The 57,671-nt window shown below is 39.7% G+C and carries 51 protein-coding genes (2 of these 51 only partly in view); 10 read left to right on the top strand and 41 right to left on the bottom strand.

The genetic code is table 11. The annotated features are described in order from the left end of the window. Positions 1 to 106 carry the beginning of a MerR family DNA-binding transcriptional regulator gene (locus tag BUA02_RS05525; protein WP_072701663.1) on the bottom strand. The gene continues 674 nt to the left of window position 1, outside the view, so only the first 106 of its 780 coding nucleotides appear in the window; its start codon is at positions 104 to 106; its stop codon lies off the left edge, out of view. 85 nt (positions 107 to 191) lie between these two features. Here BUA02_RS05525 and BUA02_RS05520 point away from each other — a divergent pair, with 85 nt between their 5' ends. Next, positions 192 to 638, top strand: coding sequence for a chemotaxis protein CheW (locus tag BUA02_RS05520; RefSeq protein ID WP_072701661.1), 447 nt, complete (start codon positions 192 to 194; stop codon positions 636 to 638). Continuing rightward, positions 631 to 1,080 (top strand): chemotaxis protein CheW, encoded by a 450-nt coding sequence (locus tag BUA02_RS05515; protein ID WP_071175749.1) that lies wholly within the window; start codon positions 631 to 633, stop codon positions 1,078 to 1,080. Before BUA02_RS05520 ends, BUA02_RS05515 begins: the two co-directional genes overlap by 8 nt. Before the next feature lie 124 nt (positions 1,081 to 1,204). On the opposite strand, the gene BUA02_RS05510 is transcribed toward BUA02_RS05515, so the two are convergent. The 7 genes from BUA02_RS05510 to BUA02_RS05480 form a co-directional block, all read right to left on the bottom strand. Beyond that, positions 1,205 to 2,230, bottom strand: coding sequence for an ABC transporter permease (locus BUA02_RS05510; RefSeq protein ID WP_072701659.1), 1,026 nt, complete (start codon positions 2,228 to 2,230; stop codon positions 1,205 to 1,207). Further along, on the bottom strand, positions 2,227 to 3,297 hold the full coding sequence (locus BUA02_RS05505; RefSeq protein WP_072701657.1) for an ABC transporter permease: 1,071 nt from the start codon (positions 3,295 to 3,297) through the stop codon (positions 2,227 to 2,229). The genes BUA02_RS05510 and BUA02_RS05505 overlap by 4 nt, the downstream gene beginning before the upstream one ends. After that, a complete protein-coding gene (locus BUA02_RS05500) occupies positions 3,297 to 4,796 on the bottom strand; it encodes a sugar ABC transporter ATP-binding protein (protein WP_071175746.1) in 1,500 nt (499 codons plus the stop codon). Before BUA02_RS05500 ends, BUA02_RS05505 begins: the two co-directional genes overlap by 1 nt. A gap of 86 nt (positions 4,797 to 4,882) precedes the next feature. After that, positions 4,883 to 5,866, bottom strand: coding sequence for a substrate-binding domain-containing protein (locus BUA02_RS05495; protein WP_071175745.1), 984 nt, complete (start codon positions 5,864 to 5,866; stop codon positions 4,883 to 4,885). 139 nt (positions 5,867 to 6,005) lie between these two features. Beyond that, positions 6,006 to 7,262, bottom strand: coding sequence for a response regulator (locus tag BUA02_RS05490; RefSeq protein ID WP_072701655.1), 1,257 nt, complete (start codon positions 7,260 to 7,262; stop codon positions 6,006 to 6,008). Next, on the bottom strand, positions 7,243 to 8,712 hold the full coding sequence (locus BUA02_RS05485) for a sensor histidine kinase (RefSeq protein WP_072701653.1): 1,470 nt from the start codon (positions 8,710 to 8,712) through the stop codon (positions 7,243 to 7,245). The genes BUA02_RS05490 and BUA02_RS05485 overlap by 20 nt, the downstream gene beginning before the upstream one ends. A 1-nt stretch (position 8,713) precedes the next feature. After that, a complete protein-coding gene (locus BUA02_RS05480) occupies positions 8,714 to 9,700 on the bottom strand; it encodes an ABC transporter substrate-binding protein (protein WP_072701651.1) in 987 nt (328 codons plus the stop codon). A gap of 139 nt (positions 9,701 to 9,839) precedes the next feature. Between BUA02_RS05480 and BUA02_RS05475 the strand changes: the two genes are divergently transcribed. Further along, positions 9,840 to 10,982 (top strand): GGDEF domain-containing protein, encoded by a 1,143-nt coding sequence (locus tag BUA02_RS05475; RefSeq protein ID WP_072701649.1) that lies wholly within the window; start codon positions 9,840 to 9,842, stop codon positions 10,980 to 10,982. A 340-nt stretch (positions 10,983 to 11,322) separates the two neighbouring features. On the opposite strand, the gene BUA02_RS05470 is transcribed toward BUA02_RS05475, so the two are convergent. The 3 genes from BUA02_RS05470 to BUA02_RS05460 form a co-directional block, all read right to left on the bottom strand. Next, a complete protein-coding gene (locus tag BUA02_RS05470; RefSeq protein ID WP_072701647.1) occupies positions 11,323 to 12,288 on the bottom strand; it encodes an acyltransferase family protein in 966 nt (321 codons plus the stop codon). A 48-nt stretch (positions 12,289 to 12,336) separates the two neighbouring features. Further along, on the bottom strand, positions 12,337 to 12,621 hold the full coding sequence (locus BUA02_RS05465; protein WP_072701645.1) for a hypothetical protein: 285 nt from the start codon (positions 12,619 to 12,621) through the stop codon (positions 12,337 to 12,339). 92 nt (positions 12,622 to 12,713) lie between these two features. Next, on the bottom strand, positions 12,714 to 13,337 hold the full coding sequence (locus BUA02_RS05460; protein ID WP_143147386.1) for a hypothetical protein: 624 nt from the start codon (positions 13,335 to 13,337) through the stop codon (positions 12,714 to 12,716). Between the two features lie 122 nt (positions 13,338 to 13,459). On the opposite strand from BUA02_RS05460, the gene BUA02_RS05455 reads away from it, so the two are divergent. Beyond that, positions 13,460 to 15,211, top strand: a complete 1,752-nt coding sequence (locus BUA02_RS05455) for a hypothetical protein (protein ID WP_072701641.1) — start codon at positions 13,460 to 13,462, stop codon at positions 15,209 to 15,211. Between the two features lie 28 nt (positions 15,212 to 15,239). Here the strand turns inward: BUA02_RS05455 and BUA02_RS05450 are convergent, their stop codons facing one another. Both BUA02_RS05450 and BUA02_RS05445 read right to left on the bottom strand, forming a co-directional pair. Further along, the gene (locus tag BUA02_RS05450) at positions 15,240 to 16,145 is read right to left on the bottom strand and encodes a glycoside hydrolase family 43 protein (RefSeq protein ID WP_072701639.1); all 906 of its coding nucleotides are present in this window, start codon (positions 16,143 to 16,145) and stop codon (positions 15,240 to 15,242) included. Position 16,146: 1 nt separating this feature from the next. Beyond that, positions 16,147 to 18,342, bottom strand: a complete 2,196-nt coding sequence (locus BUA02_RS05445) for a DUF2339 domain-containing protein (protein ID WP_072701637.1) — start codon at positions 18,340 to 18,342, stop codon at positions 16,147 to 16,149. 159 nt (positions 18,343 to 18,501) lie between these two features. Here BUA02_RS05445 and BUA02_RS05440 point away from each other — a divergent pair, with 159 nt between their 5' ends. Beyond that, positions 18,502 to 18,720: a hypothetical protein gene (locus BUA02_RS05440; protein WP_071175734.1), complete on the top strand. Its 219-nt coding sequence runs from the start codon at positions 18,502 to 18,504 to the stop codon at positions 18,718 to 18,720. A 55-nt stretch (positions 18,721 to 18,775) separates the two neighbouring features. Here the strand turns inward: BUA02_RS05440 and BUA02_RS05435 are convergent, their stop codons facing one another. The 11 genes from BUA02_RS05435 to BUA02_RS05385 form a co-directional block, all read right to left on the bottom strand. Next, a complete protein-coding gene (locus BUA02_RS05435) occupies positions 18,776 to 19,150 on the bottom strand; it encodes a YwqH-like family protein (RefSeq protein WP_178297609.1) in 375 nt (124 codons plus the stop codon). A gap of 30 nt (positions 19,151 to 19,180) precedes the next feature. Then, the gene (locus BUA02_RS05430; RefSeq protein WP_072701633.1) at positions 19,181 to 19,681 is read right to left on the bottom strand and encodes a DUF5104 domain-containing protein; all 501 of its coding nucleotides are present in this window, start codon (positions 19,679 to 19,681) and stop codon (positions 19,181 to 19,183) included. Positions 19,682 to 19,780: 99 nt separating this feature from the next. After that, positions 19,781 to 21,130: a DUF4474 domain-containing protein gene (locus BUA02_RS05425; RefSeq protein WP_072701631.1), complete on the bottom strand. Its 1,350-nt coding sequence runs from the start codon at positions 21,128 to 21,130 to the stop codon at positions 19,781 to 19,783. Then, complete coding sequence (locus BUA02_RS05420; protein ID WP_072701629.1) at positions 21,130 to 21,438, bottom strand: hypothetical protein; 309 nt, start codon at positions 21,436 to 21,438, stop codon at positions 21,130 to 21,132. Before BUA02_RS05420 ends, BUA02_RS05425 begins: the two co-directional genes overlap by 1 nt. Positions 21,439 to 21,570: 132 nt before the next feature. Next, on the bottom strand, positions 21,571 to 22,560 hold the full coding sequence (locus BUA02_RS05415; protein ID WP_072701627.1) for a helix-turn-helix transcriptional regulator: 990 nt from the start codon (positions 22,558 to 22,560) through the stop codon (positions 21,571 to 21,573). A 29-nt stretch (positions 22,561 to 22,589) separates the two neighbouring features. Next, positions 22,590 to 24,392 (bottom strand): hypothetical protein, encoded by a 1,803-nt coding sequence (locus tag BUA02_RS05410; RefSeq protein WP_072701625.1) that lies wholly within the window; start codon positions 24,390 to 24,392, stop codon positions 22,590 to 22,592. Positions 24,393 to 24,583: 191 nt separating this feature from the next. Then, positions 24,584 to 25,138, bottom strand: coding sequence for a histidine phosphatase family protein (locus tag BUA02_RS05405; protein WP_072701623.1), 555 nt, complete (start codon positions 25,136 to 25,138; stop codon positions 24,584 to 24,586). Positions 25,139 to 25,252: 114 nt separating this feature from the next. Further along, positions 25,253 to 26,296, bottom strand: a complete 1,044-nt coding sequence (locus tag BUA02_RS05400) for a PrsW family glutamic-type intramembrane protease (protein WP_072701621.1) — start codon at positions 26,294 to 26,296, stop codon at positions 25,253 to 25,255. 24 nt (positions 26,297 to 26,320) lie between these two features. After that, complete coding sequence (locus tag BUA02_RS05395) at positions 26,321 to 27,016, bottom strand: 4'-phosphopantetheinyl transferase family protein (protein ID WP_072701619.1); 696 nt, start codon at positions 27,014 to 27,016, stop codon at positions 26,321 to 26,323. 10 nt (positions 27,017 to 27,026) lie between these two features. Continuing rightward, on the bottom strand, positions 27,027 to 28,253 hold the full coding sequence (locus BUA02_RS05390) for an EAL and HDOD domain-containing protein (protein WP_072701617.1): 1,227 nt from the start codon (positions 28,251 to 28,253) through the stop codon (positions 27,027 to 27,029). A 99-nt stretch (positions 28,254 to 28,352) separates the two neighbouring features. After that, positions 28,353 to 29,270, bottom strand: a complete 918-nt coding sequence (locus BUA02_RS05385; protein WP_242946477.1) for a glycosyltransferase family 2 protein — start codon at positions 29,268 to 29,270, stop codon at positions 28,353 to 28,355. A 107-nt stretch (positions 29,271 to 29,377) separates the two neighbouring features. On the opposite strand from BUA02_RS05385, the gene BUA02_RS05380 reads away from it, so the two are divergent. Both BUA02_RS05380 and glgD read left to right on the top strand, forming a co-directional pair. Continuing rightward, the gene (locus tag BUA02_RS05380; protein ID WP_072701613.1) at positions 29,378 to 30,520 is read left to right on the top strand and encodes a glucose-1-phosphate adenylyltransferase; all 1,143 of its coding nucleotides are present in this window, start codon (positions 29,378 to 29,380) and stop codon (positions 30,518 to 30,520) included. Continuing rightward, positions 30,520 to 31,635 (top strand): glucose-1-phosphate adenylyltransferase subunit GlgD, encoded by a 1,116-nt coding sequence (gene glgD, locus BUA02_RS05375; RefSeq protein WP_072701611.1) that lies wholly within the window; start codon positions 30,520 to 30,522, stop codon positions 31,633 to 31,635. Before BUA02_RS05380 ends, glgD begins: the two co-directional genes overlap by 1 nt. Before the next feature lie 77 nt (positions 31,636 to 31,712). On the opposite strand, the gene BUA02_RS05370 is transcribed toward glgD, so the two are convergent. Continuing rightward, positions 31,713 to 33,782, bottom strand: a complete 2,070-nt coding sequence (locus BUA02_RS05370; RefSeq protein ID WP_072701610.1) for a methyl-accepting chemotaxis protein — start codon at positions 33,780 to 33,782, stop codon at positions 31,713 to 31,715. A gap of 233 nt (positions 33,783 to 34,015) precedes the next feature. Here BUA02_RS05370 and BUA02_RS05365 point away from each other — a divergent pair, with 233 nt between their 5' ends. Both BUA02_RS05365 and BUA02_RS15800 read left to right on the top strand, forming a co-directional pair. Then, positions 34,016 to 35,482, top strand: a complete 1,467-nt coding sequence (locus BUA02_RS05365; protein ID WP_072701608.1) for a methyl-accepting chemotaxis protein — start codon at positions 34,016 to 34,018, stop codon at positions 35,480 to 35,482. A 210-nt stretch (positions 35,483 to 35,692) separates the two neighbouring features. Then, positions 35,693 to 35,866: a hypothetical protein gene (locus tag BUA02_RS15800; RefSeq protein WP_178297608.1), complete on the top strand. Its 174-nt coding sequence runs from the start codon at positions 35,693 to 35,695 to the stop codon at positions 35,864 to 35,866. 89 nt (positions 35,867 to 35,955) lie between these two features. On the opposite strand, the gene BUA02_RS05360 is transcribed toward BUA02_RS15800, so the two are convergent. After that, entirely contained in the window at positions 35,956 to 36,207 is a 252-nt protein-coding gene (locus BUA02_RS05360) for a hypothetical protein (RefSeq protein ID WP_072701606.1), read from the bottom strand. Between the two features lie 174 nt (positions 36,208 to 36,381). On the opposite strand from BUA02_RS05360, the gene BUA02_RS05355 reads away from it, so the two are divergent. Beyond that, the gene (locus BUA02_RS05355) at positions 36,382 to 37,122 is read left to right on the top strand and encodes a hypothetical protein (RefSeq protein WP_072701604.1); all 741 of its coding nucleotides are present in this window, start codon (positions 36,382 to 36,384) and stop codon (positions 37,120 to 37,122) included. A gap of 81 nt (positions 37,123 to 37,203) precedes the next feature. Here the strand turns inward: BUA02_RS05355 and BUA02_RS05350 are convergent, their stop codons facing one another. The 15 genes from BUA02_RS05350 to BUA02_RS05280 form a co-directional block, all read right to left on the bottom strand. After that, entirely contained in the window at positions 37,204 to 38,505 is a 1,302-nt protein-coding gene (locus tag BUA02_RS05350) for an ATP-binding cassette domain-containing protein (RefSeq protein ID WP_072701603.1), read from the bottom strand. Beyond that, complete coding sequence (gene oppD / locus BUA02_RS05345) at positions 38,498 to 40,264, bottom strand: oligopeptide ABC transporter ATP-binding protein OppD (RefSeq protein ID WP_083572665.1); 1,767 nt, start codon at positions 40,262 to 40,264, stop codon at positions 38,498 to 38,500. Before oppD ends, BUA02_RS05350 begins: the two co-directional genes overlap by 8 nt. 12 nt (positions 40,265 to 40,276) lie before the next feature. Beyond that, positions 40,277 to 41,254 (bottom strand): ABC transporter permease, encoded by a 978-nt coding sequence (locus BUA02_RS05340; RefSeq protein WP_083572664.1) that lies wholly within the window; start codon positions 41,252 to 41,254, stop codon positions 40,277 to 40,279. A gap of 25 nt (positions 41,255 to 41,279) precedes the next feature. Next, entirely contained in the window at positions 41,280 to 42,863 is a 1,584-nt protein-coding gene (locus tag BUA02_RS05335; protein WP_072701602.1) for an ABC transporter permease, read from the bottom strand. Positions 42,864 to 42,990: 127 nt separating this feature from the next. After that, positions 42,991 to 45,258, bottom strand: a complete 2,268-nt coding sequence (locus BUA02_RS05330; RefSeq protein WP_072701601.1) for an ABC transporter substrate-binding protein — start codon at positions 45,256 to 45,258, stop codon at positions 42,991 to 42,993. A gap of 190 nt (positions 45,259 to 45,448) precedes the next feature. After that, positions 45,449 to 47,119 (bottom strand): M3 family oligoendopeptidase, encoded by a 1,671-nt coding sequence (locus BUA02_RS05325; protein WP_072701600.1) that lies wholly within the window; start codon positions 47,117 to 47,119, stop codon positions 45,449 to 45,451. A gap of 168 nt (positions 47,120 to 47,287) precedes the next feature. Further along, a complete protein-coding gene (mmsB, locus tag BUA02_RS05320) occupies positions 47,288 to 48,481 on the bottom strand; it encodes a multiple monosaccharide ABC transporter permease (RefSeq protein WP_072701599.1) in 1,194 nt (397 codons plus the stop codon). Beyond that, entirely contained in the window at positions 48,471 to 50,024 is a 1,554-nt protein-coding gene (mmsA, locus tag BUA02_RS05315) for a multiple monosaccharide ABC transporter ATP-binding protein (RefSeq protein WP_072701598.1), read from the bottom strand. The genes mmsB and mmsA overlap by 11 nt, the downstream gene beginning before the upstream one ends. 97 nt (positions 50,025 to 50,121) lie before the next feature. After that, entirely contained in the window at positions 50,122 to 51,276 is a 1,155-nt protein-coding gene (gene chvE, locus BUA02_RS05310; RefSeq protein ID WP_071175712.1) for a multiple monosaccharide ABC transporter substrate-binding protein, read from the bottom strand. Between the two features lie 203 nt (positions 51,277 to 51,479). After that, positions 51,480 to 52,523: a sugar ABC transporter substrate-binding protein gene (locus BUA02_RS05305; protein ID WP_072701597.1), complete on the bottom strand. Its 1,044-nt coding sequence runs from the start codon at positions 52,521 to 52,523 to the stop codon at positions 51,480 to 51,482. Between the two features lie 20 nt (positions 52,524 to 52,543). Beyond that, complete coding sequence (locus tag BUA02_RS05300; protein ID WP_072701595.1) at positions 52,544 to 54,139, bottom strand: helix-turn-helix domain-containing protein; 1,596 nt, start codon at positions 54,137 to 54,139, stop codon at positions 52,544 to 52,546. A 16-nt stretch (positions 54,140 to 54,155) separates the two neighbouring features. After that, positions 54,156 to 55,634, bottom strand: coding sequence for a sensor histidine kinase (locus BUA02_RS05295; RefSeq protein ID WP_072701593.1), 1,479 nt, complete (start codon positions 55,632 to 55,634; stop codon positions 54,156 to 54,158). Beyond that, positions 55,627 to 56,694, bottom strand: a complete 1,068-nt coding sequence (locus BUA02_RS05290; RefSeq protein ID WP_083385752.1) for a substrate-binding domain-containing protein — start codon at positions 56,692 to 56,694, stop codon at positions 55,627 to 55,629. Before BUA02_RS05290 ends, BUA02_RS05295 begins: the two co-directional genes overlap by 8 nt. Before the next feature lie 122 nt (positions 56,695 to 56,816). Continuing rightward, positions 56,817 to 57,218: a hypothetical protein gene (locus BUA02_RS05285; RefSeq protein ID WP_072701591.1), complete on the bottom strand. Its 402-nt coding sequence runs from the start codon at positions 57,216 to 57,218 to the stop codon at positions 56,817 to 56,819. 112 nt (positions 57,219 to 57,330) lie between these two features. After that, positions 57,331 to 57,671: the end of an ABC transporter permease subunit gene (locus tag BUA02_RS05280; protein WP_072701589.1), read on the bottom strand. The gene runs 451 nt beyond the window's last position; the window shows 341 of its 792 coding nt (coding positions 452–792); its start codon lies off the right edge, out of view; it ends in the stop codon at positions 57,331 to 57,333.

Genomic DNA, 57,671 nt, shown 5'->3' with positions numbered 1-57,671 from the left:
TAAAGCGCGGATTTAATAAACCAAGGCGTTCATAATGCCTTAGGGTTTCTCTGGTTATGCCAAAGATCTGGCACATGTTTTTGGTGGAGTATTTTGTACTTATCATATTGAACCTCTTACTTGCTATATAACTATATTATATCGTATTTAAGAGGGATTAATAAATAATTGAAATAATAGCGAGGTTTAAAATGGACACAAATCAGCTTATGGTTCTAGGCCAGCAGACTGGAACTTACCAGGCACTTATTGTAAGCATCAGCAATGAACTCTTTGCAATCCCGTTATCAACTATTTTATCTATAGAAAATGTGGCTGTATCTGAGCTTAGCCAGGTAGACAACGACGATGTTATCTATTTAAGAGGCAAGGTCATTCCTCTTGTTTATCTCGACAGAGTATTCAACATGGAGCCTTCACCTAAAAAAGAGAATCTGTCAGTAGTTGTCTGCATGTACAACCACTCTTACTTTGGTTTTGTAGTAGATGCATTAAACGGTCAAAAAGAGATTGAGACCAAGTCTCTTGGCGTTCTTGATGACAATGACTTTTTCACAGGGGCATCAATCCTTGATGATGATGTTGCCCTTATTCTCAATATTCCTTCATTTGTAACAGAGGAGGTGCGCAATGGCTGAACTTGCAATTTATGAGAACATAACAGAAAACGAAAAGCGTTACCTTGTTTTTGGTGTAAAAAACGAGAAGTTTGCTTTTGATATTACAAACGTCAATAACATCGTACAGATGGAAAAGATCAGACCTGTTCCATGTGCACCAAAATGTTATAAGGGCGTTATCAATTTAAGAGGCGAGATCATTCCTGTAATGAGCCTTCACACAAAGTTTAATCTGGGTGATGACAATATCACTCCAAACTCTAAGATCATCATCCTTAACGTTGATGAAAACAAGCAGATAGGTGTGATCGTAGATACCGTAAAAGAAGTACTTACTATTTCTGAAGATGAAATAGAAAAGCCATCTCCTTTCCTTAAGAAAGAAGAATCAAATGTATCAGGAGTCAGCAAGATCAAAGACTCTCTTATTTCTATCATTGAAGTAAGTTCCATTATGTAAAAAATGAGCCCTAGGGACGGAGGTTATGGCTCATTTTGCATACAATAAGATACAGCCTGGGTTTTCCCCAGGCTGTATCTTTTCTTTTTTCTTAAAAATGAGCCATAACCTCCGTCCCTAGGGCTCATTTTTGTTTTTGTCTCTTACTTAGTACTATACTCTGAAGCAGAATGAAAAAGCACAACATACCTCCAGTTGTGATACTCTGCCACCATGGATCTTTAAGTCCACTTGATACAACGATCTTCTTGATAGTTGTAAGGGTCATGGTTCCAAAGAATGTTCCAATGATATTACCAACACCGCCAGTAAGAAGTGTTCCACCGATGATAGATGAAGCAATTGCGTTCATCTCCATTCCTGCTGCATTCGTGGCATTTCCTGCGCCTGTATGCATCATAAGTACAAATCCTGAGATACCACTTAGAAGTCCGCTTAAAAGATAGCTCATAAAACGTGTCTTTTTAACATTGATTCCAAGCATCAATGCGCTCTGCTGGTTTCCACCCATTGCGTAAAAGTTCCTACCAAGGCGATTGAACATCAGTATTACGAATACAGTGATCACACACAGTAAAGCTATCACAACGCCAAGCTCCATTCTAGCTGGAACAAGGTTTCCGTTCTTGGCAACGTATCCAAGCCAGGAAATCTCGATCTTAGTATTTCTAAGGCTCTCAAAGGCTGCGTTATCAACCTTCTGTGGATTAACTGAAAGGATCGTTGTCATACCTCTTGCAAAGAACATTCCCGCAAGAGTTACTATAAATGGCTGGATCTCTAAGTAGCTTATAAGTGCTCCATGAACCACGCCAAAGGCAAGTCCTATTACAAGTGCTATAAGAGCTGCCACAAAAACGTTTCCTCCCTTATTAAGGTAAAGGATACAGCTCATGACTACCAAAGATGTAACGCCGCCAACACTGATATCGATGCCTCCTCCTATCATAACGATAGTAAGGCCGCAGGATACGATTATAAGGCTGGCATTGTCATTTAAAAGGTCGAATATCTGCTGAGCATGCAAAAAGCCTCCCTGGAGGATTGCCATTGCCAGGATATACATCACAATAAAGATACTGATGGTAATGGTCATTAAAAGCTGCGTATCTGTAAGAGGCTCTCTTCTTTTCTTAAATAAGTTCTTCATGCTGCGCTAGCCTCCTTTTTCTGAGTATTTCTCTTTTGCAAAAGCTTTCTGAATTTCTCCTTAACAACAGGTGAGCCAATAACTACAAGAAGTACGATAACGATGGCCTTGTAAGCCTTAACGTCTGTTGATGAAACCTTCATAGCATAAAGAGTTATTGTAAGCATCTGGATAACATACGCTCCGATGATACTTCCGCTTATTTTAAACTTACCACCGCCAAGGCTGTTACCACCTATAGCAACTGCAAGGATGGCATCCATCTCAACATCCAGAAGAAGTGTCTCGTGATTAATAAGTCCAAGTCGGCAAACTCCGATACATCCTGCAACTGAAACACATGCGCCAAGAAGGATAAATGAAAGGAGCTTTATAAATGTTGTGTTGATACCATTTAACTTGGCTGCATCCTGATTGATACCTACTGACTGAGTCAGAAGTTCAAGAGATGTAAAGTGGAAAAGAAGCTTGAACAAAATGGTCACTACTATAACTATGATAACCGGCATCGGAATTGGTATTCCAGGTGCAAAGGATCCGATTGATGAAAGGATCTGACTCGTAACTGTAGGTGTTGCACCGCCATTTATCCAGTAAGCAATTGAACGACCGCAGGTATAGAGAATAAGCGTTGCGATCATAGGCTGGATCTTAAAAAATGCAACAAGTGATCCATTAAATGCTCCAAAAAGCATTGCCACGAGGCATGAACAAAGGAATGCAAGAAGTACTGTTCCGCCGTTAATAGTTGAACCTGACTTAAGCACCTTTACGAATACTGATCCTGCGATGGCTGCTGCCGCACCAACAGAGATATCCTGTCCTTTTGTAGCAGCTGTTACAAGTGTCATTCCTATTGCCAGGATTGCAAGTTCACTTGCTCCGTTGATGATACTGATTAGGTTACCTGCAAGAACTGCGTTTCCATAATTGTTATGGGTTATTGTTATGCTAAAAAATCCCGGATCTCTTATAAGATTAAATATCACAAGGAGAGCTACTGCAATGATAGGGATTGCCAGCTGTCCAAGGTCACCTTTCAGGAATTTCCTTGAATCACTTTTCATTATGCCTCACCTCCTGCGATAGTCTTCATAACCTGAGCCTGATTAAGTTCCTGACCCTTCAATTCGCCTACGATGTGTCTGTCACGCATTACGATAAGGCGGGAACAGGTACGAAGCATCTCTTCAACTTCTGATGAAATGAAGGTTACGCTTACGCCCTCTTTTGCAAGCTTTAGTACAAGCTTCTGGATCTCAAGCTTAGTTCCTACGTCAATACCTCTTGTAGGCTCATCAAGTATCAGATAATCAGGATGTGTCAAAAGCCATCTTGCAAGGATTACCTTCTGCTGATTACCACCACTTAGTGAACCAACCGGTGTCTCACTGCTTGCTGTCTTGATATTAAGTGCCTTGATATACTCATCAGCAAAGGCTTCTGATTCGCTTCTGCTGATAGGTTTAAAGAAGCCGTTCATAACCTGAAGTGCCAGGATGATATTCTCACGAACACTTAATTCCGGAATGATACCATCTCTTTTTCTATCCTCAGCAAGATATCCGATACCATTTTTCATAGCGTCGATAGGATGGGCTATCTTAACTTCTTTTCCTCCGATCCTAACCTTACCAGATGTAACCTTGTCTGCGCCAAAGATAGCTCTTACGCTCTCACTTCTGCCAGAGCCAAGAAGTCCGGTAAAGCCGTTAACTTCACCTCTTTTGATGGTAAAATTAAATGGATTTGTTGCATCACTTGAAAGATCAGTTGCTTCATAAAAAACAGGACCTTCTACAGATTCTTTTGTATCATCTCCTGTGAAATCTTCTAATTCATCAAGTTCTTTTCCCATCATCTTGGCAACGAGCTGCACCTGTGGAAGCTCTTTTGTCAGATATTCACCAACAAGCTCACCGTTTCTAAGAACTGTGATCCTGTCGCTGACTTCATATACCTGCTCAAGGAAATGGGTTACAAATATGATTCCAACACCCTTAGCCTTAAGGTCTCTCATAAGACCAAAAAGCATGTTAACCTCTTTGTCATCAAGAGAGGATGTAGGCTCATCAAGTATCAAAACCTTGCACTGCATATCAACTGCACGGGCAATTGCCACCATCTGCTGAACTGCCAAAGAACAGTTTCCAAGCTGCTGAGTACTTCTTGCTGGAATTCCAAGGCTCTTTAGCTGTTCGTCTGCCTTTTTTTCATAATCCCTCTGTTTGATCCACGCACTCTTTTCTCTTCCGATAAACATATTCTCTGCAACCGTAAGATTAGGACAGAGCGTGATTTCCTGATAAACCGTACTTATTCCTTTATTTTGTGCATCCTGTGGGGAGTGAATGCTGACAGCATCTCCGTCTACGAAAATGCTTCCGGCGTCCATCTGATATACGCCTGTTAAGATTTTAATAAGAGTAGATTTTCCTGCGCCATTTTCCCCCATGAGAGCATGTATTTCGCCACTACGCAGCGTAAAGTCTACATTGTGAAGTGCTCTTACCCCTGGAAAGCTTTTATCAATCCCGCGCAGCTTCAGTAAGCATTCTTCCTGCATACCGCATCCTCCTTGTGTAATAAAAGCGCAGCCCGGTTGTCAATATTTAGCAACAAGGCTGCGCCATCAGGTCTTTCTAAATAGGATTATTCACCTAAACCGTATGTGTCGATGTCGCCCTGAGTAAGAGTCTTAGCATCAAATCCCTTTTCTTCATTGATGATAACCTTTGAAGAAGGAGCCTTGCCGCTCTTAATGAGGTCACTGATGATCTGAGCCTGGAATGGTGAACACTGTCCATCATAGTTCCATGAACCTGCAAGGAGCTCTCTAAGTGCCCACTTGTTGCAGTCAAATCCCATAACTACTACATCACCATCAACACCATGTGTGATACCTGCTTCGTCAAGTGCTGCTACAGCACCCTTAGCCATACCATCGTTCTCAGCGTAGATAACGTTGAACTTCTCACCACTGTTGATAACTGATTCAACAATCTTCTTAGCTTCTGCTTCGTCCCATGTAGCTGTCTGCTGTACAACCTTGTTCATTGTGCCTGCTGCGAACTGAGCATCAAGAGCGCCTGTACGGCCGATCTGTGCGTCAGAACCCATAGCACCCTGAATATGGATTACGTTGTACTCAGAGAGCTTCTGATCAAGAAGCCAGTTAACTGCTGTCTCACCCTCTTTTGCCATGTCAGAAACAACTGCTGCCTCATAAAGGCTCTCATCTACATCGATCATACGGTCGAAGAGATAAACCTTGATGCCGGCTTCCTTAGCTGACTGAAGGACTTCGTCCCAACCAGTTGTCTCAGCTGCAGAGATAAGGAGGTAATCAACACCCTCTGTGATGAAGCCCTGTGCTGCCTGAAGCTGCTCGTCATTCTTTAAGCTGTAGAATGCCTTAAGTTCATAGCCGTTCTCCTTTGAGAAAACTGCTTCCATGTCCTTAACGTTAGCTTCACGATAGCCTGACTCTGAAGGTGGGTTGTTAACTACACCTACTGTGATAGTTCCACCAGCTGATCCGCCAGTACTTCCACCTGAAGAAGCGCCGCAAGCGCAAAGTGAAAGGACCATTGCAAGTACCATTACCATTGATAATACTTTAGAAAACCTTCTCATATAGTTCTCCTCCTATTATATTGGGCCACTGGCCATTTACTAATAAAAGGGTACAAAATTGAGGTTTTTTAGTAAATCAATATTCATTTCGGCGTGGTTAAATATTATTTCATTTTACACAAGAAAGTTAAAAATTTTTTTACTCAGGTTGATTTTGATATCGCAAACGATATTCTGAAGGTGTCATTTTCATATTCTTTTTGAAAATATAGCTAAAATAGTGGGAATCGTTGTATCCTACATCAAAGGCTATCTGGGAACTTCTGTGATCTGTGGTCCTAAGAAGCTCTTTTGCCTTATTGAGTCTCAAAGATATCAGATACTCCGTAAAGGTCTGACCATTTTGCTGTGAAAAGACAGTGGAAAATCTGCTGTTACTCATTCCAACAGCTCTAGCAACATCCTGAAGCATAAGATTTGAATCAGTAAAGTGCTGAGTCATGTAGAGCTTGGCTTCGTTTATGACTGCTGAAGATTTCTTGTCGCAGGCGGAATCTCCCATCTCTCTTGTTCCAAGGATCCTTATCTTTTCATCATTCCTTTCGACCAAAAGATGTCTTATATGCCTTGCTGTCTTGAAGCTTTTGAGTATCTGCCCGGGACTACCGACAATATCGCCAATTCCCGTCCAGATACCATTGCAGCCAGCTCTTTCAAGTTCCTGCAAAAGAGCTGTGGCAGTAGAATACACCCTCTCCTCAACATCCTCCTGAGTATCACCAAGAACAAGAAGTCTTGTGCCAGTCCTGCTAGGAGAAGCATGAATCCTTCCAAAGCTGCTATCTGCCAGATCTGATGCTATCTCCTGTCCCTTATTTACAGGTTCAAAGGCTGAATCTATCACCACATAGTAAGGCGCATTTATAGGACAGCCCATGCCCCTTAACTCTTCAAGGGCATTTGCCGCATCCTCTTCCATTGATTCCTCTGAATATAAAGAGCCTATAAGTTTTTCTTTTACAAAGCGATTTCCTGTCTCCATACGGGCACGAAGACTCTCGGCATGTTCCCTGCTTTTTCTCTCTTCTTTGATGTGATCACTGACTCTATCAAGAGCCTGTCGCAGATCCTCAGCATTTATAGGCTTTAGCAGATACTCTTTTACCCCAAGCTGGATGCACTTTCTGGCATACTCAAACTCATCGTATCCGCTAAGTACTATGATGCTGACCCATGGCATCTGGCTCCTTAATATATTGCAGAGTTCAATTCCGTCCATAAACGGCATCTTGATGTCAGTTATGACAATATCAGGGTTCGTATCCCTTATCATAGGAATCGCCATCTCCCCGTCAGGTGCTTCTCCCACCAGGGTATATGGACTTTCGTCCCAGGGAAAAGACTCTCTGATTCCCTCTCTTACAACTATCTCATCATCAACCAGAAATACTTTCATTTTCTAAGATCCCTTCTCTGGTACGGCAAGGTACTCTAAAGCTTACCTTAGTACCGCTGCTATCACTTTCTATGTTCAGCCCCTTTGGCTGGTTGTAATAAAGCCTGATCCTAAGATTCACATTTACCAGTCCAAAGCCGCCAGAAGACTCACTTACTGAGTTTGGCTGACTTTTTTTCATGCGTTCTTTTAACTGATCCATCTGATATGGCGTCATACCGGCACCATCATCCTTTACTGAAAAGACAAGATCTTCTCCCTCAAGCCTTGCTGACACCTTAATAGTTCCGCCACCTCTTTTACTCTTAATACCATGATATATGGCATTCTCAACAAGAGGCTGTAAAAGAAGTTTCAATATATAGTAATTTCCAATCTCATCCGGTATATCGATTTCATATCTTAAGATATCGCGGTATCTTGTCTGCTGGATCTTGAGATAACCTTCAATGTGCTTTTTCTCCTGGCTTATTGGAATCCAGTCAGCACCTGATGAAAGGCTTATTCTAAAGAAATCACTAAGGGCGCTGGTAAGGGAAATTACTTCATCCTTGTCTTCTGCCTCAGCTTTCCAGACAATGGCATCTAAAGTGTTATACAAAAAGTGAGGATTTATCTGGGCCTGAAGAGTACGAAGCTCAGCTTTTCTTAAGTTTCTCTCATCCTCTACACTTTTTTTCATCATGGTCTCAAGTCTGTCAGCCATGGTGTTAACTTGAGTCGTAAGATTCCTAAGCTCTGTAACTTCCGTAGCCCTGATCCTGGCATCAAGGGTTCCCTCGGCAAGAGATGCGGCTACCTTCTCCAGATTTTCAATAGGCGTCCTTACGAAGGCTGCAGTTTTTTTCATAGAACGATTTCTGATCCAAAGAGCTGCGATAACTATGACTGCCTCCAGAATAGCTGTCGCGATGATGACCCCCTTTAATGTGCCACTCATCCGACCTGTAGAAGCAATCTCTGCAGCGATATAATCATTTAACATGGAATCCACAAGGGATGATACTTCCCTTATTTCCTCTAGAACTGCCTCGTTTTCCACAACAGGAACTTCAGCATTTATATTGTCCCTTATCTGGTCCACATACTTTTCTAAAGTCTTCATGGTCCTTCCGGCCACAATAAGAGATAGCCTGTTCTCCTGACCGGTCTTACCTGTAACATCATCTATGATCTCATCCACAGTGTGGAGTCTTCCATAGATCTTGCTCTTTTCAATGGTGTCCCTGCCACTTATGATATTCCAGGCTGTCTCCGGAATCTCTTCCGCAACGATCGGCTTTAGACTTGCTATTGTTTCCATTCGGGAAATAGCCATACTGTACTTGCCAGCATAAACAAGCATCAAAACAAGGCTTAAGAAAATAGGCATAACAAGCATGAGCACCATTTTATGGCTCATGTCGTTGATCTGACCGATGATGCTCTTTTCTTTTTTTACCTGCTCCATACTAGTATCCTCTTGGAGCCAGATCAGACAGATCCTGCTCGTCACTAAAGAAAAGTTCATTTGGATGGATAACTTTTTCTACTTCTTCGCCGTTTTTGAGCTTCTTGGCTGTATCCATCAGTTCCTGCCCCAGCATCGGTGTGCATTCAACAACGCAGTTTATTTTGCCCTCTTTAAGAACATCGATAGCTTCCTGACCGCCATCGATAGAAATTATTATTATATCCTTACCTGGAACCGCCCCTGCATTCTCAATTTCAGGAAGCGCCCCAAGGGTCATCTCATCATTGTGGCTAAACACCACATCAATATCATCCCCATATTTTTCCATGAGGTAGCGCATGCACTCAGCGCCTCTACTTTTTAAAAAGTCTCCATTTACGCTCTCTACAACCTGCATCCTTGGATCTGAGCTTATAGTATCCATAAATCCAGCCTGTCTCTGACGCATAGGCGTTGAATCCTCAGTACCTGTTATCTCAACGATATGGACTTCATCCATTTCAAGGCTGTCAGCTTTTCTGATGAGATACTCACCAGCCATAACGCCTTCATTATAGAAGTCTGCGCCAATATGGCAGCTTATCAGTCCTTCGCTCTTTGTACTGATATCTCTATCCACCAAAATTACCGGGATTCCTGCCTCTTTTGCCTCCAAAAGGACATTGTCCCAGCCTTCCTCAACTATTGGTGAAAAAGCTATTACATCTACCTGATAAGCGATAAATCTCCTGATAGCTGCTATCTGGTCTTCCTGCTTTCTGTTTGCTATTTCCAGCATCAAACTTACGCCAGACTCAGCAGCTTTTTTCTCGATATCGCTGGTGTTCCCACTTCTCCAGGCACTTTCTGTTCCGAGCTGACTAAACCCCAATAGTAGCTCAGGACTGTGCTGCTCCTCTTCCCTTTGGCCACATCCTGTCAAAAGAACTGTGGTTACCAAAAAAAGTGGCAGTAATGCCCTTTTTCGTATTTTTCCCCAAAACATATTTAGCCCCCATTGCTATATGTATTTATCTGTTATGATACCACATTCAGTACATAAATTATCAATATTATTGTATAATAAAAATGAATTTAGTCTGTTAAAGTAGGTAACTGTTCAACACGATTGGGAGATCATAACTATGAATTTGATTCTGATCGCAGCTAACGTTGTTAGCTCACTTTTTCTTTTGATCATTGTCTGTAGCTTCTACCAGCTTAAAAACATAGTTTTCCAAAAGACCAGATACTTTAGATATTGCCTTTGGGTAACCATAATAGGGCTTTTAAGTGAAGCTTTATCTTATGTTTTTGATGGGCAGCCAGGAAAAGGATATATTGCGGGAATCTTCTGCTTTTTGGGATATGCAATGCTCCCGCTGCTTGTCGTCATTTATGGTTTTTACGTTCTCTCGATTTCTGAAGAAAGTTTCAAAAGCAATGCCCAAAGATTCCAACGAATTAATGTTCCGCTTAATATTCTTGAACTTCTTTTCATCATTGCCGGTACCGTAACAGGAAATCTATATAGCGTAGTAAATGATACTATCATCATTGGCCCCTGGTCCTACTATGTTTCAGTACTTCCAGCCATTTCCTTCATATGTTTACTACCTATCGCCAAACATATTTATAATTTCTGGGGAGTAAAAGAATGGTGGACTATACTCCTTATCATATCCATTCCGATAGCTTCCATAGTATTTTTCTACGTCACGCACGCCAGCCTTAGACAAGGATTTATCGGTGCTGCTCTTGCACTTGCCATAATATACGTTATCATCCAGACCAAGATCATAACTGAAGCAGATATAGACGCGACTCTTTATAACGAGTTGTCTATAAACGACGCTCTTACAGGTTTAAGGAATCGTAGGGGTTATATGGAGATCGTAAATAATCTACCAAAAGAAGAAACAGTTGGAGTTGTTTTTTGTGATGCTAATTCCTTAAAAGCTGTAAACGATACCTATGGTCACGAAGCAGGTGACCGGCTTATAAAGAAGCTTGCGAATATACTAAAAGAAGAATTTCCAGACGGAAATGTCTGCAGGATCAGTGGCGATGAATTTGTCTGCATCTTAAATGATGTTGTTGATAATGCCTTTGCTGACAGAATGGTTGCACTTGCCTCAATCCTTAGAGACAACGATCGGATCGCATCTTACGGATTCTCAGTTGGCAAGGGTGAAAAGATCCTTGAGATCGTAAATAAGGCCGAGCACATGATGTACAACGACAAAGAACGCTACTACAAAGAAACAGGCAAAGATAGAAGACGATAAGTTGTTGGCTTCCCGAGAAGGGGTTGCCGCCCTGAAGTATTTATTTATTCATCCTTCGTATTTTTGTGTTCATGGCATTATATTTCACACTTAAAATCCTTTGAAACAAACTCGCCATAAATGGCTCAAACAGTGTTTCAAAAACAGGATTTTTAGTGTGAAATCTAAAGCTCATGAACAACTAAAAATACTTAGAGATTCATAAATTAAATACTTCAGGGCGGCAACCCTTTTTTCGCATATTCAAAAATCTTCCTGACTCATGAAAAACAAACATTAAGCTATAAAAAACTTATAGGACTTAATAAACAAATATCTATACTATATTAAATAATTTGCTCTACTCATGTACAACAGAGGCCTTTACTACTCTATTTATGAACTTGTTATATACACTAGTTATAAATGGAATAGAGAGAACTAAACATATCAGTAGTGATAATACTATACTAAATGCTATATTCATTGACTCACTTCCAAGATTTATTATTTTGGAACCAGCAATGGCTTTGATAATAAAGATGTGTAACAAGTAAATGCTAAGGCTGTTGCGTCCAAAGATTGTAAATCCAAACTTGCGTGATGGCGCAAGCCCTATGAGGCATAGGGTGATAACAAGGGCTATAGCTATCATGAAGATTCGCATCTTGGTCCCCGTTATGTTAGTAACTTCTGTAGCTTCATAGGACTGAATGTATTCGTACATCTTAACAGGAATAAGTCCTGTATAATGGGCATATACTACTGCACTGAGGCAAGTAAAAAGAGTAAGTGCCATGAGCCACTTAGGAAGCTTCTGGATAAGCTTTAGGTCAAACTTGTATCCAATAAGGAAAAATGAGAAAAAGCATATTGCTCTTGATATGGACATGAATCTATCAGCCTTGACGCAAGTTCCAATATACAGAGTAAATAATAATGATAATGGAACAATGAATCTAATCTTAGATAATGCGCCAATACTAACTCTCCAAAAGCAAAGGCATAGCAGATACCAATAAATAAGCTGTGGATATAAAAAGTTAGTAGGTGAATTCACATGCCAGGGTGAAAGTGCAAAAAGAGTATTAAATATTAGATAAGTTCCAAGATATTTAATTGTAATATCAGGAAGAGAGCTCTTAGACTTTCTAGCGAAGTATCCTGAGATAAAAACAAAGGTTGGCATATGGAATGAATAAATTACTGCCCTCGCTACTCCATACATGCCTTTATTTCCATATAAATATTCTATAGTGTGGCCAAGCACCACAAGAAATATCAAGATAGCCTTGATATTATCAAATCTAGCATCACGTTCTTTCATAATATCCTCTCCAAATTGTCAAAAGACAACTTAAAAGAGTATACCACTTCAGATAGCAATTCTCCAAGTTCCGTTAGCAGTATTGAAATACAGCCTAACAGTCCTATACATATCAAGTATCAATACTCTGCACTCATACACCTTATCTCTGCTACATACCGTCAGACCATCCGGCGTCGTGTAAACATCTTTCCTCAATATCTGCCGATATCCCTTAATTGTATAAGCTTCATAGACACCATCATCATTCATCAGCCTAAATCTCATAGGGATAATATTGCCATCTGCCTTATGTTCACAGATCACATCCACTTTATCAATTACCCTACTCATATCCCAAACTCCTGTTCGTATTGTAATTATAGAACAGATGTTCTGATATGTAAATATCTTTTTGTCTATTTCAGGCTCAGTGCGGCCAAAAACTAATTTCCGGCGCGTTCCTCGTACATTTCGAAGAAGGTCTTACCCTGGTCCTTGGGATCAATATCTACGTCTTTTGCATGTTTTTTCCAGTCGCTGTCTTCTGGGAGAAGTTCGTAGGCGATGTTGTGCTGTTGCCACTCAAAGGCCATGTCGTCAGGAGTTCTGTAGGACTCTCTGTCTAGGCCATGAATCTGGTGCTCGTCTGAAAGAGCTTCGCAGATCATGGTTATGTCAGAGTAATTAGTGATCTTGTATGAATCTTTTATTTTCCAATTGTCGGTAGTATAAATAGCAGTGAAGGTCTCTCCAGCATAGATAAAGGAGTAGGTTCCTTTGCTGTCTACTGCTGTAAGCTGTATATCTTCTTTGGAAGTCAGGATTCCGCGGCTACTTTCCTCTTCGGCGCTATCTGCAAAATCTGACTCTGCAATTTCTTCCATCTTTTCTCTTGCTTCCTGCATAGCAGTAGAAAGAGCTTCTGAGGCCGCTTCTGCTCCAGCTCCAACTCCCTCCTCTATTTCACCCATATCAGGTAATGTAATTTCCTGTCCACAACCTGATAAAACAAATATTAAACTTATTAGTAATAGTCCTTTTTTCTTCATACCCTGATTATACGGCATAACCTCACTATTTAGCAAAATACTGTCAATCAATTTTCACAATGAATTGTATATTTATCTTCCTTAAAAAGCTAATATTTGATATAGTGTATTTTGTATTTTTTGGGAAGGAGTTATTTTCAATGAGTGGACAACAATTTGACCCTATTACAGGTCAGCCAATCACACCACAAGACGCAACAAATAGTGCACCAAACACTACAATTCCGGGTGCACAGCCTTTTAATATCCCAGGTGCGCAGCCAATCAATATTCCTGGCGCTCAGCCTGTAGGAAACGCAGGTGCAAAGCCTGTTAACCCAGTGCCAGTTCAGCCGGTAACAAATCCAAATCCTACACCGGTTCAACCAGCGCAGCCAGTATTTACAAACCCAAATGTAGGTGCTACTCCTGTTCAGCCAGTTATTCCCGGTGCTCAGCCAAATGCAGGCGCTACTCCTGTTCAGCCAGTTATTCCTGGTGCTCAGCAGGCAGCAAATGCTGGTCAGCCAGTAGTTCCTGGTATGACTACAATAGCTTCTTATAGCGGAACTTATTCCCCTAAGAATCCTGCAGATAAGAAAAAGCTTATGATCATTGGAGGCGGTATAGCAGCTGCGCTTATCTTGATAGTTGCTATCATTGCATTCAGTTCAGGTGCAGACAAAAAGCCAAATGATCCAATAGATATTGCATCATCAAAGTCTTCAAAAGAAGATACAAAAACACCTGATGGCAAGAAGTCAGATGATCCATCAGAAGATAAGTCATCAGATGCGGATAAAAAGCCAGCAGCAAATACTCCAGCAAACGTAGATTCATCAAGTATGTTTGCTTTCACAGTTGATGGAGAGACATATTCATTACCTCTTCCAGTTTCATACTTCCTTGATCATGGCTGGACTTTCCAGGATGGAGCTGATGCAAGTGAGTTAATTGGTACAAATGAAACAACCTTCACCTCACTTAATTACAAGGGTAAAGACACCTACTGCTCCGTTGCGATCACAAACTACTCATTCAATGCATATGAAGCCAAGGATTGCTACGTTACAGAGATTTCTCTTTATTCAAGATCTCTTGAAAAAAGCGGTATTGAAGCATCGATCCAGAATGGTCAGATCATAATTGGAAAGAGCAAATCAGAGGATGTCACAGCTATCTTTGGTAATCCAGATCATGAGTACAGTGGAACTCTTACTTATTACAAAGATCACGATGATATGAATGTATTCAATACCATCACTTTCACATTTGACGATTCAACAGGTGTTCTCCAAAACCTCACTATCACAAATGAGGAAATGCCTGAAGGTTTCGACAGGGGTGAAGTTAATGAAGCTACTCCTGATTATGTAAGCCAGTACAAAGATCCTTCATCTCTTGGAGATGATTTCCTTTCAGGAAATTTCCAGCTTGGCGGTAAGGTATATAACCTTCCTGTTCCACTTCAGAAGCTCCTTGATGATGGATGGAGCATTGCTAGCAGCAATGTAGCTGGGGACTCTCCTATTGGTGCTGAAGAGCAGATCAGTATTGCTCTCTCAAAGGATGATCAGAGTATCTACGTTATGCTTTACAACAAAGGTAACAGCGCTACACTTGTTAAGAACTCAATGATCACAGAACTCTCCGTCTATATTTCATCTTACAGAGAGTCAGATTTTGAAGTTCCTGGTCTTTCTACCAAGACATCAAACACAGACTTTAAGGCTATGCTTGATTCTAAGGGAATCAAATATGAGTACAAAGATGAATATGAGTACTACAAGATCAGCCTTGATCAAGATGCTGAAAACTCTGACTATTATAACGGTTACAGAATCTATGTAAACAGCAAAGAAGATTCTATGGACTCTATAACACTCTCACGTAAGGGTTGGTTAGCAGACTGATACAACAAAAAAACTTCTGATTCAAAGCTTAATTGCTTTGAACCAGAAGTTTTTTTAATGCATCATATTCATCTTTGGTAATTGTCATGATTCCGCCGTGACGCTTCTTATTTTCTCCAAGATCAAATTCAGATTCATCAAGAACTCTGAATTTTCCACTAGATAGGTCATTAGTCACCATTGGAAGATATCCCTTGCCTTCAGCGTATCTATCAACTATGAGGCAATACTCATCTCTATCGTTGAACTTAAATATCTCAGGGCCTTCAACTCCTTCCATCTCTCCAAGTGTCTTTGAATCTATCAGTTTGAAGCTACTGTTTTCAAGGTCTTTTCCAAATTCAGCCTTGATCTTCTTGGTAGTCTCATCCTTGGTATATCTGTAGTAACCTTCCTTAGTGCTGATGATCGTTGAATCAATGATGTGATTGTCACTCTCTGTATAAAGCTCTGTATCGGTAAAAGAAGAAAAGGCCTTAGTAAAGGTTCTATAGATCTTTTGCTTATTATCTGTCATAGAAGCAAAGAAGATCATATACATTTCTTTTTCCTTGTCATAAATTACTTCAGGAGCCCATACACAACCTGCACCGGGTACTCCTACAGTTACTGCTCTTGGCCCTTCCCAGTTTACAAGGTCTTTTGATTCCCAGATCAGGATGTCTCTACTGCCGCCATGCTGAGCAACATCCCAGCCTTTGCCAGCTTCTATCCTTAAGTCTGTGGCAATGATCCAGTATTTCTTTTCATTAACAGCTCTTATGATAAATGGGTCTCTAGCGCCCTTCTCGCCAATTGTTGACTTCAGAACCGGCTTACCGCCATTTAGATCCTTCCAGTGTAATCCATCTTCAGATAAAGAAAAATAGATCTGTTCTCCATCCTTGTGTTCCCCTGTAAAGTGAACAAATAAATATCCGTATAAATCCTTCATGTTACTCTCCTGCCTGCTGTATTTTATCTAGTTTTTCAAAATGATTATATATAGCGCTTATTGCAAAGCACAATACACCACTTATGAGGAAGCTGATAGCATGTCCAATGCTGTTTTCATAGGAAATATCAACCATGATGAACTTGAACACACATATCATAGAAAGGACAAGGCCGTATATTCTAAGGCACTTTCCCTTACCCCTTAGTACAAATCCGCCTACGATACATACGATAGCAAATGCAAGTATTATCACGCTTACAAGATAGTTTTCACAGTCATTTGCAAGAAGGCTAAATAGCAGTATCACGCCAAACTTGATGCCTGCATATAAGAGCTCTCCGCCGCCATTTCTGATGTGCCTTCCGAGATTGACGCACCCAAGGACCACTGCAAGTAATATATAGCCCCATACCATCCATTTGGTACTAACATCAAACATAAGAACAAGTACTACAAGTAGCATACATCCATTTAACACGTTAAGAGCTATATTTATCGGACTATTTTCCTCGCCTTCTCCATAGGTAAAGAACTTAAAGCCTATAGCAAGTGCATTTACAAGAGAAAAAGCTGCGATTGAAATAAGCTCTGCCTCATTTTGGCCGATGCGAAGTCCCATTTCATAGCTAAACTTTGCAAGAGCAATCAGCATCATGAAATATGCTGTATTCTTCATAAAGTTCTTTTCTCCAAGAACGAAGGTCTCGACGATAAAGCAAAATGCAAAGAAGCAAAGTGCACAGAACGCCAGCATAACTGTAGCGTTACTACCAAACATATAGAACATTGTCCAGATTGCAAGACCTCCTGCCTGGATCTTCATAATGTCAAACTGTTTGAAAAGACCATAACACATAATTGCAAGGAACAGAATATAGATAATGCCTGTATTAATAAGCTGTGGAAGATCATATCCTGCGTAAGTTATAAGTATCAGAAAGCACAATCCGGTCCAGATAGCATTTATGATATTGAGGTTATGCTCATGGCTCTTTTTATCCTCTAATATCATATAAACCTCACCGATAATACCTATCAGCAACAGGAAACCGCATATAAGAGCTTCTTCATATGGTACATCAACAACTGTAACAACAAATGAAAACAAAGCTACGCAGGCTGAAAGCAGGGCCCATATCAGATTTTCTGACTGTTGGAACTTAAGCCTCATGCCAAGTAGTGCTACATAAGCCAAAGTAAATATGGCTGTCAGGATTCCAAGAGCAATGACTGCTGAAGTATTACTGTCAAAGTTAATAAAGATATTCACATCAAAGACTGTCAGCGCAAACAAACTGACACCGATCTGAATATTTCTGCTAAGGCGCTTTTTACTAAATACGAAAAGATATACCACTGCCATTACGATAATATATCCAAGCATAGGGAAAATGAGTTTGTAGCTACTCATATTGCCGCTAAAGAACACTGCCACCACAAAGCCCATGTCTGCAATGATCTGGAACAAAAGGCTCTTTTTCTTGTCGATGAAGACAACCATAAGTCCCCAAAGAAGTAGCATCACATACATCTCAATATCGTTAAAGTACATAAATACTGCTCTTGTAACTATGATGGACAGGTACAGGCATCCTTCTCCGCAGGCAAACAGCGCACTGAAGAAAGAATTTTCAGGTTTCTTTTTGTGGAAGTAAAATCCGATTCCTGTAAGAAAGATACTTCCTGTAAACATAAGACCAACCTTCACCACATCGCTAAGATATGGGATCAGGAGCTTTGCAAAAAGAACTAATGAAATGAATATAAGTATGCTGGCTGCGATTCCCATGAGATGTGAACCGATCCAGGATTCAGTGAAGATGCCTTTCTTGGAAATGTCTCTTCCCTGAGCATCAGACACATTAACCGCACTAGGAATATTAACCTGTGAAAAGACAGCCTGGCTTTCTGAAGGCTTCTGAACTGGCTGAACAGGTTGTGGTTCTACCGGTTGTTGTACAGGCTGTGGCGCAACAGGTTTATTGTATGTAGGCTGTGTATACACAGGTTTTTGGTATACTGGTTGTGTATATATACTCGGCTGTACGGGCTGTGTCTGCTGTATTTTTACTTCTTCCTGGGATTTTTTTATTTCAGATATTTCCTGAGCTACTTTGCCAAGCATAGAATTGATGCTAGACATCTGGCGCTGTATCTCAGCAACTTCTTTTTCAAGATTGTCTAAATTATTCATGCGCTCTCCCCTTTCAAATTCCCCAATAGCCACATTATACTTCAAATGTAATGGGGTATAAAGTTTATTTTCATTTAATATTTGCTACACATTTATGAAACATAAAACAGGTATTATTATCCTATCGTTCTATATAAACCAGAAGGGAAGGTAGACTAGATGGGAAGAATAGAATTTGAAATCGCAGAATATGTAGGTAACTACACCAGAAGACGTGGCTATCCACCTACTGTAGAGGAGCTTATAAGTACATTCGGAATAATTACAGTAATGTGCTCATTATTTTATATCTTAAATCTCTATAGGATCGGAATGATCAGAAACAGCCTGTTCTTTGGAACAAAGGGCTTACAGCTTCTGCCAGTAAAAACTAAATAAAGACAAAACTAGGGCTGTGAAAATAAATTCACAGCCCTTTAAAATGCATTATTCATCATTCTTCGGTAAGCGAAGCAAGTTCTGCTTCTAATTCCTCAATTTCTGCGTAGCATTTCTCAATTAACTCATTTATAACTTCAATTATCCGATTGATATCTTCAATAAGTTCCAAGGTCTCATCTAGTGCCGTATTAGTTGTGTGACAAATTTCTTCCCTATACTCTTCTGCTTCAGTTTCAAGATTTCCCTTCCAATCATCCCCATATGTCATATCGTAATGAATAACAGACTTATTGACTTCATCTATAGTTGTATACTGCTGTCTTATACAAAATCTTTCCTCTTCAAGTTCTTCTATGTCACGCCTATACTCTTTTATCTGTTCATATAGAGCCTGTATTTCAGTCAAAATAGCTCCTCGTCGTCCCAAAACTATCTCTTTCCTTTCTTACATAGAATATCATTTACTATACGCACCGTATTTCTTCTTAAGCTCTAAAATAGTATCTTTATTTTCATTAGTGCAAACAAACACCCCTGGAATGTCATAATACATATATCCAGAGTCCTCATAATCGCCAACAATAAATGCTCCAAGTGATCTTAGTCCAACCACATCTTTATTGTTGTTGCAAAATGAATAATGGTAAAAAATATAATATTCATTCACATCAGTCTTGACATCGTAAGTACCATAAAAATCTATAGAATACCTTTTACCAAATAGCCCACCATTTGCTTTTGCCAGGCTTCCCCCTTTTCTATCAATGCTAATAATATTTCCCTCTATGAATGATATAAAGTCTTCACATGTTAAAGAAGTCTCATTCCCATCTATAACATCATCAGAAAGTAACCTATTTATTTTTTCTTCGTCATCCTCATTTAAAGCAACTGCAATTTGCTCTATCACTCTATCTTCATATTTGGGATAAGTAAGAAAAGCCTCTATTTTACTCATTTTTTTACTTCTGTTTATGTCATTACTACTTCCGCATGAACACATAAGCATCGTCACGATTACTAATAGCAATATATTTTTTTTCATATACGCATGTCCTTATAAATTAAATTCTATAATCTTATCGCCATCTGATAATACTTTTACTTTCTCGCCATAGATTTCTAAAAAGTCGTTCCATTCACTGTCTGTAAGAAATGACATATCTATGGTATATGTAACAGTAGTAGCAATTAAAGATAATTCGCCATAGTTATTTTGCTTTGGATTAAAATCCGTTATCCACCACGTATCATCTTCCCATATTTCAGACTCAGTTCCGTCAACATATTTAACTTTAATCGTCATATGTAAATTCATATTGGTGGCGCATTCCTTAAAATACCCTGTATCTTTATAAATCCCGCATTCACCACCTGCTCCAAGATTCATGTAGTCACCTTTCCAGTACCAAATAGTATAGTTTTCTCCTCCATAAGAAAATTCCATTTGATCTGAACGCATCTCTGTAAAAAAATCAAATCCAGCATCATATAGTTCCATATATCCCATAAACTGCTGCCAGCAAGTACCAAATGTAATCGAATTATGGGTGTCTACGTGATAATTCCAATCTTTTCCGTACCTAAAATCCCATAAAGCTTTTGTAGGCCAAAAAAATAAAGAAGTTTTATCAAATAATTCATTATATTCCCCTGCTCCATTTTGGGTGAAACCATCCTTTTCATACCAGTACTTTGGAGTACCGACAGATGCACTTGCTAGATTAGTACTATAATGTTTCATGCCAAAGAAGACAGCATGCATCATTGACAGTGCATTACTTGATACTGTTAGCCTAGTATCCAGTTCATCAATTTTTTCTGGCAATTGCATGCTTTCAGCGTATTCGCATTCATCCCTATCAAACCTTACAAATTTATCTATACACTCATATAGATAGCCACTATTTTCTGAATCCCCACCACAAAACTTTTTATATGCCATCTTTGATGGTTCAAAATCAGGAATAGTAACCTTTCCATATTTTCCAAATTTGCTTTCTATAGCACGAGCTCTAGTTTCAATATCATCCCCGCTTTCTTTGACATCATGATAATAGTTTTTATAATGCCTTTCTATTTCTAGTAAAACATTAGTTTTTATCTTAGCTCTTGGATGGGAATCGACTTTACTTGAAAACATGTCACGCATATGATCATATAGATGAAGAAGCATTGAATTGGCATCTAGTATCTCATATTGAAATCTTTTTTCTCCCTCTCTTATATATTCTTTTGATGCTTCTGCTGCTTTTCCTCTATGTGTATCATTAGTCTCATATCGTTCAAACTCACACTCAAGCTGAAGCATTCTATTTTGATATTTTTTATGTTCCAGAAAAAGATCTGACATAAATGAAGCAACTATCTCAGAATCGTACTCTTTACTTTTCCCAACAATGCTCATCAGTCTATCGCCTCACTAATAATCTTGTCTTGCTTAATAAGTGAATCCCTGATTGTACTTAATCCATGAGGCAGAAGTTCACTTGCATGTACCTTATAATTATCTGCAAGGTCATAATATTTACTGGTATATTCCGACAGCAAATCAGTAATATCTGTCTTCGCCATTTTCTCTGAGTCTTTTACAAAAGAGCTATCTAAATGACATTGATACCCACTGGTAGCAATGCCATCAACTATCTCTGTAAACACCTCCGTGTCCATATATACTTCTGTAGCCAAATCTGTAACCGCCTTGTTTTCCCACATTTTTACTGCTCGTTGCACATATATGCAGTAGATAAGAGCATTATACGGCATTGTTACATCGCTTGCAATATATTACTTTTTAATTAATATAAAAGAACTATCCTAGACATTAAATCTAAGATAGTTCTTACCTTACTTATATAACTCCTTAACCTTCTCTAATTCTTCTTTGAATCTCATTTTTACTTCATCTGGTCCTGCGATGACTACTGAGCCCCCAAGAGCAAATATCCATCCAAAGAACTGATCACTTACTGCAACATCAACATTTGTTTCGGACCAGCCATTAGTAGCTGACTTCCTGATAGAAATGTCTTTTCCAAAACGATCAAGTAAGACTCCGACCATTTCATCCTTGAACCTAAGCTTTACCTTTGTCTCTTTTCCGCCAAACATTCCAAAGTTCATCTTGGAATAGGCTGCCATATCAAAGGCTGCGAAATGCTCTTTACCTTGGCGTTTCTTATCAGTAATCTTGATCTTGTTGATCTTATCTACTCTGTAATGCTTTATCTTTTGACTTTCATCATCATAAGCAATGAGGTAATAGTTTTCATCATCCCATGTAAGAGCCCAAGGGCTTACTTCGTAGCGTTCTTCTTTCCTTGGCACCAGTTCTTTTTGCAGGTTCCATTTAAGATATTCAAAGGTTATTGCCTTATTATTGATTATGGCGTTATGAATATCATCTACAGTGTAGTAGATACTCTCGTTCATGGTCTTGATACGGCCCTGAACTTCAACCTGTCTTTTCAACTGACTTGCCTCGTACTCACTTACAAGAGCTGTAAGCTTTTTGATGAGGGCATTAGACTTCTTTTCAGTTATGAACTTTGAAGCCTGAATGGCATCAACTAAGAGCTTAAGCTCAGCAAGTTCAAAGTGCTTGGATCCAACATGGTAATAATAATTCCTGCCTTCATGCTCTAGAAGCACATCAATTCCAAGATTCCTAAGGGCTTCCATATCATCATAAAGACTTTTCCTATCAGCAGTTATGCCGTATTCTTCAAGCATATCCTTGATCTGCGGCATTGTCAGATAGTGATCATCATCTGTCTTAGATATCATGATCTTAGCCAGATAATAGAGCTTTAATTTCTGATTAGTACCCTTCGACATATATTGATGTAACCTCCCAGTATGGAAAATTATTTAGCTTTCTTGCGGCCAAGTACTGATGATGTTACAAGAGCACCAGCTGCAACTACTATTATAAACAATCTTCCTGCATTATTGGAAGTATCATCTGTCTTTGCTCTTCTTGCTCCAAGAACTGCCTGTCCATTTTCTCTTCTAGCGCCGAGAACCTGAGCTTCAGGTGCTGGCTGTGTGAGAACTGTAGGAACTACAGGTGGCTCTGATGGTGGATCTGAAGGTGGGTCTGATGGAGGATCTGAAGGTGGATCGTCTGGATCCTCTGGTGGATCATATGGTGGTGGGACTGGTTCTGAAAATCTTCTGATAACTAGTCGACCTGCATAATTCCAAGCAATGCCTTGGTAGAAATTATCGCCAATCTCTCCATCAAGCTCTGATATAACAGCAATATTGATGCTCTGTCCTGGCTCCCATTTTGCATCACTTGGGAACTCCTTTACCTCTTTTCCATCTAATTCGAAATATGTTCTCCATGCTAAACTAAAGAATAGATCATTCCAAGCTTTAGCCACATCATTTCCAAAACTCACTTCCTGCCCTGTCTGTTCTTTAATTCTGTACTCTGCGTTTTTAATGAACAATTCGTCAATCTTGTCAGGATCATCATCCTCCAGCTTTTCCAAAAATTGAGTTACAGAACGCATATTTTTTCTGTAAAGACTTTTCTCATCAACACTTGAATCAAATTTCACATTATTTTCTTTTAATATGTTTCTACCTTCTTCAGTCTCTATCAAAAAATGCATAAGACTGGTTCCTACATAACCTGTACTAGAACCTAAGAAGCTGCCACTAGGAGTAACTAATATCTTTCCATCATCAGACTCTTTGACTATTGTGTACCCCATCTTTTCTAAAGCTGCTCTGTTTCTTTCTGAATCTGGAAGAGAGTAATACAGAACATATTTTGAAGGATCTTCAGTATATTCTACAGTATATGTCTCATCCGTATTATTTAACTTAAAATGAACAGAAATAGTATCCCCAGGTTCAAGAGATTGTTTAAGTCTAGGAGTATTAATAACTATCTCGTCTAAACCATCTCCAGTTACTTCTACTACAAAAGAATACTCTGTTCCATATCCACTGCTAACAGGTTTATATACGTATTTATATCCCTTATAAGTCTCAACTATACTTCCATCATCAAGAGTCTCTACACTGATAGGATCATCAGGACTAGCTGTAGCTGCAGGAGCAGCTGCTAAACGTAGCGAAAACAACTTCGTTGGCTGTTCTTCACCTTTGTTCTCGTTAGTCTCGGGCTCTGCGTCAATGACTTTACTTCCACTATTAAGCTCAGAAGCTGCATCTTCCTTTTTTTCTAATCCTGCTTCTGGCTGTTCCTCCTTCTTTTCCTGAGTCTCACCTTCAGTTAATGTAATAGTGATCTCACCATTCTCAAAAGAAGCAGATACATTAGCTGGTACCTTTGGCTCTTCACCCTGTGCTGGTTCTTCACCCTTTGGCTCTTCTACAGGTGCAGGAGCAGTAGCTGAAACCGCCTCTGCTGATGCAGGAGCAGGTGTCACAGGTGCAGGTGTCTCAGGTGCAGGTGTCTCAGGTGCAGGTGTAACTTCCTCAGGCGCTGGCGCAGCTGGAGTTTCCTCATCCTTTATTTCTTGTACTACTGGTGCTTCAGCTGGAGTTTCAGCTGAAGATGATTCCAGTGTTGCGTCATCAGACGTTGCATAAACACTGGTTCCTGGAACGATCGCAAACGATACGATCATAAGTCCCGCAAGTGCAAAAGTCATCACCTTGCGAAGCTTTCTAGAAACATTCCTTGTCATATTCCCCTCCATTAAGAAAATCATAAAAGCATTAAAAAATTAATAATTTGCCGTTAGGAAAAATGATACATGGGATGATAAAAAATATCAATATTAAATTTCATTCAATCTAATTATTCTGTGAAATTATATTTCATTGCGGTGAAAAATTTATAATTCCGAAAAAGAAAAACTCCCGTAAAACCAGTGTTTTACAGGAGTCTGACCAATTCGCAATTTCCTATGAGATTGTCCCAGAAATGTTCAAGTGGAGTTTTTTTTATGTGAGAAATAAGACTACATCCAAGTGCTCCATGAGCTACTATCAAGATGTTCTTATGTGGATCTTCTTTTACCTGAGGATAAACAATCTCATCCAAAAAGCTCTTACTTCTCTCGCTTAAATTTTCAAGTGATTCGGCGCTACCTGTAGGCACATAAGCTTCAGGCCTTACAAATAGCACATTTACAGGATTCTTTGGATCATCAAAATATCCAAGTGATCCTTCATATTCGCCAAAAGACATCTCTTTTAACCTGTCATCATAGATAATAGGAGTATCTGTGCCTTCGAGGAAAAGCTCTGCTGTTTCCTTAGCTCTTAAAAGTGGAGACGCATAGCACACATCAAAATGAAGGTCCTTATTCTTTTCTCTTGCTGTTATAGCAGCCTGTCTTCCTTCTTCAATAAGAGGTATATCAATCTGTCCCTGGAGCTTTTGCTCCTTATTCCACTGTGTTTTGCCATGTCGCATTATATAAAGCATTGCGTATCTCCAATCTACCTATAAAGTCCTACACATTATAACAAATTTTATGAAAAAAAGACCTGCCTTGCTAAATCAATTTAGCAACGACAGGTCATAAATTCAAATTTCCAATTATTTATTCTCGATACTTTCTGGAGTAAATACTGGGTTAGGATTGTAGATTCCAGGCTCAGGTGTCTGTGTTACAACTGGCTCCTGAACTGGAGCTGCAGGAGCAGGTGCTACAGGAGTCTGCTGAACAGGTGCCTGCTGTACTGGTACTACTGGTGTCTGCTGAACTGGTGCCTGCTGTACTGGAGTTACTGGCTGCTGTACTGGAACTTGCTGCATTGGTGCTACAGGAGTTACAGGCTGCTGATTCATAACTGGAGCCTGAGGCTGTCCCATTACTGGAGTCTGCATCTGTCCCATCATTGGAGCCTGCTGATACATTCCCTCTGAGCCGACTGCCATCTGCATTTCTGGTGCAAGTGGGCTGTCAGTCTTGGACATCTTAAGAACTCTCTTGATCGCTGCAGTAACCATAGCAATTTCGAATACGATAAATACTAACATGATTCCGTCATACTGATATGAGAGGCAGAAGTCATAAGTTCCGTGAAGTAAGATAGGAATAAGAAGTGACTTGTAGAAGTTCTTCTTTTTGCCCTCTTCATCTCCACTAAGCTCACATCTCTTAGCCATTCCATAGTAGATACCCATGAATACACCAAAGATGCAGTGTCCTGGAACTGACATGATAGCTCTTGTGATTGCTACAGAAAGTCCATACTGGAAGCAGTACATAATGTTCTCTACTGTTGCAAAACCAAGTGTTGCGCATGCGCCATATACGATTCCGTCAAATGAGAAGTTAAACTCACGATTTTTCCATGTTCCGAGCTTAAGAGCAACGAACTTACCAATCTCCTCAGAAAAACCAACTACGCAGAAGTACATAATAACATCATATAATGCGTTCTCTGTTCTAAAGAATAATGAAAGGATTGCACTACCGGCCATCTCCATCAAAACAGCTGAGATTACAGATAATGCACCAAAGCCAAATACCTTAGCCATGAGGCTTACTGGCTCTTTCTCAATGTTATCTAACTTGTAGATAACGATAAGTAATACTGCAGCAGGTAATACTGCAAGGAATGCTAAAATTGACATTTACTCTATCCCCTTTTCAAAGCGTTATAAAAAATTAATCACTTTGTTAAAGTTATTATTTTTGGAGCAGATTGTCAACATTATTTCATCATAATTATTAAAAAAAATGTTAAGATTTTCCTCAGGGAAAGCCTGACAATCTACGGAAATTTTCTTGCCAAGATCCACATGTATACAAGCAGGATCCATAGCTATTCCGATACCATAATATTTCATGACGCTTTCCTTGATAGTCCAAAGAGCTGTATAACGCTCATTTCTATCATCTATAGTCTCTGTGCTTCTTTCCACATCCTGAATTTCTCTATCGTCAAAGACTTTCTTTATTAGTCCCTCACTAAAGTTACGTTTTTTTTCAATATCTACCCCAACCTCACTGTCAGATATTGCACACACTGCAATATTTCCAGAGTGAGACAGATTAAAAAAGATATCCTCTCTTCCCAGGATATAGGGCTTGCCATGTTCAGCTATTCCAACTTCATATTCTTTTATCCCATTTGCCAAAAGAGCTCTATGAAGCGCTATACCAGCGCCAAGAGAAAGCTTTTTATCATTTATGGGCTTTATGCCGTCTATCTTCTTTTTCCTATATTCAGGCATTTTCTGATACCAGGAATCAAAGGCCTCTTTATCATCTAGTATTCTGATGTCTACTCCAAATATCTCATTCATTAGCTTCACCAAAAAAGCCGCGCCAGATTCCTCCAGCGCGGCCATTATAACCTCTTTAAGTTACTGGGATAAGATCTCTATACCATCTTAATGCATTAAGATATGCTTCGTAAACCTTATCCATATCAATATTATCAAGTACCATAAGCCTGGAGACTTCGATCCAATCTGCATCCTCATAGCGTTTGATAAAATTAAGTATCTTGTAATAATCTCCTGAGTTCTCCAAAAGAGCCTGTCTAACAAGCTTAGGCACAACTACCATGTCAAGGGCTTCTTCCATAGTCTTATCAAGCATGATATCAATTGCTGAAAAAAGTCCCATAATAAAGAGCTCAGGTCCCTGCATTGCCATTTCATAAAGCTCTGCCAGATTCTCTGCAAATTTGGCTCTGATCATAACAAGTCTTGTGATCTCAGAAGGCTTATCAGCACACAGCTCCTTGGTAACAGCTGTATTTATCCATCTCTTAAGCTCTTTTTGACCCATCATAGCTGCTGCATGTCTGATAGATGTAATCTCAGAATTGAGAGCCATTCTGTTTACAATCTCCAAAAGAGAGATCACCAGAGCCGGGTCCTTACCGATAACATCAGCTGCATCTGTAAGATCAAAGTCAGCATCATTAACTACATTTAAAAGCTCAATATAATTTACTTTTAGAGGATTAACTTCTGTCTCAGACTCTTTTACCGGCATTCTGAAGAAGCTTCCTTCATAAAGGTCATAGCCGCCGTCTTTGGTAAGCTCATCGTACTCATCCTGAGTATCTACATTTACTGCACAGAGCTTGATATTAGGATATACAGCTGTGAAATATATCTTTGCCTTCTGTATATCAATCTTAGAATGATTAAGTAAAATATAATCACATTTATTAAGAATCTCTCTATAAGGTTCGAACTGGATAATAGGTAGTTTTCTCATAGCCAGCTTGTATCCCTGACTCTTTAGCTCTTTTACCCTCTTAATAAACTGTTCCTCGGGCTTAATGGTATTATCCATCAAAAGAACCACCTTATTTGCAGGCACTGTACATTGAAGGGATATCTCTGAAAAAATTGAAAACTGATTTATGGGGACAAATACTTCCTTGCCGCCAGAAAGAGTAGCTACACCCATGCTACTGACAACTTCCAGCTCATGAACAGTACCTGCTCCGTCGTATCTTGCGCCGCCCTCAAGATTGGGATTCAAGAAATGATTCTCTTTGCGGGCAAAAACAGAGTAGGCGCACACTGACATATTACCATCGAACAAAGGAATTAATGTAGCTAACATTTATGTCTCCTTTCCTGTACAAAAAGACAGACTCCCACCTATATTGTACTCTATATTCCCGTTTAAACCAATATTTTTTTATTGAATAGCGTTAACTAATTATTTTTCATCAGTTGTTTTGTCAATGATATATCTAGGTCTTCCCTTAACTTCATCATAGATCTTGGAAATGTAAAATCCTATAACACCTAGTCCCATCATGATAACAGAACATGTAAAGCACTGAAGAATGATAACTGTTGTAAAGCCTTCTCTTGCAGTTCCTCTAAAGTACTGAACAAGAGCCTCGATGCTCACAAGTAGCCCAAACACAAACACGAACATTCCCATTATAGTAACTATCTGCATAGGAGCAGATGTAAAAGAGGTAATGTTAGTAACAGCATACTTGATAAGAGATCTTGTGCTCCACTTGGAAGTACCAGCTTCTCTTTCTCTAACTTCATATTCAACTTCTGTCTGCTTGAAACCAACCCATGAAGAAAGGGCTCTAAAGAATGCGTTCTTTTCATTCATATTGATCAGAACGTTGATGGCTTTCCTATCAAGAAGCTTGAAATCAGATGCTCTAGACATATCAAAGCCAACAGCATCGCTCATTATTGAATAGAAAGTCTTGGCAGCAAACTTGTGCATGCCGCTCTCTCTACCCCTACTGGTCTTGACACCTTCTACTATCTCATAACCCTGCTCCCAGAGTCTGTACATCTCAACGATCTTTTCTGGTGGATGCTGAAGGTCGCAGTCGATTACCACGCAGCAGTCTCCCTTTGCCTCTGCAATCCCTGCAAATACCGCTGACTCCTTGCCAAAGTTTCTGGAAAAGCATACGCCCTTAACACTAGGAATAAGGCTAGCCTGCTCTTCAATCCTCTCCCAAGTTTTATCCTTGGAACCATCATTTATAAACAAAAGCTCATGATCTATTCCTGCATCATTCAATATAGTATCGATCGTCTTAGCAGTTTTTGGGATAATCTCCTCTTCATTGTATGCAGGTATTACTACTGAAAGCACTATTAAATCCTCACTTTTTCGATAATTAAACTATCTTTTTTTTACGCTGTATTATATCATAAATATAGTAGTATTTCTATAAATCCATAGGACAAGGGGGAGTGTGTATGGCTCAAAATGAAATGCTGGCCATGATCTTAGCCGGTGGCCGTGGTAGCAGACTCAAAGATCTGACCACCAAAGTTGCTAAGCCTGCTGTGTACTACGGCGGCAAATATCGTATCATAGATTTTCCACTAAGTAACTGTGCTAACAGCGGAATTGATGTCGTAGGTGTGCTAACCCAGTACGAATCTGTTCTTCTTAATAGTTATGTTGCTCAGGATGGACGCTGGGGACTTGATTCCAAAGACAGTGGCGTATATGTTCTGACTCCTCGTGAGAAGGCTGATGAAGGCCTTGATGTCTACAGAGGAACTGCAGATGCCATTTCTCAGAACATCGATTTTATCGATGCTTATAATCCAGAATATCTTTTAATTCTCTCTGGAGATCACATTTACAAAATGAATTATTCCAAAATGCTGGCATACCACAAGGAGCACAATGCGGATGCTACTATTGCTGTGCGCGGAGTTCCTATGAAAGAAGCAAGCCGTTTTGGAATCATGAATACAGATCACAAGGGAAGGATCATAGAATTCGAAGAAAAACCTTCTAAGCCAAAGAGCAACTTAGCGTCTATGGGCATCTATATCTTCGACTGGAAGCTCCTTCGCAAGATGCTTGTGGATGACATGAACAATCCAAATTCCGATCACGACTTCGGTAAGGACATCATCCCAAGAATGCTCAATGAAAAGAAAGATCTTTTCGCCTATGAATTCTCAGGCTACTGGAAAGATGTTGGAACCATCGACTCTCTCTGGGAAGCAAATATGGACCTTCTTGATCCAAAGAATGAGCTGAATCTAAACGACTCATCTTGGCTTATCTACACAGAAGATGTCTCCACTCTTCCACAGTATATAGGCAAAGACGCCAAAGTTAAGCGTGCTTACATAACACAGGGTGTTCAGATCGAAGGTAGCGTTACAAACTCAGTTCTTTTCACAGGAGCTGTAGTAAAACAAGGTGCCAAGGTAATCGACTCAGTCATAATGCCCGGAGCAGTCATTGAGGAAGGCGCCGTTGTCACAAGAGCCCTTGTTGCTGAGAATGTTCGAATTGGCAAAAAAGCTAAAGTCGGCCAGAAGAACAGCGAAAACATCATACTTGTTGCATCAAATGTGAAAGGAGGTAACAAATAATGGCTACTGCATTAGGAATTGTATCCTCCGCTGATAACACTATCCATGTTGACGGGCTTCAGGACTACCGCCCTATCGGAGCATTCTCTTTCCTTGGAAGATTCCGTGTGATCGACTTCCCGATATCCAACATGAGTAACTCAGACATCAACCGTATTCAGGTGTTCCTTAACTCAAGGCCCAGATCAATTGCAGAGCACGTCGGTTCAGGAAGACACTACAACATCAACAGTAAAAGAGGTAAGATTCAGCTTCTTTTCACAGAAAATACCTCATCACGTTCTATCTACAACAACGATATATTAGCTTACAAGGAAAACCTCGATTACATCCAGAGAGCTCATCAGGAGTACGTTATCATCACTCCTAGCTACATGGTCTACAAACAGGATTTCAGGCAACTCCTTGATACACATATTCAGACAGGTGCAGAAGTCACAGTTCTTTATCACAAGATTGATAATGCTAGAGATTATTTCAAGAATTGCCATACAGTCACTCTCAACAAGCAAAAGGGTGTACAGGCAATTGAAAAGAACCTTGGAACAGCCAATAACAAGAATATCCTTATGGATACCTATTGTCTCAAAAAAGAGCTGTTCATTGAGCTGGTAAATGATGCAAGCTTCATGTCTTCCATCTACACATTTGCCGATATCTTAAACCTTATGTGTAAACAGCTTGATGTACGTGCCTTCCAGCACAAGGGCTATTTTGCCAGCCTTACATCACTGCAGGATTACTACCACGCCTCTATGGAGCTTTTGGATTACAACATTGCCAGCGAGATGTTTAAGTCTGACTGGCCAATATACACAAGAACCACCGACTCCTGTCCTACTCAGTATTTTGAGAGTGCCAAGGTCAATAATTCCTTTATCAGTAACGGTTGTCTCATTGAAGGAACTGTAGAAAATTCCATCATAGGCCGTGGTGTTACTATCAAAAAGGGTGCAGTCGTCAAAAACTCAATTATCATGGCTTATGCAGAGATCGAAGCTGGTATCCGTATTGAAAATGCCATAGTAGATAAATGGGCAAAGATAATACACGCCAAGACTATTATGGGCACTGAAAATGAGCCACAATATATCAAACGTCAGGACACGCTTTGATCCCGGGTAAAAAAAATAAAAAGCTTGCGGAATATTCATTTTCCGCAAGCTTTCTTTTATTCATATGAAACTAATTATTATTTAAGTTTGAACTTACCTACGATCTCACCAAGTGTATTAGCAATATCTTCCTGCTTGGTTGTCATATCATTTACATTAGATACAACATCCGAAGCTGCCAGAACAGAATCGTTTACTCTACTTGAAAGATCAGCTGTATCCTGGGTTGACTCAGCAATATTCTGGATAGCCTTAGATACTTCATCCATTGCAGAGCGGATATTTTCAGCCATACTTGCGATTTTCTCAGATGACACTCCAAAGGAGTCTGCATCTGAACCATACTGCTTGGCTACATTTACAAAGTTATCATAATCAGGAATAGCTGTTTCCTTGATAAATCCAAGAAGTTCATCTGATGCTCCTGAAAGAGTTCCAAAAGCTTCCTGTACTCCTTCGATCGTATCTCTTATCTGATCAACCGCTTCAGAAGTGCCACTTGCAAGCTTATTGATCTCAGAAGCAACTACTGCAAATCCTTTACCTGCATCTCCTGCTCTTGCTGCCTCAATGCTGGCATTAAGTGAAAGAAGATTGATCTGATCAGCAATCTCAGCGATCGTATCTGCAAGACTTCCTATCTGATCTACTACCTTTGCTTTTTCGTTTGCATCTTCAAGATCAGCCCGTCTCTGTTCTGCAATACTAAGAGCATTTTCATATGCATCATGGCTCTTTTTCTCAATTTCTTTTGCTCTTTCCTTTATATCTGCAGCTTCTGAACTTGATGACTCTGTCTCGGAAGCAAGCTGCTGAACAGACGCATTTACTTCTTCAACTGATGCGTTTACCTGTTCTGTTGCTGCGCCGGAAGCCATCATAGCATCATTAACACCGGACATATTATCCCTGATACTGCCAAACTGATCTGACAATTCATTTGCCATATTAGCAAGTCCCGAAGAAGTTTCACTTACCTGAACCGAACCATCTGAAATCCTGCTGATAACTTCTCTGTTACTCTCATACATATTATTGAGCGACTCACTCATCTGACCAAGCTCGTCACCTCTTTTATTGATCATCTTATCGACTGTAAAGTCTCCACTTGCCAAAACTCCAGCGAAAGCCTTTACGTTATTAATGCTCTTACTGATATTAAGAACAAATAACCAGATGATAACGGCTCCAATCAAAAGGGCGACTATAGCAAGAATCACCAGCATTCTGACTGCCATAACAGTCGGCTCTTCTATCTCATCTAGATCCATAGCTATTATCATCTTCCAGTTGACCTGAGGTACATTCTTGTATGTTAAAAGAATCGTTCCATCAGGATCAAATGCCGCTCCCATCATAGGAGTATCAGAAGACTTTTGAACAATCTCAGCCCCCATGACAGCTAGTGCAGAGTTAGGATCTTCCTGCATCTTTACTGAATTTGAAACCTTATCAAGATCCTCAGTGTAGATATAAGTTCCATCAGAAGCAAGGAGAATAGCCTTTCCTGTTTTGCCGATCTTGATGTTTGAAACCATGTTCTGCACTTCTTCAAGCTTCATATCAACTGTAACGCATCCCACAAACTTATCACCATCATATATAGGTGCTGAGCAGCTGGACATAACCATACCTGACGTCTCATCATAATATGGATCTGTTATAGATGCCTCACCCTTCTTGAGGTTTTTGGCATTGGTATAATATTCTTCATTAAAATAGTCGTATTCTGCATTACTGTAATCCCAGGTCTCAACTATTGTGTTTCCATCTTTGTACCAATATGGTCCCATGTACTTTTCAGCAGAATCAAAAACATAAGGTTCAAACCAGATACCAGATCCTAAAACACTGTCATTATCACTGATGATCTTGGATAGAGTTCCTTTATAATTATCAATATCAACAAATTGATATGAAGTTGAGACCATTTCCGCAATGTTAGTTGCCGTTGTCCTCACAATCTCCAACTTGGTATCTATTGCAGTCGCATCAGCATTTACATTCTGATACATATTATCAGTATTAGTCTCCTGGAGATTATCGCTAAGCAAGGAAGCAGCTACATACGTAAGAACTATCATTGCTACTGCCATAACCGGAAGTATACAGATAAGCATCTTAACACGTAAACTTAATTTTTTCATGAATTCACCCCTTTAGTTTAATAAGAGAAGGTAATAACGTTCTCTATTACAATTGTACATTATTTAGTAATATTCTATTCTTAAAAAACGATTAAACTTACCATGTACACAGCCCAAAACTTTATCGTTTTTTTATTTCTTTTTAACCGGTAATGTGTTTAATTGCTCAATTCTGTATGTTATTATAAGTTTACATTTATGGTGAAAATCATACTAAGAAAAGGAGATTATATATGAGTCCTGAACAATACCGTCGTGCAAATAATAATTCTTTTAACGTATGTATAGTGATCCTCATCAGTGGCATTTTGATCACAATCTCAAAATTCATGCAAAACGGTGCTACTATTTCTAATTTAGGTATCCTGGTAGGTGTTCTGGCAGGAAATGCAATGATAATGACTGGTAAATTCAGACACGCAGAAGAAAAGCTCGGATCTATTCTTATCATGGGAGGATCAACCGTATTTTACTTTTTCCTCCTGATATTTGAAGATAATATAATATTCTTTGCTTTTGGGCTTCCAATACTTATATGCAGCATAATCTATCTTAACGTCAGACTGTGTAAAGCAGGCATTGGTGCCATCATTATTTCTTATATCATTACTTGTATAAAATATTACGTGATCAATGGATCACTGGACCTTATGCATGGCCTTGCTGCCCTTACACTTGGTCTTGCTTTCATTGCGTGTCTTGCTACGGTAACTCTTTTAACCAAGTTCAATGATGAAAACAACGAACGTATTACAAGTGATGCCGAAAAGAGTCTGGAAACCGGAAATAACATGGCAAACATAGCCAATAAGATTACTGAACTCTTTAATAATTCTCAGGAAAATATGCATGATCTCCAGCAGATCATCGAGGCGCAGCACAGAGGAATGCAAGAAATTGCCACAAGCATGGAAACAACCGCTCAATCTGCAGTAACTCAGGCTGAAAGAGTTCAGCAAATTCAGGAAGAGACAGCTACTACTGAGCAGCATAGAAAAGACATGACACAGGCATCTGATAATACTCAGAACGCAGTCCGTGAAGGTGTAGCTGTTATCGATAATCTGAAAGAAAAATCAGCTGCTGTTGCTGATCAAAGTCAGGTTACTGTAGACGCAACTCAGGCAGTTATCAATAAAGTTTCTGATGTTCAAAAAATTGTTGGAACCATCATGTCCATATCAAAGCAGACCAATCTTCTGGCTCTTAATGCCAGCATTGAGGCTGCAAGAGCTGGCGAAGCAGGTAAAGGTTTTGCCGTTGTTGCTAACGACGTACGAGAGCTTGCAGCTCAGACCAATACTGCTTCTACAGAGATCACAAATATCATAAATGAGCTTAATGAAGATGTTCAGAAAGCTATGGCAAGTATTGATGAAACAGTTGCTTCCGTATCTGAGCAGAATGAAATGATCGCATCTGTAGGTGAGAACTTTGATAGTATCAACGAAAATGTCAGCGATATGCTCTCTCGCTTTACAGAGATCGGAGAAGGTATGAAGTCTATTGCCGCTTCCACTACCGAGATCAACGACAGTATCTCCAATCTTTCTGCAACCAGTCAGGAAGTTGCTTCACTATCTAATGAAGGTGTCAGAGAATCTGATGAAGCTGTTGCCAAGTTCGATGAATTTAAAGAGATACTTCTTCAGATATTCCAGCAGGCTAACAAGCTTACAGATATGCAACAAGACAATTAAGCCAATATGTATGATCAAAGGTCAAAGGTCCCGTATTTCTTCGAAATACGGGATTTTTCTTTCGAATAGAATAATTACGCAGCATCAAATTTCATATTTTTTTAATACAATTAGGTTAACTTTTGTATCAAATTTACGATATAATAATAGAAAGGTAGATGATATCTACCTTCAAATTATTAGACTATTTGGAAAGGAGGAACAATGTGTATGCTAGCTACATGTGATGCCAGAATGGAAGTCATGGACTGCATAAAGAATGATTTTGAAGATGAATACTATCCAGATCCTGAAAAGGTAGCTCATATCACAGGCTTACCATTGGGGGTAGTTTTTGATCTGCTTATCGAACTTAAAAATCAGGGTTGTCTTGGAAAAAGATGATCTTAACCTATTATAGGGAGAATAACATGGAAGAAGTCCAGTATTAAAGGTCCTATGCATTCATCAGCATAGGACCTTTTAATTTGTTCTTATAACATTTCTACAGGCTCACGTGTAAAGTCTGCTTTTCCTTCATTATAGAGAGTTTTGATAAAATCTATTGCTCTCTGTCCGGAATCCTCTATAGCTACATTCTGGCTATAGATATATTTAAGTGTATCTCCGCCTTCCAACAAAAAATCTATTTCCGTACCACTGATCTGTCCATCTCCAAAGTCCAGAGGCTTAACTTCTGCAGAATAAACCTCTTTAACAACGCCTTCACCAAAAAGAACTCTCATTAAAAAAACCTCCTTTTATTCAGCAGTTATTATAAAGATTAAACATCACCTATATTTTATCATTAAATTAGTGTAATTACGATAGTCTTTGGATAATTACCCGAATTATGCTATACTATCGGTGTATTACAGAAGTTGTAATATTTTTTGAAAGGAAAAATACAAATTTAAATCATGAAGATCAATAAGAAAATATGCGCAGCTTTATTAAGCGCTTCAATGACTATATCACTACTTACAGGCTGTTCTTCAGCTGATAAAGATGCCATCAGGGAGACATCAGAAAATTTCTTATCCATTGTAGTAAGCGGAACCACAGACAATATTGAGAAGTACGCAAATGACTCAGTTTCAAACGGTCAGTTTGTTAGAACCTTTGACAGTGCGTACCTTGCTCAGAAATTTAAAGATGGTTTTAAATCTGATGAAATTGACGCAGATACATCAGCTAAGGTAGATTCCTTCTGTGAACTCTTCTCTTCTATGGTAACTGGTTATGAGATCAAAGATGTTACAGTAGACAAGAACGGTATAGGTACTGTAACAGCTACTATCGATACTGCTTTCCCGATCAATGTGATCGACAATGAAGAAGCTGTTTCCAAGATGAATAGCATCACAGAGACTTATGCAACTGAGAAAGCTGATGAGATCCAGGCTCTATATGAAGAGCACACAGACGAAGAAGTTGAAGCAATCGTCTATAACGATATGATTGTCGAGATCCTTGATATGTATGAAGGACTTATTCAAAACGCTTCTCCTGAGACATATGCAATTGTTCTTACAGTTGAAAAGAATGCTGAAACAGACAGCTGGGTAGTAACTAATGTATCAACCTATGACAATGCTTCTACAGGCACTACGGAGACAGCAGCAGAAACTGCTACCGCAGAAGCCAGCCAGTCTAAGTAATAACCTTTAGATCATTTTATTAAATATGAGTATTAAAAAGGTTCTTGTGATCACTCACAAGAACCTTTACTTTTTGCTTTTTTATATCAATGAAAGAAGTAAGAATATAATAAACAGAACTACTATTACAGCTCTTACAATAAGGCCAATAATTGCTCCTTTAAGACACTTTTTGTAATTTCTGATATGATTTACCTTTCTGAAGATAAATCCTGCTATAAGGCCAATAATTGGCAAAATGAAGGATGCAATTCCAAGCCAGAAGTTACCTGTATCATGGATAGGTCTCTGAAGGATATCATCCTCTGATCCTACGTTGTCATTCTCAGCTTCTGCAACTTCTGTGTTAACAGCCTTTTCAGCCTTAGCAGCAACTGGATCAATTGTTACAGCCTGGATTGGTACATTTTTTTCACGAATAGCCTTGTACTCTTCGATTTCTTTCTTGTTACCATATACAAAGTGGTCATGACCGATATTAACAAGCTCAGGCTTATCCTCTGAGTAGTCATGCATCTTAGCATCATAAGTGTAAAGAACCTTGTTCTTTTCAAGCTTAGGATCTGGAATAGGTACAGCTGAAATAAGGGACTTAGTATATGGGTGAAGAGGGAAGTTAAAGAGCTCTTCTGTACTTGCGATCTCCACGATATCGCCCTTATAAATAACACCAATACGATCTGAGATAAATCTTACTACTGAAAGGTCATGTGCAATGAAGAGGTAAGATACATCTCTCTCCTTCTGGAATTTCTTGAGAAGGTTAAGTACCTGCGCTCTGATTGAAACGTCAAGAGCTGAAATAGGCTCATCAGCTACAACCAGCTCTGGTTCCATTACCATTGCTCTAGCGATACCGATACGCTGTCTCTGTCCACCAGAGAACTCGTGAGGGTATCTTGTAAGATGCTCAGGAAGAAGACCTACTTCTTCGATCATCTTCTCAACCTTCTGAATACGGTCTGCTTCGTTCTCAAAGAGATGGAAGTTATAAAGACCTTCAGAAATGATGTAATCTACTGTTGCTCTCTCATTAAGAGATGCAGCAGGATCCTGGAATACCATCTGGATATTTCTGATAACTTCTCTATCGAGAGCCTTAGAAATATCACCAGAGATCTTAACACCCTTATAGTCAATCTCACCGGCAGCACATGGGTTAACTCTGATAACCGCTCTACCGATTGTTGTCTTACCTGAGCCTGACTCTCCAACAAGTGAGAATGTCTCGCCCTTATAAATATCAAAACTTGCGTTTTTTACTGCTCTAACTGCTTTATCGCCCTTACCAAATGTAATGTCTACATTCTTGACGGACAAAAGTATTTCTTTACCTGTTGCTGGATCTATTGGTCCATGTTCAGGAAATGAATTATTAGACATTTTCTGAAACCTCCGTAATATTGTAAACGTTCAAGAACTTCTCATGAATATTCCGGATGATTTCCGGCTTTTCAATCTTAGGTGCTCTTGGATCAAGAAGCCATGTCTTGGCATAATGAGTATCTGTTACCTTAAACATTGGTGGTTCCTCAATTGTATCGATCTTGAGGCAATAAGGATTACGTGGTGCAAAGGCATCTCCCACAATCTTGTTGTAAAGTGATGGTGGTGTACCAGCGATTGAGTAAAGCTCTGTATCCTTCTGTGCAAGCTGAGGAAGTGATGATAAAAGAGCCCATGTATATGGATGTCTAGAATCATAGAATACTTCTTCAACATTACCAAGCTCAACGATCTGTCCGCCATAGATAACTGCTACTCTATCTGCGATATTAGCAACTACACCAAGGTCATGTGTGATGAATACGATAGTGTAGCCATATTCTTTCTGAAGATCCTTTAAAAGTCTAAGTATCTGCGCCTGAATTGTAACATCAAGAGCTGTTGTAGGCTCATCACAGATGAGGATCTTAGGCTGGCATGAAAGTGCGATAGCGATAACAATACGCTGTCTCATACCACCTGAATACTGGAATGGATAATCATCATAACGCTTTTCAGCATTAGGAATACCAACCTTGTGCATGATTTCGATAGCACGCTGTCTAGCCTCAACCTCTGAGCATCCCTGATGCTTCATGATGATTGATGAGATCTGCTTACCAATTGTGATGATTGGGTTAAGTGATGTCATAGGATCCTGGAATACTGTGGCAATCTTCTTACCACGGATCTGTCCCCAGTCACCAGGGTGTGTAACTCTGGCAAGGTTGATGTAGCTTCTACCGTGGAGCTTCTCAGGAGTCTCATCAAGGAGCTCGCAGTACATAACGCTATCAAAGAGTTTGATCTTAACATCCTTAGAACCAATGTCTTCGCCCATTCTCATAGCCTCTTTACAAGCCTTGAGAAGGCCATTGATTGACTTAATTCTCTTTCTAAATCCAAATCTACCAGTTGCAAGGTACATTTCCTTAGCAACGATCTCGTTTCTCTTTGCCTGCTCTTCTGTGCACTTAGAAGATATCTCTTTGTCATACTTTGCCTGAAGTTCTGAGTGCTTCTTGTCATATTCAGCAAGGTAAGCTGTATCAGCGTTAACCTCTTCCTTGTGCTTCTTGATAAGAGCTTCCTTCTCAGCAACTACTGCCTTGATCTTATCTTCGTATGCATCGATCTCTTTCTCTGCTTCTTTAATCTTGTCCTTTTCAGACTTTGTATCGTAAGTCTGCTTCAAGTTAAAGAGCTCAGTCTTTTTGAACTTAAGGTCTTCGATCTTCTTAGTAAACTCAAGGTCCTGCTCATCAGAAAGAGTCTCTTTAAGCTTTCTTTCTGACTCGAGATTAAGGATCTCTTTGTATGTGTCAGCACCAAACTCAAGTGATGAATATGAGTTGAGCTTATTTGTTGTATTAGCAATAACCTGCTTAGCAATGCCAGTTAACTTAACTGATGTATCAGCAAGGTCATCATCGTTGAAGATGATATCACCTTTACTAATAAAGCCGTTTGTCTCAAGCATTCCTGCGAATGTCTTGGTAAATACTGACTTACCTGAGCCTGACTCACCTACAATGGCAATAGACTCGTTCTCATATATATCAAGCGAAATTCCGCGGATAGCTGTAAGAATACGGCCTCTTACACGGAACTTTACTTCCATATCTTTTACTGATAATAATACTTTCTTATCTTCCATCTTACCAATTCCTTACATGTGTGTTCTAGGGTCTGATGCGTCACCCAAATTCTGTCCTGTAACATAAAGTGAAACTGTGATAATTGAAGCGATAACTACTGGGCTCCAGAACTCAAACTGCCAACCAGGAGTAACCATAGCACTCTCTGCTTCATAAATAAGTCTACCAAGAGACATATCACTCATTCCCATACCGATATATGCAAGGAATACCTCGTATGAAATGTATGAAGGAATCTCAACAGCAAGAAGTGTAACGATAACTGATGTCATAAATGGCAAAATGTTCTTGGTTGCAATTCTTGTAATAGGTGTTCCAAGGCATCTACTTGCAAGGTTATACTCTCTATCTCTGATGATGATAACCTGTGTTCTGATGAAGTATGCAATAAAGAGCCAGCCTGTGATCGTAAGTGCAAATACCATTGACCAAAAGCTTGGTGAAAGGATAAGTACAAGTACTGAAATAAGGAGGATGTTAGGAACGTTACCTACAATGTTGTAAACCTCCATCATGAACATATCAATCTTCTTGGAGAATCCCCAAATAGCACCGATAAGTACACCTACTGTCATATTGATGGCAGCGCAGATGAATGCTAGAGAGATTGATATTCTGGAACCATTCCATATAGCATCAAATGTTGACTGTCCAGAAGCTCCTGTTCCGAGGATCCATTTAATGCTAAATCCAAACTTCTCAATAGCAGCCTTTGGTGAAAGGTGCTTGGTTGAACCATCCATAAGGTTGCTGAATCTATCATAGGTTGTTAAAACCGGATAAATATAAGCAAACAAGATTACAAAAGCGAGTACTGAAAGAATCACTATATTGATTCTTTTCTTGAAGAATACTCTAAATACTGAACGCCAGTATGAATAACGAGGCGCTGTTATCTTTTCTGAATCAAGGCTGTTATGATCAACTCTTGCAAAGAGCTCTTCATCTGTCATGCCTTCCACAGTAAAAAGTTCATTGTTGTTTTCCATGACTAATGTCTCCAATCTAAATATCTTACCTAGCTTTACCAGAATAGCTGATTCTAGGATCTACAAGTGAAATAAGTACATCACCAAGAATAATGCTTACTACTGAAAGTACAGCATAGAACAATGTAACACCTACGATTACACCGTTATCATACTGGTTAATAGCAATTGTAAGAAGGTTACCAGCACCAGGAACTGTGTACACACGCTCTGTAATAATAGCGCCGACCAACGCTCCAAGTATTGCTCCAGGAATTCCATGAACAATAGGAATAGCTGCATTCTTCATAATGTGCTTTCTGAAGATCTCGCCCTCTGTAAGTCCGCCAGATCTGGCAAACTTAACATAGTCTGAGTTCATCTGATCGATCATGTATCTACGAAGCCATTTCATGTTGTCACCAATTCTTGGAAGTGCCAATGAAATGATTGGAAGTGCATATATAAGTTTACTTGTGGACTCCATATCGAAAGTTGTTGGAAGTCCGCACATACCACCAATTGCCTTAAAGAGGAATATATAAGCAAGTGATGGAACAGCAATGATAAATACGATATAAACTGTACCAATCTTATCAATAAGCTTGTCCTTGTGCTTAGCCATTAAAAGTCCCATTGGAAGGCCAATAAGATAAGCAAGGAACATAGCAATAAGTCCAATTGTAAATGAGTAGCCCATCTTAGACTTACCAGCTTTTACTGTAGTTAAGTTTGTATAATCATCTGTAAATCTGTCTGCATTTATCTTGTTGGCATCACGAGAGCCAGCAACATAAGTTACACTATGAAGATCGTCAGCAGATTCCTCTGTAAGACCTGTAGGGAAGATTGTTGTGCTCATAACATATGAGCCCTGAGTCTTAGTCATAGTGTCAAATACATCAACGCCGTAGTTAACTGCATATGAAGTTCCAAGCTGAAGCTTAACAAGGTTCTGATGAACAAATGGGAACCTATTGTCACAATAAAGGAGGTACTTGTAATAAGTTCCATTTCCCATGATGGCTGGTGAAAACTTCTGTCCGCCATAAGCAGGATCATGAAGAGTAAATGTAAGTCCCTGGTTTTCAAGTGGAGTTCCTGTTAACTTCTCAACATAATGAATATTATCTACATGGATAAGATTCTTAACATATGTCCATAATCTGTTTGTTATAGGAAGATCCTTGTAAGCAAAAAGCTGCTGCTGTCCACCACTGGCATACTTTTTGCCATTCATCATGATGGCATTAAGTCTTACAACAGTGTAGCCATTTGCTGCACAGTAATCATTAAATTTCTTAACATACTCTGCTACTTTATCAGAGTCATTCTCTGGTTTCTTACCAAAAGAAGCAACTGATGCACGAGTATCCTCATCGAGTTCTCCGTCTGCTACCAGCTTAAGAAGATACTCGTTATATGTAAGATAATCGAGATAGCCATACTCTTCCCATTTTCTGAAAGAATAAGCAACCTTCTCGTTGTTTCCGTAGTTAGTGTAGACTGTATCTGCCTTGAAAATAAGGTTCTTGTCAAGCATTGAATAGATCATGATCATAACGATTGCTACAACAATGAATGATGAGATAAGTCCATGAATTAATCTTTTTAATACATATTTAGCCATAAGTTTTTTTCCTTACTATTTGGAACATAAATTTACGGAATAATAAATATTCCCTTTTCACACAAAATGGAGAAAGTGGGTATAACCCCACTCTCTCCCAAATTCAATGACTGAATTACATTAAATCTTAGAAAAGACCGATGCACTTGGTCATGTATCCTGCATAATCAGGAAGAATTGTGTTGAGGTATGTTGAAGGATCACCATAGTCAGGACCCCAACCAGAGTTATCTGAAATATCAGCATTAAAGTCTGAACCAGTCTGTGGATAGTATGAAGCATAGCTCCAATCATCAGATGCCTCGCACTGTACAAGGTTAACCTGGATGAGTCCATCAGTAGCTGACTCTACAGACTGCTTAAGAACATTAGCTCTGTTTGTATAAACCTCTGAACCTGAGAAGTATGGAAGATCGATCTGTACTGGGTTCTCAGCTGTTACTTCTACGCCAACTTCCTTAAGTGCCTCAGCAGCCTTTGTGATTTCTTCCTTAGCGAACTCTGGGTTATACCATCCATCAAATCCATCAGATGAACCAGCGCCCTCTTCCTTTGTAGGATCCCATACAGTTACAGGGAATCCATCAGCTGTGATCTGAGCCTGCTCGATCTCACCGAAGTATGTTCCTGCTGCAAATGTTGTAGGAGTTCCGTTGATATCAATTGTAACATCCTCGTCAAGGAATACGAAGTTACCAGGTGTATATGAGTTTCTCATGTTGTTGTACTTAACATCTTCGCCGAATCTCTGAGCGTTGTGTGAAGCTCTGTCGATAGATGTGCAAAGAGCAAGTCTGAAATCTCTGTTCTGCATAGCAAGTGCTGTTCTCTGAGCATCATATACAGTCTTGTCTGAAACAGCCTTTGATGCATCGTTGAAGTTTGCAAATGCCTTACGGTTTACGTTAAGCCAACCGCAGAATGTTGTTCCTTCTGTTGTGCTGATGAAGCAATACTTATCAAAGTTTCCATCTTTCTTTGCCATCTCAACCTGAGCTGTATCAAGGTTCGCAGCATCAACAGTACCAGCAAGGATATCTGTATAGATCTTTGTAGCATCTGTAAGATCTTCATAGTTGTATGTAAGAGTCTTAAGCTCCTGATTCTCAGCATTCCAATATGAAGGATTAGCCTTGAATACGATTGAGTTCTTCTCTGTGTAGCTTGTGATAAGGAATGGTCCGCAGTAAGCGATGTGATCCTTATCTGTACCATACTGACCAGCGCTTGCGCCCTGACCAAACTGTCCGCCCTGTCCTTCATAGTATGATCTTGAAAGAGGAGCAAATACTGAATAGCTGATCATTGTTGGGAAGTATGGGATATCATCTGTAAGTGTGTACTCAAGTGTATAATCATCAAGTGCCTTAACACCTACTGTTGAGAAATCTGTTGTCTCGCCATTGATGTACTCTGTAGCACCTTCGATAACGCCATCAACGAGGTACTCAAGACCACCCATAGCATCCATCATGTGCTGCATACCAGCAACGAAGTCATCAGCCTTAACTTCATCAACTTCTCTGCCCTGTGAGTCAACCCACTTAACACCCTGTCTGATCTTGAAAGTATAAACCTTTCCGTCATCAGATACTGTGTAGCTCTCAGCAAGAGCTGGCTGCTGTTCATTCTCGCCATCATACTCATAAAGACCATCATAGAGGTTTACAAGTACTGATGTATCAGTAGCACTTGATGTTGCAAGTACGTCCCAAGTTACAGGATCTGAAGTATTTGGATAATTGTAGCTATCCTTAAGTGTGTATCCCTTATCTGTAAGATACTTCTTAGCCCACTCATGATACTCACCTGTACCTCTGAGTTCTGCAAGCTTAGCTCTAAGTTCAGCAGTGTCTTCTGCTGTGATGAGTTCTTCTGTTACAAGTGCATTGTGATAACGATATTCATCATTACCCCAAAGAGTTGTTGTTGTTGATCCAGGAGCTCTTCTTGAAATAGCGTATACACCACCTCTTGTTGTAAGTGGTACGAAAATACCAGATTCAAGCATCTTAGCTTCTGCTACAGCCATAAGAGCATATCTTTCAGAAATGTTTTCAGCTTCTAAAGCCTTCTGATAAGATTCGTAGAACTCACCAAGAATCTTGTTGTAGAGTTCTGATGACTCAGCCTGATAGCTCTCAGCATCCCAAAGAGCTGAGTATCCTTCAGCAGCAGGTGTTGTATCCTCTTCAACACCAATGAGTGTTGAGATTGCTACACCTGTAGCTGTCTCGCCAGTTGACTCTGTGCTATCAGCAGCAGATGCATCTGATGAAGACTGTGTGTCGTCTGAAGTTGTTGGAACTGTTGTCTTGTTGCCGCATCCTGCAAGTGAACCTGCTACGAGAGTAGCTGATGCAAGAAATGCGATGATCTTCTTGTACTTCTTCATAGTTCTCCTCCTTTATAATAAAGATGTTATTCTCTGTTTACATAAAAAATAGCATCCTTAAATCTGATCAAGTAATACTTGTATACAATAATTAAATTACATCAATACTTTAACATTTTAAATCGCCACACCAAGAATTGCAAGCTATATTTTTAATAAAAATTTTATTACTGGCGATAAGTATTTTTTATCAGATTTTAGCCTTCATTTCGCTCGCTAGCGTTTCTATAGTTCCGTCTTTAAATGGGCTTTTAAGACCAACCGTTTCAAGTTCAGTTTCATAGAAGTCTTTTGCAGAAAGTTTACATAATTCCAGATAATGTTTCCACGCTTCCTTGTAATCTTTATCCATCCATACCTTGAACTGCATTGCAACAACACTTGCAAGTACATAATCAATATAATAGAAAGGATTCCAGAAAATATGTCCCTGTTTCTGCCAGAAGCCTCCTTCTGAGAAGAATGCATCATCTTCATAGTCAAGCCATGGTCTGTACTGCTTCTCAAGGTCTTTCCATACTTCTTTTCTCTGCTTTGGTGTAAGCTCAGGCTTGTCATAGATAATATGCTGGAACTCATCTACCATACATCCATAAGGAACGAATGTGATGGAATCCATCATATGCATTTTTCTATATTCATCAGCTCTTTTGCCAAAGAACTTTTCCATCCAGCCGTATGTGAAGTACTCCATTGACATAGAATGGATCTCAGCTGTCTCCATTGTGATATCGTTGTGTTCCTTGATCTCATCGTCTCTTGTAACATAGCCCTGGAATGCATGTCCGCATTCATGAGTGATAACGTCTACGTCTCCGCTGGTACCATTAAAGTTGGCAAAGATGATAGGTGCTTTATATTTAGGAAGGAAGTCCATATATCCGCCCTGCTTCTTGGTCTTTCTGCCAAGTACATCAAAAAGCTCATTTTCAGTCATGAAGTCAAAGAACTCTGCCGTCTCAGGTGAAAGCTCTCTGTACATCTCCTGGCCAGCCCTTAAGATCTCTTCTGGTGTTCCTGTTGGAGCAGGATTACCATCATTAAAGTAGACTTCGTTATCGTAGTACTTAAGCTCATCTACACCAATCTGCTTTCTTCTCTTTTCCTGAATCTCAGATACAAGTGGAACAAAAGACTCTTTTACCTGCTTTCTGAAGTTCTCAACCTCAGCTCTTCTGTAGGCGTTTCTGGTCATTCTGTTGTAGCCAAGCTCAACGAAATTGTCATAACCAAGCTCTTTAGCCTGTTTAGTTCTGTTCTTAACAAGCTTATCAAAGATCTCATCGATCTCATCTGTAACAGACTGGAAATACTCGGAATATGCCTTCCATGCACGCTTTCTGGTGTCTCTGTCCTTGTCTGTAAGGAACTTTCTAAGAAGTGAGATATTATACTCTTCTCCGTCAAAAGGAATCTTGGCTGATGCAATGATCTTGTCATACTTGCTGATAAGAGCATTCTCTTCCTGCATAAGTGGGAGGATCTTCTCATCAATTGACTTATTAGCAAGCTCAATGTTCTTGAAAGCCACCTTACTGATCTTACTCTCAAGGTAATCTCTATAAGGAGATTCAAAAAGGACCTTGTTGTACTCAGTATCGAGCTGAGCGATCACAGGTGTGATCTCATCAATATAGTCATTTTCCTTGGCATAATACTCTTCTGATGTATCACAGTCATGACGGAACTTTGCAATAATGATATTAGTACGAATATCAGCAACAAACTTATAGTACTTCTTGTGAAGTTCAAACTGCTCCTCACCACTTTTAGCATTCTTACTATCATTTATAAGCTTTTCAAAAAAGCTCTTTACTTCATCCATATCCACACGTTCATATGGCATCTCTGAAAACTTCATAATTATTGCCCTCTCTTTTTTCATTTCTTCTATATAAATATAACAGCTCTTTTATTCTACAACGGAGAAGCAAATAAGAAAAGGTAGGTCCACTTTCGCCCACACAAAAAAGGCATGCCCCAAAAGGGACATGCCTTCAACCTCTATTAAACCTCTAACAATTTAATATTAGTTCTTTACTACGAATTTACCGCCACGCTTTGATACTACATCGAAGATAACGGCTGCAAGAAGAACGGCACCCTTTACTACCTTTTGCATGTTGGCATCTACGCCCATAAGTGACATACCAAGGTTGATAACACCCATGAGAACCGCACCAACGATAACTCCAGGAACTGTACCGATTCCGCCGTAAGCAGATGCTCCACCGATGAAGCAAGATCCGATAGCGTCCATCTCATAGTTCTGACCATATGTTGGCTGAGCTGATGTAAGTCTGGCGATTGTGATCATACCTGCAAGTGCTGCGAGGAATCCCATATTTGTGTAAGCAAGGAAGTAAACCTTGTTTGTATCAATACCAGAAAGCTTTGTTGCCTTCTCGTTACCACCTACTGCATAGAAGTAACGACCAACTGTTGTATTGCTTGTGATGTAACCATAAATGATTACTACTACCAATACCCAGATGAATACTGTAGGAATACCTTTGTGCTGAGCAAGCTTGTAAGAGAAAGCTAAGATGATAGCTACAAGTGCAACGAGCTTTGCTCCAAATGCCCAGATTGGCTCAAGATCATATCCGCTGGCTCTCTTTTTGCTGCGGCTAAGGATCTGAAGAAGTACAAGCACTGATGCTGCAAGGATTCCACCAAAGAGACATGTGAGGTTAAGGTTTGTTCCTCCAAAGATATCACGAACATAACAGTCAGCTCCACCACCAAAGAGGTTTACAAAGCTTGTCTTGTCCTTGATTGAAACTGTAAGACCGTTAAGTGCTACATTTGAAAGTCCTCTAAATGCAAGCATACCAGCAAGTGTTACGATGAAAGGTGGTATTCTTACGAAAGCGATCCAGAAGCCCTGGAATGCACCGATGAGTGTTCCAATGCAAATCATGATAATGATAGCTACCCAAACAGGTACGCCATAATTAACCATGAGAAGTGCTCCAACAGCACCTACGAAACATACAACTGATCCAACTGAAAGATCGATGTTACCACCGGTCAAGATACACAAAAGCATACCAGTTGCAAGAACGAATACGTAAGCGTTCTGTGAGATCAAGTTACTGACATTCATAGGAAGAAGAATAGCTCCCCCTGTTCTCCATGAGAAAAATGCCACAACTATGATAAGTACGATTATCATGGTGTTCTTTTTAAGAAAACCTAATACAGAATTTTTATTCATGATTCTCCTCCTTGTTTCCAGCTGACTGTAAAATATAAGTCATGATCTTTTCCTGTGTGGCATCCTTAGCATCAAGTTCCCCAACCATTTTGCCTTCGTTCATTACGTAAATTCTGTCACACATTCCCAGGATCTCAGGAAGCTCAGATGAAATCATGATTACTGATTTTCCTTCTGCTACCAGCTGGTTGATAATGCAATAAATTTCATACTTAGCACCTACGTCGATACCTCTTGTAGGCTCATCAAGGATCAGTATCTCAGGATCAGCAAACATCCACTTTGCTAAAAGAACTTTCTGCTGATTTCCACCACTAAGGTTTCCAACGTTCTGTTCTACAGTTGGGCACTTAGTCTTTAACTTATCCTTGTAATCTACAGCAACCGAATACTCTTTATGCTTGTCGATTACTGTCTTACTACTAACTGCTTCCAGATTGGCAAGTGTGGTATTAGTCTTGATAGGATTTGATAGGATAAGACCATTTCCCTTTCTGTCTTCAGTTACATATGCAAGTCCGTGCTTGATAGCACTGCTTACTGTATTTAAATTTACCTTTTGTCCATTTATATAGATTTCACCAGAGATATTCTCTCCATAACTCTTGCCGAAGATACTCATGGCAAGCTCTGTTCTACCAGCTCCCATAAGTCCGGAGATACCAAGTACCTCTCCTTTTCTAACATAGATGTTAACGTCATCTACTACTTTTCTATCTTTATGTAAAGGATGGTAAACATTCCAATTCTTTACTTCCATGCTGACCTCACCAACATGGCTTTCTCTCTTAGGGAATCTGTCTGAAAGTTCTCTTCCTACCATTCCCTTGATGATCCTGCTCTCAGAGAAGTCATCAACGCCCTTAGTCAAGGTCTCAATAGTTGAACCATCACGGATAACTGTGATCTTATCAGCTACATATGAAACCTCATTGAGCTTGTGAGAAATAATAATAGAAGTAAGATTTCTCTCTTTTTTAAGTTTGAGCAAAAGATCAAGTAAAGCTCTTGAGTCTGTCTCGTTAAGTGATGATGTAGGCTCATCAAGAATAAGCAGATTAGCATCCTTTGAAAGAGCCTTTGCAATTTCAACAAGCTGCTGTTTACCAACACCAATATCCTTAATCAAAGTTTGTGTACTTTCTTTAAGTCCAACAATGTCCAAATACTTACGGGCAAGAACATTTGTCTCGTCCCAATTGATCTTTACCTTATTTCCTCTTTCATTACCAAGAAACATGTTCTCAGCAATTGTCATATAGGGAATCAGAGCCAACTCCTGGTGTATTATGACTATGCCCTTTTCCTCACTATCCTTGATAGCATTGAACTGACATACCTTTCCATCATATATAATGTCACCCTCATAGGAGCCATACGGATAAACACCACTAAGTACGTTCATCAAAGTGGATTTTCCAGCGCCGTTTTCCCCAACCAGCGCATGTATCTCGCCTTCTTCTACCTGAAGATTTACATTATCTAACGCTTTCACACCGGGGAAGGTCTTAGTGATATTTTTCATTTCCAGTAATATCTTTTTCAACTTTGCCCCTCCTTCTTATTTGCAATTTAGCTGTATTATGGCTGAACATAAGGCGGTCTAAACGACCGCCCTAGTCCAATTTAGGAAAAATAAGTTATTACTTAAGGTCATCCTCTGTGTAGTATCCAGATTCAATAAGAAGCTCTTTGTAGTTGTTAACATCTGCAAATACAGGCTCGCAAAGGTATGAAGGAATGACACCTGTTCCGTTATCATATGTCTCTGTATCATTTACAGGAGCCTCTGAGCCCTTCATGATAGCATCTACCATCTCTACAGTCTTCTTAGCAAGATCACGAGTATCCTTGAAGATTGACATTGACTGCTTGCCAGCGATCATGTTCTTAACGTTAGCAACGTCACAGTCCTGACCTGTGATGATTGGCCAATCACCTGTGTAGTTAGCCTCAAGAGAGTTTGTAACACCAAGAGCTGTTGAATCGTTTGAGCAAAGAACTGCATCGATCTTTGTTCCATCAGCATAGTTAGCTGAGATGATTGCATCCATTCTTGACTGAGCATTCTCTGTTGACCAGTTAGCTGTAGCAACGTTATCGAAGTCAACCTGACCAGACTTAACAACAAGCTTGCCTTCGTCGATGTACTTCTGAAGAACCTTCATAGCACCGCCATAGAAGAATCTAGCGTTGTTATCACCAGGGTCACCTGTGAAGATTTCTAAGTTGAAAGGACCTGCAGCGTTATCAAGATCAAGCTGATCTCTGATGTACTCGCCCTGCTTCTGACCTACCATCTCGTTATCGAATGTAGCATAGTAAGAAACAGCGTCTGAGTTCATGATAAGACGGTCATAAGCGATAACTGAAATACCAGCTTCCTTAGCCTGAGCAAGAACTGTTCCAAGTGAATCACCATCGATAGATGCGATTACAAGAACCTGTGCTCCTGAAGAGATCATGTTCTCAATCTGAGAAACCTGAGTAGCGATATCGTTTGATGCATACTGAAGATCAACTTCATAGCCTGCTGCCTTGAGCTGCTCTTCCATGTTTGCGCCGTCCTGATTCCATCTCTGAAGATCCTTAGTAGGCATTGCTACGCCGACTTTTCCGCCGCCAGCCTGAGTTGTCTCTTCTGCCTTCTCTTCTGTCTTCTCTTCTGGCTGAGCTTCTGTAGTCTCTTCAGTCTTTGTCTCTGGCTGAGTCTCAGCTGGAGCTGTGCTGCCGCATCCTACGATGAGAGATGCTGCCATAGCAGCTGTAAGGATTGCACTTACAATTCTTTTCTTCATTTCTTTTTCCTCCCACAATTTGGTTTGAACTCCAGGACCTTAGTCCCGCTCTTTACTGAATTCAATTTATCATAGAAAAAATAGGAATAATTTACGAAGAATAGCAAATTTTTATAAGTGTCATAAACAAAAAAACGGTTGTGCTAGCATTTTTTTGCACGCACAACCGTTAATATTAATTTTATGCTATTTTACTAAAATGTTTATTTTTTGCTGGGAACATTTAGGTAAACATCTTCTTTAAGGTGGAAACCACTATTTATAATAACATCATCCATGTTCCTTGCTGTAACGCTGATAGGCTGTATCTTGAGGTATGGAACCATCTGACTTCCATCGTCATAATCAGATATATCCTCTCCCTCTATTTCTTTGCCAAGAGCAAGATCAACTGCCGCTGTTGCTGCCTTCTGAGCAAGCTTCTCGATAGGCTTGTACACCGTCATAAGCTGTGTACCCTCAACAATTCTCTGGCAGGCTTCAAGGTCAGCGTCCTGTCCAACTACTATCTTCTTTCCAGCCATTCTTTTCTCTGCAAGAGCATACACTACTCTGCTGGCAAGATCATCATTTCCGCACATTATTGCATCAGCCTCAGTGACTTTATCCACATTATTATAGATATAATCCCCAGCAAGCTCTGCTCTCCAGCCATCACAGTATGTCACATCCAGGATCTGATTGCCATTTGCAGCCATTATCTTTCTAAAGCCCGCTTCTACCATAGGAACGTTGTGGTCTGTGAGAGAACCGCAGATCATTACGACCTTGCCGTTTCTAAGACCGTTGTCCACCATGGCCTGGCCCATCATCTCTCCTACTTTTTCATTGTCAAAAGAGATATAGAGGTCCGCTCCTGCATTTGGAATAGGCCTGTCATAAGCAACAACCTTTATTCCTGCATCCTGAGCCTTTTTTACCATATCCTTTATGGCCTCACCGTCAATACTGATGATGACTATGACATCCATGTCCTTCTTAATGAAATAATCGATCTGATTCCTCTGTTTTTCCACATCGCCGTAAGCATTCTGCACATTAACCTCAGCCCCAAGCTCTTTTGCAGTGGATACAAATACATCTCTGTCTCTTTGCCATCTCTCAATAACAAAGGAGTCAAAACATATGCCAATCTGGACCTTGTCGCTCTCAGTACTATCCCCAGTCTTTTCCTCAGTGCCTACCTTTGAGCAGCCAGTCAGTGTCAGCATCACCAAAAGACAAAAAACAAATAACCTTTTCCCCATAACTTTTTTACCATCCCCAATTACAGCTGATCCTTGTACTCAGTTGGAGTAACCCCAACATTCTTCTTAAAACTCCTACTGAAATAATTAGGATCAGTATATCCGCAGGAAATACAGATTTCCTTGATAGACATGTTAGAGCTTTCCAATAACTTCTTGGCCTTGTCTATCCTTATATTAGTCAGATACTCTATAAAGTTAAGTCCGCTTTCTTCCTTAAATATCTTGCTGAAATAATAAGGAGATATATTTACTATCCTTGATACATCATCAAGAGATATTTCCTTGTCAAAATGGTCATCAATATATTTCTTGGCAGTCTTGATGATGTCATTTGAACGCTCTTCTCTCTTGCTGCTAACATTTCTGCAGGCTTCAATAAGTTTACAAATAAACCAGTCCTTGATGTCATCTGTTGTCTCAAGAGCCATTATCTCCGGAAGATAGTTATTCCTACTGGAATAATGATAGGTTTGTCCACCGTTTTGGTACGCAATGTGCTCAGCATAAAGAGCAAACTCAAGAACTTTAAGTCTCATAGACATAAGATCACCGTCTCTGGCCCTTTTGCACATCCAGTCAGCATACTTGCCGGCAATGACCTGAGTTCCATTTAAGTCGCCCTTGGAAACTGCTTCAAAAAGAGGTTTCTCAAGTCCCTTTGGATAATCTTCTTCGTAGTCACAGTTGATATTAAGATCATCTACGTGGGCGACAGAACCAGTTGTTGCAATCAAAGCATTTAGTGCATCTCTATAGGAATCGCCAAGCTCTCTTAGTGGCCTTATGCCTCCGATCCCAACTCTGAAGCTGATATCATTTCTTTTCCTAAGGTATCTTACAAGCTCTCTTGCTCTGTCAATGAGCTCAGTTCTCTCATTATACTCGAGTTTATCCTTGGAACACGGCACCAGTACTGCAATCTTGTTGGCCATTACGTTACCGATCTTACAGTTAAAAAAGGTCTTGACCCCTTCACGGATTTCCTGGTACTTGCCGGAAACCTTGACGGAACTTCCGATGGCATTGGTCATTCGGTTACCTTCCTGAGAATCGCCGCAGACGATTGCCATCATATATCCATAGTTTTCCTTGATGCCAAGGATAGTCCTGTAACTGTCTATATCCTCCTCAAAATGCTCCTGCAAAAGAATGTCATAAATAAGTCCGTTTTCAATGATAGGCTCAACAGTCTCAAGCTTTTCCTTGATAAGGAGCTCGTTGCTTCTTTTCTCCCTATCAGAATCGATCTGCTCCATGGCCTTTTTAAGGACGTTTACTACCTTGATCCTGTCCATGGGTTTTGTGATATATTCCATAACCCCCAGCTTGATAGCCTCTTTGGCGTAGTCAAACTTGTCATAAGCTGACATAACAATAAAGACCGTATTAGTACAAAACTGCTTCATCTCTCTGATGGCATCAATTCCGTTGATACCAGGCATATGGATATCGATAACAGCAATATCCGGCCTGAAGTGTTCTGCAAGCTCAATAACCTGTCTTCCAGTTTTGGCATACTCTACAGTACATTTACTGCCAAATTCCTTTTCAATGATGAACTTCATGGAATCGATAACGATTCCTTCGTCATCCGCAAGCATTACTCTATACATTTTTTACCCCAAAATATTATTTGTTTTTTGCAAGTGGAAGCCTGATTATGACCTCGCATCCCATATTAGGACCAGAACTTACGATACTGACAACATCCCTCTCCCCAGCAAAGAGACGAAGCCTTGATATGACATTGTCCATACCAATACCATTATTGTCATATTGCTGCTCTTTTGGAGAGTAGTCCCCACTAAGGATCTTGTCTATGTCTTCCTGACTGATTCCCTTACCATTGTCCTTGATGCAGATGCAGACATTACTATCCTCGCGATATACCTTCAAGGTGATCATACCCTTATCACCCATCTCGCGGATTCCATGATTAACTGCATTCTCAACGATAGGCTGCAGGATCATGCTTGGCATCTTACATTCAAGGAGCCTGTTGTCAACCTGCTTCTCGTAACCTATATCGCCAGAAAAACGAACATTCAAAATCTGAATATAGTTATCAACCAGCGTAACCTCTTCACTAATTGTAACAAAAGTTTTCTGATTTTTGACATTGTATCTGAAAAAATCTGCCACGGTCTGAACGTACTCATAGGTCTTATCAGCTCCCTCCATCATGGCCAGTTGAGCTCCCGCATTAAGTGTGTTAAATAGAAAGTGTGGATTGATCTGGGCCTGAAGGTACTTAAGCTGGGCATCCTTAAGATGCGCCTCCATCATAAGCTCTTTTTCCTGCATATATCTTTCTTTTTCAAGGCTCTCTTTTAACTTCTCGATATAATCCTTGATGCTGACAACCATCTTGTTAAAAGCACCGATAACTATTCCGATCTCATCGTTATAGGCAATCTCAGGAAGGTCTGCATCAAAGTTACCTTTTGCCACTTCATCTGCTGAATCAGCAAGGTTCTTAAGAGGCATGATCATAGCACTTACAAAGCTTGTTACGATCACAACGTTACCTATCATGATAAGAGTCATGATAGTGACAGCCACAGCTTCGAAGTTCCTATAGCCTTTAGAAAGCATAACGTAGTTCTCTGAGTTTGCTACAAAGAGCTCCAAATTAAGGCTTGTGATATATGCGCTGATATCTTCATATAGTCCTGTTGCTGTCTCGTAGTAGTTTCTGTATTTTTCTACATTACGACCACGCTTAGCTTCGATGGTCTGGTCAACAACTTCCAGATATCTATAGGACATGTACTTGATATTTCTCTCCATTCTGTTAAAAGAGAAATCGGTTACCTTATCATCAAGTTTCTCTGCCATATCTTGATAGGCCTGAGCGCTCTTGTAGTATTCTTCAAGAGAGTCACTGGTCTTGGAACTAAGATACCCTGTCATGGAGTCCTGTACTGCACTCAAGGAATCTGACAATTCATTCAAAGATCTGTTGTCTTCGTAGATCAGCTCCATATCCTTGGACATACTGTTGATTCCCAGGATAAGGAACATATTAACAATAAAGATAATAACGTTTGCAAAGATACAGATACTGATGATCTTAAACTGGAGGGGTTTGTTCAAAAACTTATTCATCCTTGCCCTCCTTATTTATAAAGTCAGCTACGTTATCCTTATTAATAAGAGTTATATCCGCCATATAATACTGGCTGGTATTACCATATTCGTAGTAATCATAGAGCGCACTTACACTATATTCTCCAAGCTGATCTGTATTGATAGAGATTGTTGAATGAACAACTCCTTTATCAATAGCACTTAAGATTTCCTTTGAATCATAGTAGCCAAGGATATCAACTTCACCAACCATATTGAAATCAACAACTGCCTGATATGCACAGATCGTATTAAGCTCATTTAAACACACGATAACATCAGGGACCTCTTCACTTAAGAAAATGTCTCTGATGGATTCTTCTGCGGAAAAAGTATTGGTATTATCAACTGTTACTATAGATACTGAAATGTTCTGGGAATCACCAGCTTCTTCATTTATTGTATCCTGCATTGAAGAGATTATGATGTTCTGTCCGGTATTTTGAGTATCGGCGCTGGCAAGAACACAGACCTTCGTCTCTAAGTTTTCTTCATCATTTTCAGATTTCTTTTCCAAAATGCCAAGGATCTGTTTGCCATAGAGCTTGCCGATACTATATCCGCCCACACCAACAAAGCTGAGTCTGTCGGACCTTGCGCTATCTCCATAGAGCGTAACTACAGGTATTCCGTTAGATACAGCGTCATTTATAAGTCTTGTCATTACTGCTGATTCGTTGGCGTAAACAATGATTCCGTCCACCTTGGAAGCTATGGCTATCTTCATAAGCTCCTCACATGAACGCCCCTCTGAAAGATTCTCTCCCAAAAGATCTACATAGATATTATCTTTCTTGGCAGTAGCCAGTGCTCCCTCATACACTGACTTCCAGAAATCTGCCTTATAATTATCCGTGATCATTACATAATATTTGTCATATACAGTAGCATCTGCCTGATTTTCTATATCTATCTTGTAAAACCTGTAGGTAAATGCACCGACAAATAAAGTTGCCAGAACAAAGACAAGAGTAAATATCAGTATCAGATATTGTCTTACGATCCTCTTTTTGTATTTATCCACGCTTTCTTTATTCATAAGGAAATTTTAGCAGATGAATATAATAAGAAAAAGTGGACTTTTTTGCATTTGAGATTTCAAATCACAAAAAAATCCACTTTCTTAATTTCATTCAAAAAAACACTTTATTATCTTAAGAATTACTCTGTAATGCTGAAGATTTCTGTACCATCTGCTGTATAGTAAGCAAATGTAACTGTCTCTGGACGAATCTTAGCTGTCTTCTCGATTTCATCCTTTGTCTGGTTGATAAGATCTGACCATGATGTCTCACCCTCAAGAGCTGCCTTAAGATCATCAGCTGAAGCTGAAAGCTCTTCTACATAGTAATACTTGTAAGTAAGGTTGTTACCACTTACTTCCATAGCATAGTCTGAATATGTGTCACTGTACTGAGAAAGGAGATCTTCCTTAGCCTTCTCTGTCTCTGCTACTGCAGCATCAGATGTAAGGATTTCCTCAAGTGAACTTGGTGCTCCACAAGCTACAAGCATTAAGCAAGCCATAAGTGGAAGAAGGATTCTTGAAACTAACTTTTTCATAACATCATACCTCTTTCTATATTTTTCCCTTTAATATTTGTTACATTGACCGCAACATTTAGTATGATATCACATAATACTATATTTCGTACAGTATAAATTTATTTTTTTATCAGCTTGCCAGATCTCTTTTGTTAAATCTTAAGAATGCAAAGGCCACTCCTCCGATCAAAAAAACTGCTGCCAGTACTATAGCTTTTCCTTCAGTAGCTACCCCAGTAAATATCTCGGATGCGTTGGAATATGAATAGGGGCCTATAAAGAGGTAGTCTTTGAGGTCAGGAACCACTCTTCCCATTACGTCGTAAGCATAGCATACGAGAGCTATTCCAAGGCCAAGTCCCATTCTGTTCTTACCAGAAATAGCTGACACTCCAAAGCAGATACCTGCAATCTCAGCATTCATAAGAAGCTGCATTCCCATGAATTTCATGAACTGATCCATAGGCATCT

Origin of the sequence: Butyrivibrio hungatei DSM 14810 (assembly GCF_900143205.1) — a bacterium.
Lineage (GTDB): Bacteria > Bacillota > Clostridia > Lachnospirales > Lachnospiraceae > Butyrivibrio > Butyrivibrio hungatei.
Note: the sequence above shows the minus strand (reverse complement) of the source record. Positions and strands in the feature narration are given on the sequence as shown.

Coding starts and splice junctions, on each gene's coding strand:
- BUA02_RS05470 (WP_072701647.1), bottom strand. CDS start 12,288: ATGAAAGAACGTGATGCTAGATTTGATAATATCAAGGCTATCTTGATA.
- BUA02_RS05460 (WP_143147386.1), bottom strand. CDS start 13,337: ATGCCGTATAATCAGGGTATGAAGAAAAAAGGACTATTACTAATAAGT.
- chvE (WP_071175712.1), bottom strand. CDS start 51,276: ATGAAGAAAAGAATTGTAAGTGCAATCCTTACAGCTGCTATGGCAGCA.
- BUA02_RS05485 (WP_072701653.1), bottom strand. CDS start 8,712: ATGGAGCAGGTAAAAAAAGAAAAGAGCATCATCGGTCAGATCAACGAC.
- BUA02_RS05400 (WP_072701621.1), bottom strand. CDS start 26,296: ATGTCAATTTTAGCATTCCTTGCAGTATTACCTGCTGCAGTATTACTT.
- BUA02_RS05440 (WP_071175734.1), top strand. CDS start 18,502: ATGGGAAGAATAGAATTTGAAATCGCAGAATATGTAGGTAACTACACC.
- BUA02_RS05355 (WP_072701604.1), top strand. CDS start 36,382: ATGAAGATCAATAAGAAAATATGCGCAGCTTTATTAAGCGCTTCAATG.
- BUA02_RS05520 (WP_072701661.1), top strand. CDS start 192: ATGGACACAAATCAGCTTATGGTTCTAGGCCAGCAGACTGGAACTTAC.
- BUA02_RS05490 (WP_072701655.1), bottom strand. CDS start 7,262: ATGAAAGTATTTCTGGTTGATGATGAGATAGTTGTAAGAGAGGGAATC.
- BUA02_RS05285 (WP_072701591.1), bottom strand. CDS start 57,218: ATGAAAAAGTTAGTTTCAAGAATCCTTCTTCCACTTATGGCTTGCTTA.
- BUA02_RS05350 (WP_072701603.1), bottom strand. CDS start 38,505: ATGTCTAATAATTCATTTCCTGAACATGGACCAATAGATCCAGCAACA.
- BUA02_RS05420 (WP_072701629.1), bottom strand. CDS start 21,438: ATGTGGGAAAACAAGGCGGTTACAGATTTGGCTACAGAAGTATATATG.
- BUA02_RS05370 (WP_072701610.1), bottom strand. CDS start 33,782: ATGAAAAAATTAAGTTTACGTGTTAAGATGCTTATCTGTATACTTCCG.
- BUA02_RS05450 (WP_072701639.1), bottom strand. CDS start 16,145: ATGAAGGATTTATACGGATATTTATTTGTTCACTTTACAGGGGAACAC.
- BUA02_RS05390 (WP_072701617.1), bottom strand. CDS start 28,253: ATGTTAGCTACATTAATTCCTTTGTTCGATGGTAATATGTCAGTGTGC.
- BUA02_RS15800 (WP_178297608.1), top strand. CDS start 35,693: ATGCTAGCTACATGTGATGCCAGAATGGAAGTCATGGACTGCATAAAG.
- BUA02_RS05360 (WP_072701606.1), bottom strand. CDS start 36,207: ATGAGAGTTCTTTTTGGTGAAGGCGTTGTTAAAGAGGTTTATTCTGCA.
- BUA02_RS05340 (WP_083572664.1), bottom strand. CDS start 41,254: ATGGAAAACAACAATGAACTTTTTACTGTGGAAGGCATGACAGATGAA.
- oppD (WP_083572665.1), bottom strand. CDS start 40,264: ATGGAAGATAAGAAAGTATTATTATCAGTAAAAGATATGGAAGTAAAG.
- BUA02_RS05295 (WP_072701593.1), bottom strand. CDS start 55,634: ATGAATAAGTTTTTGAACAAACCCCTCCAGTTTAAGATCATCAGTATC.
- BUA02_RS05500 (WP_071175746.1), bottom strand. CDS start 4,796: ATGCAGGAAGAATGCTTACTGAAGCTGCGCGGGATTGATAAAAGCTTT.
- BUA02_RS05380 (WP_072701613.1), top strand. CDS start 29,378: ATGGCTCAAAATGAAATGCTGGCCATGATCTTAGCCGGTGGCCGTGGT.
- BUA02_RS05465 (WP_072701645.1), bottom strand. CDS start 12,621: ATGAGTAGGGTAATTGATAAAGTGGATGTGATCTGTGAACATAAGGCA.
- BUA02_RS05480 (WP_072701651.1), bottom strand. CDS start 9,700: ATGTTTTGGGGAAAAATACGAAAAAGGGCATTACTGCCACTTTTTTTG.
- BUA02_RS05365 (WP_072701608.1), top strand. CDS start 34,016: ATGAGTCCTGAACAATACCGTCGTGCAAATAATAATTCTTTTAACGTA.
- BUA02_RS05325 (WP_072701600.1), bottom strand. CDS start 47,119: ATGAAGTTTTCAGAGATGCCATATGAACGTGTGGATATGGATGAAGTA.
- BUA02_RS05445 (WP_072701637.1), bottom strand. CDS start 18,342: ATGAATAATTTAGACAATCTTGAAAAAGAAGTTGCTGAGATACAGCGC.
- BUA02_RS05415 (WP_072701627.1), bottom strand. CDS start 22,560: ATGTCGAAGGGTACTAATCAGAAATTAAAGCTCTATTATCTGGCTAAG.
- BUA02_RS05290 (WP_083385752.1), bottom strand. CDS start 56,694: ATGAATAAAGAAAGCGTGGATAAATACAAAAAGAGGATCGTAAGACAA.
- BUA02_RS05505 (WP_072701657.1), bottom strand. CDS start 3,297: ATGAAAAGTGATTCAAGGAAATTCCTGAAAGGTGACCTTGGACAGCTG.
- BUA02_RS05305 (WP_072701597.1), bottom strand. CDS start 52,523: ATGGGGAAAAGGTTATTTGTTTTTTGTCTTTTGGTGATGCTGACACTG.
- BUA02_RS05405 (WP_072701623.1), bottom strand. CDS start 25,138: ATGCTTTATATAATGCGACATGGCAAAACACAGTGGAATAAGGAGCAA.
- BUA02_RS05475 (WP_072701649.1), top strand. CDS start 9,840: ATGAATTTGATTCTGATCGCAGCTAACGTTGTTAGCTCACTTTTTCTT.
- BUA02_RS05515 (WP_071175749.1), top strand. CDS start 631: ATGGCTGAACTTGCAATTTATGAGAACATAACAGAAAACGAAAAGCGT.
- BUA02_RS05455 (WP_072701641.1), top strand. CDS start 13,460: ATGAGTGGACAACAATTTGACCCTATTACAGGTCAGCCAATCACACCA.
- BUA02_RS05425 (WP_072701631.1), bottom strand. CDS start 21,130: ATGAGCATTGTTGGGAAAAGTAAAGAGTACGATTCTGAGATAGTTGCT.
- BUA02_RS05410 (WP_072701625.1), bottom strand. CDS start 24,392: ATGACAAGGAATGTTTCTAGAAAGCTTCGCAAGGTGATGACTTTTGCA.
- BUA02_RS05510 (WP_072701659.1), bottom strand. CDS start 2,230: ATGAAGAACTTATTTAAGAAAAGAAGAGAGCCTCTTACAGATACGCAG.
- BUA02_RS05395 (WP_072701619.1), bottom strand. CDS start 27,016: ATGGCCGCGCTGGAGGAATCTGGCGCGGCTTTTTTGGTGAAGCTAATG.
- glgD (WP_072701611.1), top strand. CDS start 30,520: ATGGCTACTGCATTAGGAATTGTATCCTCCGCTGATAACACTATCCAT.
- BUA02_RS05300 (WP_072701595.1), bottom strand. CDS start 54,139: ATGTATAGAGTAATGCTTGCGGATGACGAAGGAATCGTTATCGATTCC.
- BUA02_RS05430 (WP_072701633.1), bottom strand. CDS start 19,681: ATGAGTAAAATAGAGGCTTTTCTTACTTATCCCAAATATGAAGATAGA.
- BUA02_RS05330 (WP_072701601.1), bottom strand. CDS start 45,258: ATGAAGAAGTACAAGAAGATCATCGCATTTCTTGCATCAGCTACTCTC.
- BUA02_RS05495 (WP_071175745.1), bottom strand. CDS start 5,866: ATGAGAAGGTTTTCTAAAGTATTATCAATGGTAATGGTACTTGCAATG.
- BUA02_RS05335 (WP_072701602.1), bottom strand. CDS start 42,863: ATGGCTAAATATGTATTAAAAAGATTAATTCATGGACTTATCTCATCA.